Origin of the sequence: Geodermatophilus sp. YIM 151500, from assembly GCF_025716945.1 — a bacterium.
Classification (GTDB): Bacteria; Actinomycetota; Actinomycetes; order Mycobacteriales; family Geodermatophilaceae; genus YIM-151500.
In genome coordinates, this window is sequence record NZ_JAOVZT010000019.1 from 1 (window position 1) to 53,806 (window position 53,806).

At 76.2% G+C, this 53,806-nt stretch carries 39 protein-coding genes; 20 read left to right on the plus strand and 19 right to left on the minus strand.

Annotation, left to right across the window (positions count from 1 at the left end):
- Positions 1-38: 38 nt before the first annotated feature.
- Both OF117_RS20790 and OF117_RS20795 read right to left on the minus strand, forming a co-directional pair.
- A complete protein-coding gene (locus tag OF117_RS20790) occupies positions 39-1,187 on the minus strand; it encodes a serine hydrolase domain-containing protein (protein ID WP_263554764.1) in 1,149 nt (382 codons plus the stop codon).
- Between the two features lie 58 nt (positions 1,188-1,245).
- The gene (locus OF117_RS20795) at positions 1,246-1,488 is read right to left on the minus strand and encodes a hypothetical protein (RefSeq protein WP_263554765.1); all 243 of its coding nucleotides are present in this window, start codon (positions 1,486-1,488) and stop codon (positions 1,246-1,248) included.
- A 97-nt stretch (positions 1,489-1,585) separates the two neighbouring features.
- Between OF117_RS20795 and OF117_RS20800 the strand changes: the two genes are divergently transcribed.
- Positions 1,586-4,471 (plus strand): helix-turn-helix transcriptional regulator, encoded by a 2,886-nt coding sequence (locus OF117_RS20800; RefSeq protein WP_263554766.1) that lies wholly within the window; start codon positions 1,586-1,588, stop codon positions 4,469-4,471.
- 48 nt (positions 4,472-4,519) lie between these two features.
- On the opposite strand, the gene OF117_RS20805 is transcribed toward OF117_RS20800, so the two are convergent.
- A complete protein-coding gene (locus OF117_RS20805) occupies positions 4,520-5,128 on the minus strand; it encodes an HdeD family acid-resistance protein (RefSeq protein WP_263554767.1) in 609 nt (202 codons plus the stop codon).
- A 47-nt stretch (positions 5,129-5,175) separates the two neighbouring features.
- Entirely contained in the window at positions 5,176-6,732 is a 1,557-nt protein-coding gene (locus OF117_RS20810) for a carboxylesterase/lipase family protein (protein ID WP_263554768.1), read from the minus strand.
- A gap of 225 nt (positions 6,733-6,957) precedes the next feature.
- On the opposite strand from OF117_RS20810, the gene OF117_RS20815 reads away from it, so the two are divergent.
- The 11 genes from OF117_RS20815 (at position 6,958) to OF117_RS20865 (ending at position 22,549) form a co-directional block, all read left to right on the plus strand.
- On the plus strand, positions 6,958-7,404 hold the full coding sequence (locus tag OF117_RS20815) for a PepSY domain-containing protein (protein ID WP_263554769.1): 447 nt from the start codon (positions 6,958-6,960) through the stop codon (positions 7,402-7,404).
- A 35-nt stretch (positions 7,405-7,439) separates the two neighbouring features.
- Entirely contained in the window at positions 7,440-8,114 is a 675-nt protein-coding gene (locus OF117_RS20820) for a response regulator transcription factor (protein ID WP_263554770.1), read from the plus strand.
- A gap of 440 nt (positions 8,115-8,554) precedes the next feature.
- Positions 8,555-9,658: an NAD-dependent epimerase/dehydratase family protein gene (locus OF117_RS20825; protein WP_263554771.1), complete on the plus strand. Its 1,104-nt coding sequence runs from the start codon at positions 8,555-8,557 to the stop codon at positions 9,656-9,658.
- Entirely contained in the window at positions 9,655-10,947 is a 1,293-nt protein-coding gene (locus tag OF117_RS20830) for a glycosyltransferase family protein (RefSeq protein WP_263554772.1), read from the plus strand. The genes OF117_RS20825 and OF117_RS20830 overlap by 4 nt, the downstream gene beginning before the upstream one ends.
- Positions 10,948-10,987: 40 nt before the next feature.
- The gene (locus tag OF117_RS20835) at positions 10,988-13,219 is read left to right on the plus strand and encodes a phosphotransferase family protein (protein ID WP_263554773.1); all 2,232 of its coding nucleotides are present in this window, start codon (positions 10,988-10,990) and stop codon (positions 13,217-13,219) included.
- On the plus strand, positions 13,204-14,463 hold the full coding sequence (locus OF117_RS20840) for a glycosyltransferase (protein ID WP_263554774.1): 1,260 nt from the start codon (positions 13,204-13,206) through the stop codon (positions 14,461-14,463). The genes OF117_RS20835 and OF117_RS20840 overlap by 16 nt, the downstream gene beginning before the upstream one ends.
- Positions 14,460-15,788 (plus strand): hypothetical protein, encoded by a 1,329-nt coding sequence (locus OF117_RS20845; RefSeq protein WP_263554775.1) that lies wholly within the window; start codon positions 14,460-14,462, stop codon positions 15,786-15,788. Before OF117_RS20840 ends, OF117_RS20845 begins: the two co-directional genes overlap by 4 nt.
- Positions 15,785-18,043, plus strand: coding sequence for an ABC transporter ATP-binding protein (locus tag OF117_RS20850; protein WP_263554776.1), 2,259 nt, complete (start codon positions 15,785-15,787; stop codon positions 18,041-18,043). Before OF117_RS20845 ends, OF117_RS20850 begins: the two co-directional genes overlap by 4 nt.
- Positions 18,040-19,473 (plus strand): phosphotransferase family protein, encoded by a 1,434-nt coding sequence (locus OF117_RS20855; RefSeq protein WP_263554777.1) that lies wholly within the window; start codon positions 18,040-18,042, stop codon positions 19,471-19,473. The genes OF117_RS20850 and OF117_RS20855 overlap by 4 nt, the downstream gene beginning before the upstream one ends.
- Positions 19,470-20,972, plus strand: a complete 1,503-nt coding sequence (locus OF117_RS20860) for a hypothetical protein (RefSeq protein WP_263554778.1) — start codon at positions 19,470-19,472, stop codon at positions 20,970-20,972. Before OF117_RS20855 ends, OF117_RS20860 begins: the two co-directional genes overlap by 4 nt.
- Positions 20,973-21,097: 125 nt before the next feature.
- Positions 21,098-22,549 (plus strand): ATP-binding protein, encoded by a 1,452-nt coding sequence (locus tag OF117_RS20865; RefSeq protein ID WP_263554779.1) that lies wholly within the window; start codon positions 21,098-21,100, stop codon positions 22,547-22,549.
- On the opposite strand, the gene OF117_RS20870 is transcribed toward OF117_RS20865, so the two are convergent.
- The 7 genes from OF117_RS20870 to OF117_RS20900 all read right to left on the minus strand — a co-directional run bounded on the left by OF117_RS20870 (position 22,517) and on the right by OF117_RS20900 (position 32,021).
- Positions 22,517-25,126 carry a DUF4062 domain-containing protein gene (locus tag OF117_RS20870; protein ID WP_263554780.1) on the minus strand — a complete coding sequence of 870 codons (2,610 nt, stop codon included), beginning with the start codon at positions 25,124-25,126 and terminating at the stop codon, positions 22,517-22,519. The genes OF117_RS20865 and OF117_RS20870 overlap by 33 nt on opposite strands.
- Positions 25,127-25,230: 104 nt before the next feature.
- Positions 25,231-25,770 (minus strand): DUF1353 domain-containing protein, encoded by a 540-nt coding sequence (locus OF117_RS20875; protein WP_263554781.1) that lies wholly within the window; start codon positions 25,768-25,770, stop codon positions 25,231-25,233.
- Between the two features lie 23 nt (positions 25,771-25,793).
- Positions 25,794-26,006, minus strand: coding sequence for a YbdD/YjiX family protein (locus tag OF117_RS20880; protein WP_263554782.1), 213 nt, complete (start codon positions 26,004-26,006; stop codon positions 25,794-25,796).
- Positions 26,003-28,159, minus strand: coding sequence for a carbon starvation CstA family protein (locus OF117_RS20885; protein ID WP_263554783.1), 2,157 nt, complete (start codon positions 28,157-28,159; stop codon positions 26,003-26,005). The genes OF117_RS20880 and OF117_RS20885 overlap by 4 nt, the downstream gene beginning before the upstream one ends.
- 268 nt (positions 28,160-28,427) lie before the next feature.
- Positions 28,428-28,844, minus strand: a complete 417-nt coding sequence (locus tag OF117_RS20890) for a VOC family protein (RefSeq protein ID WP_263554784.1) — start codon at positions 28,842-28,844, stop codon at positions 28,428-28,430.
- Between the two features lie 145 nt (positions 28,845-28,989).
- On the minus strand, positions 28,990-30,147 hold the full coding sequence (locus OF117_RS20895) for a hypothetical protein (protein WP_263554785.1): 1,158 nt from the start codon (positions 30,145-30,147) through the stop codon (positions 28,990-28,992).
- Between the two features lie 95 nt (positions 30,148-30,242).
- Positions 30,243-32,021 carry a bifunctional metallophosphatase/5'-nucleotidase gene (locus OF117_RS20900; RefSeq protein ID WP_263554786.1) on the minus strand — a complete coding sequence of 593 codons (1,779 nt, stop codon included), beginning with the start codon at positions 32,019-32,021 and terminating at the stop codon, positions 30,243-30,245.
- 233 nt (positions 32,022-32,254) lie between these two features.
- On the opposite strand from OF117_RS20900, the gene OF117_RS20905 reads away from it, so the two are divergent.
- Entirely contained in the window at positions 32,255-33,271 is a 1,017-nt protein-coding gene (locus OF117_RS20905; RefSeq protein ID WP_263554787.1) for an iron-containing redox enzyme family protein, read from the plus strand.
- Between the two features lie 24 nt (positions 33,272-33,295).
- Here OF117_RS20905 and OF117_RS20910 read toward each other — a convergent pair whose 3' ends face one another.
- The 8 genes from OF117_RS20910 to OF117_RS20945 all read right to left on the minus strand — a co-directional run bounded on the left by OF117_RS20910 (position 33,296) and on the right by OF117_RS20945 (position 47,461).
- Positions 33,296-33,670 carry a CDGSH iron-sulfur domain-containing protein gene (locus OF117_RS20910; RefSeq protein ID WP_263554788.1) on the minus strand — a complete coding sequence of 125 codons (375 nt, stop codon included), beginning with the start codon at positions 33,668-33,670 and terminating at the stop codon, positions 33,296-33,298.
- Between the two features lie 50 nt (positions 33,671-33,720).
- On the minus strand, positions 33,721-36,831 hold the full coding sequence (locus OF117_RS20915; RefSeq protein ID WP_263554789.1) for a bifunctional [glutamine synthetase] adenylyltransferase/[glutamine synthetase]-adenylyl-L-tyrosine phosphorylase: 3,111 nt from the start codon (positions 36,829-36,831) through the stop codon (positions 33,721-33,723).
- Between the two features lie 84 nt (positions 36,832-36,915).
- Positions 36,916-37,656, minus strand: a complete 741-nt coding sequence (locus OF117_RS20920; protein ID WP_263554790.1) for a type 1 glutamine amidotransferase — start codon at positions 37,654-37,656, stop codon at positions 36,916-36,918.
- Between the two features lie 298 nt (positions 37,657-37,954).
- Entirely contained in the window at positions 37,955-39,295 is a 1,341-nt protein-coding gene (gene glnA / locus OF117_RS20925) for a type I glutamate--ammonia ligase (protein WP_263554791.1), read from the minus strand.
- A 91-nt stretch (positions 39,296-39,386) separates the two neighbouring features.
- Positions 39,387-40,616, minus strand: coding sequence for an NAD(P)/FAD-dependent oxidoreductase (locus tag OF117_RS20930; RefSeq protein WP_263554792.1), 1,230 nt, complete (start codon positions 40,614-40,616; stop codon positions 39,387-39,389).
- A 49-nt stretch (positions 40,617-40,665) separates the two neighbouring features.
- Entirely contained in the window at positions 40,666-43,392 is a 2,727-nt protein-coding gene (locus tag OF117_RS20935; RefSeq protein ID WP_263554793.1) for a helix-turn-helix transcriptional regulator, read from the minus strand.
- A 10-nt stretch (positions 43,393-43,402) separates the two neighbouring features.
- Positions 43,403-44,170 carry a flavin-containing monooxygenase gene (locus OF117_RS20940; protein WP_263554794.1) on the minus strand — a complete coding sequence of 256 codons (768 nt, stop codon included), beginning with the start codon at positions 44,168-44,170 and terminating at the stop codon, positions 43,403-43,405.
- 30 nt (positions 44,171-44,200) lie between these two features.
- Positions 44,201-47,461: a heavy metal translocating P-type ATPase gene (locus OF117_RS20945; RefSeq protein ID WP_263554795.1), complete on the minus strand. Its 3,261-nt coding sequence runs from the start codon at positions 47,459-47,461 to the stop codon at positions 44,201-44,203.
- A gap of 214 nt (positions 47,462-47,675) precedes the next feature.
- Here OF117_RS20945 and OF117_RS20950 point away from each other — a divergent pair, with 214 nt between their 5' ends.
- The 7 genes from OF117_RS20950 (at position 47,676) to OF117_RS20980 (ending at position 53,772) form a co-directional block, all read left to right on the plus strand.
- Entirely contained in the window at positions 47,676-48,218 is a 543-nt protein-coding gene (locus OF117_RS20950) for a DinB family protein (protein WP_263554796.1), read from the plus strand.
- A gap of 123 nt (positions 48,219-48,341) precedes the next feature.
- Positions 48,342-48,575 (plus strand): heavy-metal-associated domain-containing protein, encoded by a 234-nt coding sequence (locus OF117_RS20955; RefSeq protein WP_263554797.1) that lies wholly within the window; start codon positions 48,342-48,344, stop codon positions 48,573-48,575.
- A gap of 126 nt (positions 48,576-48,701) precedes the next feature.
- Positions 48,702-49,217, plus strand: coding sequence for a hypothetical protein (locus tag OF117_RS20960; protein ID WP_263554798.1), 516 nt, complete (start codon positions 48,702-48,704; stop codon positions 49,215-49,217).
- 61 nt (positions 49,218-49,278) lie between these two features.
- Entirely contained in the window at positions 49,279-49,743 is a 465-nt protein-coding gene (locus OF117_RS20965; protein WP_263554799.1) for a GNAT family N-acetyltransferase, read from the plus strand.
- 48 nt (positions 49,744-49,791) lie between these two features.
- Positions 49,792-51,627: an NAD+ synthase gene (locus OF117_RS20970; RefSeq protein ID WP_263554800.1), complete on the plus strand. Its 1,836-nt coding sequence runs from the start codon at positions 49,792-49,794 to the stop codon at positions 51,625-51,627.
- Entirely contained in the window at positions 51,624-52,469 is an 846-nt protein-coding gene (gene panB, locus OF117_RS20975) for a 3-methyl-2-oxobutanoate hydroxymethyltransferase (protein ID WP_263554801.1), read from the plus strand. The genes OF117_RS20970 and panB overlap by 4 nt, the downstream gene beginning before the upstream one ends.
- A 166-nt stretch (positions 52,470-52,635) precedes the next feature.
- A complete protein-coding gene (locus OF117_RS20980; RefSeq protein ID WP_263554802.1) occupies positions 52,636-53,772 on the plus strand; it encodes a glycosyltransferase in 1,137 nt (378 codons plus the stop codon).
- The last annotated feature ends 34 nt before the right edge of the window (positions 53,773-53,806 follow it).

Sequence of the window (53,806 nt, forward strand, 5' to 3'; positions counted from 1 at the left end):
CTCAACGACGAGTAATCACCGGGTTACCCAACACCCTCTCAGGCGGCGAGGGCCAGCGAGTCGTACGCCGCGTTCACGAAGTCGACGCTGCGTCGGTCGAAGGCGCCCTCGACGTGCCGGTTCATGACGTAGGCGATGGTCATCCGGGCGTCGAGGTCGACGAGGACCCACGAGCCGCCGGAGCCTCCCCAGAAGGCCAGCCGCCGGCCCTCGACGCGCGGGCCGTACAGGTCTGCGACGAGCGGGCTGCCGATGCCGTAGCCCATGCCCCAACGCACCGGCAGGCCGAGCACCAGGTCCGTCCCGTCGGCCACCTGCTCGAGGGCACGCGCGCACCCGGCCTCGGACAGCAGGCGCACGCCGCCGACCGTGCCCCCGCAGGCGAGGACCTGCTGGACGCGAGCGAGCGAACGCGCGTTGCCGTGGCCGTTGCTGCCGCCGAGCTCACCCCGGCGCCACGCCGTGGTGCTGGCGTCCGCGGGAGTGACGTACGGGTTGAAGAAGACCCGCTCGGGGATGCTGCCCGCGGGGTCCCGGGGGCGGGGCGGAGTGCCCGCGATCATCGGGGACACCCGCGCGTCGGCCTCGGCAGGTGCGCCGATGTGGCAATCGGCGCCGAGCGGGCCGGCGATCTCCCCGGCGAAGAAGCGGGTCAGCGTCATCCCCGTGGTCCGCCGGACAACTTCACCCAGCAGCGGGCCGTAGGTGATGGCCTCGTACCCCGCCGCCGTCCCGGGTTCCCACCACGGGGCCTGCCGGGCCAGCAGGGTGGTCGCCTTCTCCCGGTCGAGGACGTCGGCGATGGTCATGGGCCCGTCCCAGCCCGGGAGGCCGCAGGTGTGCCCGAGCAGCTGCCGCACCTCGACGCGCTCCTTGCCCTCGGCCGCGAACTCCGGCCAGTAGCGGGCCACCGGAGCGTGCAGGTCGATCACCCCCCGGTCGGCCAGGACCAGCGCGCACAGGGCGGTCATGGTCTTCGTCGAGGAGAACATGTTCACGATCGTGTCGCGCTGCCACGGGCGGGAACGCGCCTCGTCGACGTGGCCGCCCCAGATGTCGACGACCGCTTCGCCGTCGATGAAGACCGCTACCGAGGCGCCGACGTCGGCGCCGGCGTCCAGGTTGCCGGCCAGCAGGCTCCGGACCTCGGCGAACTGGTCGGAGCACGCGCCGTGGACCTCGCTCATGAGCTGCCTCCAGATCGGTTCGGACGTCGGGGTGCGTCGCCACCGTGCGTCGCCACCGTCACGGGATCCGGACGTGCTCGACCCGCGTCGCGGTGGCTCGCACGGCCACGTAGTGCGGCAGCAGGCCGAGCGCGGCCGCCTCGTCCTCCGCCCTCACCGACCACCAGATCTCGTGACCTCCGCACGGGCACGAGGCGAGGGCGTCCGTCCGGCGCAGCGGGCTGTCGAACCCGCGGAACGCCGAGAAGACGACCCCGCAGTCGTCGGCCGCGTGGTGGTGGTGAATGACGAACTGCGCCACGGATCGAGGGTCGCGGCTACCCTGTCCCGCGACATCGGGGCCGCACCCTGAGCGCACCCTCGTCCGGCGCGCGGTCCTCGTCCCGCTGGGGGTGGCGATGTCCGGAGCCGGGGACCCACTGGTCGGGCGTGATGCCGAGCTGGCGGCGTTCACCGCCGTCCTGGACCGGCTCGAGCGGGGCCACCCGGAGTTCGTCGCGCTGCTGGGTGAGCCGGGCATCGGCAAGACCCGTCTGCTCGCCGAGCTGGGCGCCCTGGCGGACGCCCGGGGGATGCTGGTGCTGTCCGGCAGCGCGTCGGAGTTCGAGCGCGACCTGCCTTTCTGGGTCCTCGTCGACGCGCTGGACGAGCACCTGCGCGGCCTGGCCCCCGGCCGGCTGACCGGGTTGGACGACGACGCCCGGGCCGAGCTCGGCCACGTGCTGCCGTCCTGGCCGGCGCTGCTCGTCGACCGCGGGCCGGGCCGGCAGGACCAGCGCTACCGGACGCACGGGGCGGTGCGCCGCCTGCTCGAGGTGCTCGCCGAGCCCGTGCCGCTCGTGCTCCTGCTCGACGACCTGCACTGGGCGGACTCCGGCTCCATCGAGCTCCTCTGCAGCCTGCTGCGGCGCCCGCCCGCCGCACCGGTCCTCCTCGGGACGGCCTACCGCCCGCGGCAGGTCCCGCCGCGGCTGTCCGACGGCGTCGAGCGCGCCGACGCGCTCACCCGCCTCGACCTGACCGGTCTCGACCTGGAGGGCGTGCGCCGTCTGCTGGGTCCGGGCTGTGACCGGAGGGTCGCCGCGGCGCTGCACGAGGTGAGCGGCGGCAACCCGTTCTACCTGCGCCAGCTCGCGCACTCCCGGCGGGCCGTGGACCCGGACGCCGCCGTCGTCCTGGCCGACGAGGTCCCGCCGGCCGTCGCCGCCGCGCTCTCGGCCGAGCTGGCCCTGCTCGACGACACCACGCGCACGGTCCTGGAAGGCGCGGCGGTGACCGGGGACCCGTTCGTCCCCGAACTCGCCGCGGCCGCCGCCGCCGTGCCGGAGGTGACGGTGACCGCCGCCCTCGACGAGCTGCTGCGCCGCGACCTCGTCCGGGTCACCGACGTGCCACGGCGTTTCCGCTTCCGGCACCCGCTGGTGCGGCACGCGGTCTACCACTCCGCGCCCGCCGGGTGGCGGCTGGGCGCCCACGAGCGGGCCGCAGACGCGCTCGCCAGGTCGAGTGCCGCGCCGGCGACTCGGGCGCGCCACGTGCTCGTGGCGGCACGGAGGGGTGACACCGCCGCCGTGGAGCTGCTCCGTGCGGCCGGTGTGGCCGCGGCGCAACGAGCGCCCGGGGAGGCCGCGCGCTGGTTCCGGGCCGCGCTCGACCTGCTACCCGAGACCGCGCACGGAGCCGCCGAGCTCGCCCTGGAGACCGAACTCGCCGGTGCGCTCGCGGCCACCGGTCGGCTCGCGGAGGCCCGCGACGCCCTCGTGCGCGGCATCGGGCTCGTGCCCGCCGACGCGGTCGCCGACCGGGTGCGGCTGGTCGCGGAGTGCGCCGGGCTCGAGCTGACGCTCGGCCGGCACGACGCCGCGCACCGCCGCCTGATGGCGGTGCTGGCGGAGCTGCCCCCGACGCACACCGCTCAGGCCGTCGCGCTCCTGAGCGCCCTGACCCAGGACAGCCTGTACCGGCTCGAGTACCCGCAGGCGCGGGAGTGGGCCGCGCGGGCGGACGCCGCGGCCACCCGGCTCGGCGACCCGGTGGCGGCCGCGTCGGCGGCCGCGTGGCGGGCGGTCAGCTGCGCGTTCGACGGCGCGGTCGACGAGGCGCGCGCCGCCTGCGCGGCGGTCGCGCCTCTGGTCGACGCCCTCACCGACGAGCAGCTCGCGCACCTCCCCGATCCCGGCGTGAACCTGGCCAGCGCCGAGCTGTTCGTCGACCGCTACGACCCGGCCGGGAGGCACATCGAGCGCGTCCTGCTCGCCGGACGGTCGTTCGGCAGGGAGAACCACTTCCCCGCCCTGTTCTGGACCGGCTGCGTGCGGACCGCCCGCGGCCGGTTGCCGCAGGCGGCCGCACTCCTCGACGAGGCGGCCGAGGTCGCCCGGTCCACCGGCCCGTCCACGATGCTCGGCTGGCAGCTGCTCGCCCGCTCGCTCACCGCGACGGCCGCCGGGGACGTCGACGTCGCGCTCGCGACCGCCGAGGAGAGCGCCGACACCATGGCCGGCCCCGTCCGCAGCCTGTCCTCGACGTGGGCCGCGTTCGCGCACGCGGCGGCGCTGCTGCTCGCGGGAGAGCCCGCGGCCGCGGCCGACCTGCTGACCGCCGCGGCGGGTGGTCGGGATCTGCCCGCGCTGCCGTCCCCGCTCCGGCCCCGCGCGCTCGAGGTGCTGACCCGCTGCGGGCTCGCGCTCGACCGCCCGCTCGAGGCCTCCGACGCGGCCGCGGCGGCGGACGCCTGTGCCGGCGAGTCCGGGCTGCCGACCGCCCGCGCCGTGGCCGACCGCGCGGCGGCCGCCGTCTCGCTGCACGAGGGCGACCCGCACCGCGCCGCCGCGCTGGCGCTGGCCGCGGCGCGCGCCGAGGGGGACGTCGGAGCGGTGGTCGACGCCGCGGAGTCCCGGGTCCTCGCCGCCCGCGCCCTCGCGGCGGCGAACCGGACCGGACCCGCGAGCGAGGAGCTGCAGCGGGCGGCCGCCACGTTCGACCGGTGCGGGGCGGCGCGCCGCTGCGCCGCCGCCGAGCGGGAGCTGCGCCGGCTCGGTCACCGGCGGCTGCACCGGCGCACGCAGCCCGGCAACCCCGGGCTCGGGGGCGTGGACGCGCTGACCGAGCGGGAACTGCAGGTCGCCCGCATGATCGTGGACCGGCGGACCAACGCCGAGATCGCGGGGATGCTGTTCCTCAGCCCCAAGACCGTGGAGACCCACGTCAGGAACCTGTTCACCAAGCTCGGGGTGTCCTCCCGCGTCGAGGTCGCGCGGGTCGTCGAGCGCTCCGCGCGGTAGGAGGACGCCGTCCCTCTCACCGGAGCCACACCGGACCGACCTGCCCCGTCACGGGTCGCGCGCCGACCGGGCCCGCACGCCCTCGGCGATCTCCGCCAGCCCGTTGAGGACGGCGAAGACGGCCAGGTTGACCACCAGCCCCGTCGGGCTCCGCTCCGGTGCGACGAACACCGTGCAACCGGCCACGATCCCCAGGAGGGCGAGCAAGGCCGGTACCCAGCGGATCCGGACCGCGTGCCCGAACTCGAGAGCCGCGCGGAGCCGCAGCGCCCCCATGACGACGACCCAGACGGCGAGCACGTGCAGCAGCGCCCGGGCGGTGACGTCCGGCCAGATCACGACGCAGGCCGCCGTCGCGAGGGAAGCCATCCCCTCGACTGCCTGCTGCCACCTCCGGTGGCCCGGGTGGAGCAGCCCGACCAGCACGAGCACCCCGTCGAGAAGCGCATAGCTCGCGACCACGACCACCAGCGCGGTGAGGGACGCCTCCGGCCACACGGCGATCGCCACGCCCACGGCGACGCCGGTCAGCCCGCGCACCGTCGTGCCACGCCTCTCCGCAGCGACCGCCTCGCCGAGCCGCACCGCCGGGCGGCGGGACATGGCCGACCACGCGACGTCGTGGAACGACGCCGTCCCGGCCTGCAGGGAGCGCACGGTGCGGTCGGGCCCCTGGTCCCGGGCGGACGCCGCCTCACCGGGCCTCACAACGTCACGCCGTCCCACAGCCTGCGCTCCTCGGCGAGCGGGTCGTCGACGACGCGGCTCTCGACGTCCAGCCACATCGTCGCCCGGCGGTCGACGTCGTAGGCCGGCCACTCCGGGAGGCGGGGGTGCCGCGGCACGCCCGTGCGGACGAACTCCACCCACGCCCCGTGCACCGCGTCGACGAGCTCCTCCGGAGGTCGCGCGCCCGCGAGCTCGAAGAACGGCGCGGCCGCGTCGTCCAGCCGGTTCCAGACGAACGGCAGGTCGAGGCCGTGGTAGGCGCCGAGCCCGCGATCCGACGGCGGCGAGCCCCACACCAGCTGGAAGGCGTAGACCCGCGTGCTGTGCGGCCGGGCGGCCTCCAGGAGCCGGATCTGCGGGATGCGGAAGATCACGTCGGTCAGCAGCCGGCTCCGCCGCGCCCGCTCGCTCCCGCCCGGCGCGGACGCGTACGTGGCCAGGACCTGCTCCGGCGTCCGCCCTGAGGCCCCGAAGGCGGCCTCCGCGACCGACGGCGCGACCGCCGAGAACTCCTCCGGGAACAGGTCGACCTCGTCGAGGGTGCTGCCGACGAGCAGGTCGATCCCGCGCGCGGCACCGTCCGCGACCGCCTGGAGCGCAGGTCTGGGCACCACGTCCCCACCGGTCGTGGACAGGCAGACGACCCGCGTGGCCAGCGTCATAGGACGCGGCCGGACACCGTGCGCGTCGAGCACCTCGAACATCCGCGGCTCGATCGAGTCGTAGGCCGCGAGGAGGTCGGCGTCCGTCACGGCGGCAAGGCCCTCCTCGTCGTCGGGCCGCACGTCGAGCCGGTCGAGCACCGCGGTCCCGAGCACGGCCGAGGTCTCGACGGGGACGTCGAACGACGCCGACCCGCTCTGCAGGACGCCGCGGCGGAACAGGCCGCGCGCCGCCGGCGCGCCGAGCAACTGGCCGACGCTGTGCGCACCGGCCGACTCCCCCGCGACCGTGACGAGGTCGGGATCACCACCGAACGCGGCGATCTCGTCCCGCACCCACTCCAGGGCGGCGATCTGGTCCAGCAGGCCGAACGCGCCCGCACCCGGCCGGCCCTCGACGTTGAGGTACCCGGCGGCGTGCAGCCGGTAGTTCAGCGTCACCACGACGACGCCGTCCCGGGCGAACGCCGCGCCGTCGTACAGCGCGTCCGAGCCGGCGCCGAGCTTCAGGCTGCCCCCGTGCAGCCAGACGAACACCGGCAGCCCACCAGCGGCCGGGTACGGCGTCCACACGTTGAGGTTCAGGCAGTCCTCACCCGCCGGCGGCCGGGCGCCCACCCGCATGATGCGGCCCTCGACCGGGTCGTGGCTCTGGGGGTGCGTGGGCCCGAAGCGCGTGGCGTCGCGCACGCCGTCCCACGGTGCCCGCGGCGCCGGCGGGCGGAACCGCAGCCGGCCCACCGGCGGCTCGGCGTAGGGGATGCCGCGGAAGACGCAGATCCCGTCCTCGACCGAACCGCGGACGGCCCCGGCGGTGGTGCGCACGACGGGTCCGGTCGGTCGTGCCCTGGTGTCGACGGTCGGCAGCATCGCGGTCCTCCTCGTCCTCCGACGCCCCGGCACGGTCCCGCGCCGCCGGACCGCGGGACATCGGGGAGGGACCCTGACCCACGCCCTGACCGCGGGCCGCCCGCGGGAGCGCCCCTCGGCGGACCGGGGCCCGTGCGGCATGGGCGGTTGCCTTGCCGCCGGGACGGGTGACGGGGTATCCAGAACCGCTCACACCGCGGACGACGGGCCACCGGGGAGGCCATCGTGGAGAAGGTGCTCCGTGCCGGTCTGATGGGCATGGTGCTCGCCCTCGGAACCGCCGGGTGCACCAGCGGTACGGGCGATCCCACCGCCTCGTCGACGGGTGGGAGCGCCACGGTCCTTCCGCCCGCGTCGGCGGAGCAGGCGCCCCCGCCCGCTGCGGAGCCGACCCTGCCGGTCGACGGGCCGCGCCTGCCGGTCGGCGGGCCTTCCACGCCGGTCGGTGAGCCCGCCCCACCGGCCGGTGGGCCGGCGCTGACCGCCGGGGACGCCGAGGCCATCGCGCTGGGGGCGGTCGGCGGCGGTGAGGTCGTGCGCATGGAGGTCGACGACGTCGACGACGTGCTGCAGGTCTGGGAGGTCGCCCTCGTCACGACCTCCGGCGAACGCCGGGACGTGACGATCGACCGGACCACCGGACGCGTGCTCGGCAACGAGCTGGACGACTGACGCGGCCTGCCGCGGCGGAGGACGGGACGGCGACGATGCGCGTGCTGGTGGTCGAGGACCAGCCGAAGATGCAGGACCTGCTGTGCCGCGGGCTCCAGCAGGGCGGCTACGCGGTCGACACCGCGGCGGACGGACCGTCGGCCCTGCACCAGGCGACCGAGAGCGCGTACGACGCGATCCTCCTCGACGTGATGCTGCCCGGTCTCGACGGCTTCGAGGTGCTCCGCCGGCTGCGCGCGGCGGAGCGGTGGACGCCCGTGCTCATGCTCACCGCCCGGGACGCGGTGCAGGACCGGGTGCGAGGGCTCGACGGGGGGGCCGACGACTACATCGTCAAGCCGTTCGCCTTCAGCGAGCTGCTCAGCCGGCTCCGCGCGGTCATCCGCCGGGGACGGCCGGCCCGGCCGGTGGTCCTGCGCTGCGGTCCGCTGGAGCTGGACCCCGCGACCCGGACGACGACCGTCCGCGGCACGGAGGTGGCCCTGTCACCCCGCGAGTTCGCGCTCCTGGAGATGCTGCTCGACCGGGACGGCGCGGTCGTCACGCGCACCGAGCTGCTCGACCACGTGTGGGACTCGTCCTACGACGGCGTCTCGAACGTCGTCGACGTCTACGTGCGGAACCTGCGCGACAAGATCGACCGTCGGTTCGGGGTGCGGCTCATCCACACCGTGCGCGGCGCGGGCTACCGCATCGCGGAGGCCGCCTGACCACCCCGTTCCTCGGCCGCGCAGCCGGTCGGGCCTCCGCCGCGGGAAACGCCGGACCACCGCCGAAGAACCCTTCGTGATACCAACAATACCCACCGTGCTCGTCGCGCGGCGTGACGAAATCGGTGCGCATTCGTCGGGCCTCGTCTGGAACGATGAGGAGCAGGCCGGTGAAAGCCGCCTCTCCGTCACCTCCAGGCAGCTCACCGTCACGGAGCGCGGGGACGAATGCGCAGGTAGAAGCCGGATCCGGTCGATGGACCGGACTCGTCCCCACATTCATCGGTTCCTCATCTGGCGTTCATGATCCGTGAAGGTGTTACGGGTTAATGTCCCGCGGGGCGGTCTATTGTCACGTCCCTCGGACCGCCCCTACAGTCCCCGCCACCGCGCACGATTCCCATCGGGAACCGGGCGCACGACGTCGAGCGGGGGCCGCTGTGAGCGCCACATTGCTGACCGGCGCGGCCGGTTTCATCGGGAGCCATCTCGCCGAACGACTCGTGGCCGACGGGTGCTCCGTGCGCGGGGTCGACGCGTTCACCGACACGTACGCGCCGGCGCAGAAGCGGGACAACGTCGCCCTGGTGTCGGCAGACCCGCGGCTGGAGCTGGTCACCGCCGACCTCGCCCGCGACGACCTGAGCGGTCTCCTCGACGGCGTCGACGCCGTCGTCCACCTGGCGGGCGAGCCCGGCGTGACGGCGTCCTGGGGCACGGCGTTCGCCACCTACGTCGAGCGCAACGTCGTCGCTACGCAGCGCCTGCTGGAAGCCGCGACCGCAGCCGGCGTGCGCCGCTTCGTCTACGCATCGAGCTCGTCGGTCTACGGGCCGGAGATCGGGCCGCTGACGGAGTCCGCGGTGCCGCGACCGCTCAGCCCGTACGGCGCGAGCAAGCTCGCCGGTGAGGTCCTGGTGGGGGCGTACGCCCAGCAGCGCGGGCTGTCCACGGTCTCGCTGCGCTACTTCTCGGTCTACGGACCGCGGCAGCGTCCGGACATGGCGGCGCACCGGTTCATCGAGGCCCTGCTCGACGGCCGACCGGTCCCGGTCCACGGTGACGGCCGGCAGGCCCGCGACTTCACCTACGTAGCGGACGTCGTCGCGGCGACCGCCGCGGCGCTCACCGCCCCGGTGCCCACCGGGACCGTGCTGAACGTCGCCCGCGGTGAACCGGTGGAGGTGCGCGAGCTCATCGCCGTCCTGGCCGAGGAGCTGGGCGTCGCGCCGCGCGTCGAGCGTCGACCGGAGCGAGCGGGTGACACCCCGCGCACGGAGGGCCGCGCCGACGCGGCGCGCGCCGGCCTCGGCTGGGAGCCGCTCACCGACCTGCGCACCGGGCTGCGGCAGCAGATCGAGTGGCACATGCACCGACGACTCGCGACCCCGTCGTCCGCGCTCGCCGACGCCCTGCGGTCCTCCCCCGTCCCCACCGGCCTGCGCGTGCCCGTCCACGAACCCCCGGGCGGCTTCGCCGCCGAGGTCGTCGGCGCCGGGAGCGACGCGTTCCGGGAGGCCGTGCGATGGGAGGCCGTGCGATGAGCGCCTCCTCGGAGCCGCGGCTGCTCATCTACTCCCAGGACGGGTTCGGCCTCGGCCACCAGCGACGGACGACGCTGCTCGCCGACCAGTTCCTCCGCAGCTGCCCGGGCTCCAGCGCGCTCACCGTGTCGGACTCACCGCTCGGCAAGTTCTTCTCCTCCGCGGTCGGTCACGACTACTGCAAGCTGCCCTCGGTGCGGAAGGTCGGTCCCGGGGACTGGCGTCCGGTGTCGCTGTCCTCGTCGTTCGACGACGTCCTGGACATGCGGCGGACGATGCTGATCTCGGCGGTGCGGGCCTTCCGCCCGGACGTGCTGCTCGTCGACCACATGCCGCACGGCGCCATGGGCGAGCTGGTGCCCACCCTGGAGATGCTGCAGGACGAGCCGACCGTCGTCGTGCTCGGGCTGCGCGACATCCTCGACGCGCCGGGCGTCGTGCGGGAGCGCTGGCGGCTGGAAGGCGCGTACGAGGCCGTCGAGCAGTACTACGACCGGGTGCTCGTGTACGGCTCGTCCGACGTGTTCGACCTCGCCGCCGAGTACGCCTGGCCGGCTGCCGCGAGCGCGAAGATCGAGTACTGCGGCTACGTGTGCGCCCCCGTGCAGCCCGAAGCGGTGTCGGAGTCGGTGCGGTCGCGGTACCTCGACGGAGCGGGCGACGAGCGGCTCGTGGTCGCCATGGCGGGGGGCGGCGCGGATGCGTACCCGCTCTTCGACGCCCTGTTGTCCGCGGTGCCGGCGATGCAGGAGGGCGGCCGGTGCCGCGTCGTCCTGGTGACCGGCCCGTTCCTGCCCGCCGAGCGGCACCGCGAGCTGGTGGCCCGCGCGCAGGACCTGCCGGTGGACGTGCTGATCTCGGTGTCCGACCCCGTCCGCTACGCGGCGTCGGCGGACCTCGTCGTGGCGATGGCCGGGTACAACACCACCGCGGAGATCCTGTCGGTCGGCGCGCCGGCGCTGCTGGTGCCCCGCTCCGGTCCCAGCGCGGAGCAGCGGATGCGCGCGCGGCTGTTCGCCGAGCGCGGCTGGGTCGACTGGCTGCCGCCGTCCGAGCTGGGTGCCGAGCCCCTGGCCGCCGCCGTGCGGTCGGCGCTCGAGCGGACGCCGGGCCCCCGGCACGTGCGCCCACCGGACCTGGACGGACGCGATGTCGCCACCGACCGGCTCGTGGAGTCGCTGGACCGGACCTGGGCGCACGGCCTGGTCCCCGTGGGTGCCGACCTGGCGATGGCCCCCGCGCGGCGGCCGGGCCGGAGCCTGCGCGACGACGACTGCCTCCTGGCGTGACGATGCCCGCCGCCGCGCCGGTGCACGCCCCACGGAGGGCGTGACCGTGCCGTCCCTCCTCGCGGCCGCCCCGGCGGCCGCAGCCGACCCCGCGCTGCCCGGGCTCGCCGCCGCCCTGTCCGCGTCCCCGCCGGGCACGGCCGCCGGGGACGACTGCCGCGTCCGCTCCGTCGAGTGGCTGCCCCGCCGCCGCTGCCGGGTGGTGCACGAGGTCCGGTCGCCCGGCCGCCCGGCCGCGCTGCTGTGCTGCGAGGTCACCCCGACGGGGACGGTGGTCCGCGGGCCGGCCGACGACGCCGACCTCCCCGGGCTCGCGGTCGCATTGGACCCGGACGGCGTCCGTGACCGCCTCGCCGCTGTCGCAGGGCGCCCGGTCGAGGTCCTCGAGGTCACGCCCGTCGCCTGGCGACCCGGCGCCCGGGCCGTCGTCGCGTACGACCTCGCGACCGGGTCCGGCCGGACGACGCTGTACGCGAAGCTGCTCGCCGAGGGGCCGGACCGGTACGCCGCCGCCGCGGCCGCGCTCACCGCCTCGGCCCGCGGGCGGGGCACCCCCGCTCCGGTACCCGAGGTCGTCGCCGTGTGGCGCGACCTCGGCGCCGTCGTCCAGCGGGCGGCGCCCGGCCGCGTGCTCTCCGACGTGCTCCGCGACGGGTCGTTGCCCGAGGGCGAGCGCCTGGCCGCCACCGGGCGGCTGGGCCGGTTGCTCGCCGACGTCCACGCCGCACCCGCGGACGGCCTGCCGCCCTGGGGCGCTCCGGACGAGCTGGCGGCGCTGGAGGCGCTGCTCCCCGCGGCGTGGCACGCGGACCCCGCCGCCGGCCGGTCGCTCGCCTCCGTGGTCGACCGCCTCGCCGACGCGGCGCCGGCCGAGGCGGACCCCGTGCTCGCGCACGGGGCCTTCCGCACCGGCCAGGTGCTGCTCGACGGCGGCCGGGCGGTGCTGCTCGACCTGGACACGGGAGGCCGGTCCGACGCCGCGCGCGACGCCGGCAACGCACTGGCCTACCTGGCCTGGGCCGAGGCCCGCGGCGCGCTGCCCGCCGGCCTGGCGAAGGGTCTGCGGCCGGCCTTCCTCGCCGGCTACGCCGAGGCACGCACGCCGCCGGGCAGGACCGCCCTGGCCTGGTGGTCCGCCGCGGCCATGGCGAAGATCGCCGGCCGCCGGTTCCGGACGTTGTCGACGGCGGAGTGGCGCTCCGTGCCCGACCTGCTGACCCGGGCCGCGGCGCAGCTGGTGGCGGCCGGCGCAGCGGGCGGCGGTGCCGGGACCGCCGCGCGGCCGCAGCCCGCGCCCGAGGCCGACCCGTCGGACACCGACGGGATGACGGCGGTGCTGCGCGCCGAGCCCTCCCTGCGCGCGCCAGGCCCGGTCCGGGTGATCAGCGCCCGGACGCTCGCGGAGTCGGCCGGCCGGCGCTGCGTCGTCCGGTACCTGGTCGAGGGCCTCGACCCCGACCGGCCGGTGCCGCTGATCGGGAAGCTGCACACCGACCGGCACCGCTCGTGGCTCGCCCACGAGAACCTCCGCCTGCTGGCCGAGGTGTTCGCCGCGACCCCGCAGCTCGGCGTCCCGGCGCGGGTCTGCCACCTCCCCGAGCTGCGGATGGTGCTCTACCGGGAGGTGCCCGGCACCGCGGTCGACCGGCTGCCCGGGTCCGCCGCCGTCGCGGCCGCCGGCCTCGCCGGCCGGTGGCTGGCCACGCTGCACGGGTCCGCTGCCGTCCTCGGCCGCCGCCTGGACCTGGCGCACGAGGTGGTCGACGTCGAGGAGTGGGCCGCCCGCGTGGGCGCGGCGCTCCCCGACGCGCGGGCCGCGGCGTCCGCCCTGGCCGGCCGGCTGGCCGCCGCAGCCGCGGAGCTGCCCGCCGCGCCGGAGGTGCCCGTCCACCGCGACCTGCACGCCGGTCACGCGCTCGCGGTCGGCGACGGGCCGGGCGGCTCCGGAGCCGGCTCGGGCGTCGCGGTCATCGACCTGGACGAGGCCCGCATGGGCGACCCGGCGCTGGACGTCGCCCACTTCACCACCTACCTCGACGTCGCGGCGGCGCCCGCCGCGCGGGGGGTGCGAGAGGCGTTCCTCGACGGCTACGGACCGCTGCCCGGCCCCTCCCCCGACGTCCGGACGGCTTTCTTCACCGCCCACACGTGCATGAAGATCGCCAAGCAGCTGGTCACCCGCCGCGGCCCGCTGACCGCGCCCCCCGGCCCGGCGCGGTCGGCGGCCGTGCAGGCGGTCCTCCGGAAGGGGGCCGCGTGCCTGGACGGGTGATGTACCTGGTGCGCAGCTGGCCCCGGCTGTCGCAGACCTTCGTCGTCAACGAGGTGCTCGCGCAGGAACGGCTGGGCACCCGGCTGGAGCTGTACAGCCTGACGCGCTCGGAGGAGCGGCTCGTGCAGCCGCAGGTGTCCGCGGTGCGGGCGCAGGTGCACTACCTCGACGAGCGGCCCCGCCGTCCCCGGTTCGCCGCCCTGCGCGAGCACGCGCTGGTGGCCCGCTCGGCGCCGCTGGCCTACGCCGCGACCGTGGTCTACGCCGCCGCCCGGCCCCAGCTCTCCCGCGGGTACGCGACGCTGTCGACCCTGGGCTGCCTCGCCGCGGCCGTGCGCGTGGCCGCGGCGGTGCACCGGGCGCGGCGGGCCGGCGACCCGGTCGAGCACCTGCACGCGCACTTCGCCCACGACCCCGCGCTGGTGGCGCTGCTGACCAGCCGGATGACGGGCGTGCCGTACAGCGTCACCGCGCACGCGCGGGACCTGTACCAGATCCCCGTCCCGAGCCTGCGCGCCCGTGCCCGCGCCGCGGTCGCCGTCGTGACCTGCTGCGCCGCGAACGTCGACTACCTGCGTTCGGTGCTGCCGGCCGACCTGCACACCCGGCTGCGGCTGATCCACCACGGTGTCGAGCTCGACCGGTTCGTCCCGGCCGACCGGCCCGACGCCCCGCCGCCGGTGCGGATCGTGTCCGTCGGCCGGCTGGTCGAGAAGAAGGGCTTCGCCGACCTGCTGCACGCCTGCGCCGAGCTCCGGTCGAGCCGGCCGGAGGCGGCCTTCCGGCTGCGCGTCCTCGGTGACGGGCCGCTGCGGCCGGAGCTCGCCGGGCTGCGCGACCGGCTCGGGTTGCGGGAGGCGGTCGAGTTCGCCGGCGAGGTCGACCGGGACGGTGTCCTGCGGGCCTACCAGGACGCCGACGTCTTCGCGCTCACGCCGTGGGTCCCCGCCGACGGCGACCGGGACGGCGTCCCGAACGTGGTCGTGGAGGCGATGGCGTGCGGGCTGCCGGTCGTGACCACCGACGCGGGCGGCGTCACCGAGGTGGTGGAGCACGGCCGGACGGGTCTGGTCGCGACGCCGCGCGACGTCGGCGCGATCGCCGGGCACCTCGCCGAGCTGGTGACGGACCCCACCCGCCGGCGGGAGCTGGGCGCGGCCGGGCGGCGCCGGGTCGAGCAGGGCTTCGACGTCCGGTCGGCCGCCTCGGAGCTGTCCGCCGTCTTCGCCGGGGCGGCGTCGTGACGCGCCTCGACCTGCCCGGCGCCCCGGCCCGCGGGACGACGGGCGCGACGGCGCAGCTGCGCCGCGTCGAGGAGGCGCTGGACGCCCGGGCCATGGGCCCCCGCCTGGCGGCGGCGCTCGGGTCCGCCGGCCGCGGTGGCTGCGCCGTCCTCGACGCCAAGTACGAGCCGGGTGCGCGGTGCACGGTGCTCTACCGGGCCGGGGACCTGCTCGTCCGCGGTGACCTGCTCGCCGGGCATCCCGGCGACCCGCCCCCCGGGGGCCCGGCGCGCCCCGTCGTCGCTCCGGGCGTGCGGCTGTCCGTCTTCCCGGACGACCCCGACCTGCCCGGCCTCGCCGGCGCGCTCGACCCCTCGGCGCTGCGCGGCGCGCTGCGGGACGCGCTGCCCGGTGGCGGGCCGGTCCTCCGGTGCCGGGCGGAGCTGCTGCGGTACCGCCCGGCGCGGCGGGCGACCCTCGCCGTCGAGGTGCGCGGACCGGCCGCCCCACGGGGACGGCGCCTGGTCGTGAAGAGCTACCACGACGGCCGGAAGGCGGCCGCGGTGGCGGCGGAGGCGGTCCTGCTGCCCGCGACGGCCGACCCGGATGCGCCGCTGCGCTTCGCCCCGGTGCTCGCCCACCTGCCCGACCGGGCGCTGGTCGTGCAGGAGCACGTCCGCGGGATCCACCTCGACGAGGTGCTGCGCCGATCCGGCCCGGCACCGGCGGACGCCCTCCGCCGCGCGGCCGTCGCGCTGGCGGCGCTGCACCGGCAGCCGGTGGTCAGCCGGCGGACGCGCACCGTCGACGCCGAGCTCGACCGCTTCGCGGCCCGCGCCCGGCGGGTGGCTGGGGTCGCCCCGGCCGCCGGCGCGGTGCTGGTGGACCTGGCCGCCCGGCTCGCCGCAACGGCCGACGGCCTCGGGCCGGGCGCCGTCGCCCTGGTGCACGGCGACTGCAAGCCCAGCCAGTTCCTGCTGCGCGGCGAGCGGGAGGTGGTCCTGCTCGACCTCGACTCGTGCGGGCGGGCCGATCCGGCCGGCGACGTCGGCACCTTCCTCGCGACGCTGCGGCAGCACGCGCTGCGCGCGCTGCTGGCGCGGCGGCTGACGCCGGCCGCCGCCCGCGCGCGGGCGGCCCTCGCCGAGGAGTTCCTCGACGCGTACCTCGCGGCGGCGGGCGGCACGCGCGACCCCGGCCTGCGGCGACGGATCACGTGGTACGAAGCCGTCGCGCTGGAGCGCAAGGCGCTGCGGTGCTTCGCCCGGGCGCCCCGGTCGCCGCTGACCGGCGCCCTGGTCGCCGCCGGGCACGGGCGCCTGGATCGACTGGGAGGTGGGCGGTGAGCGCGCTGCGGTCCGCGACGGCCGGCGTGCCGTCGGACACGAGAGCACCGGAGCGGCCCTCGGCGCCGCCGCGGGTGGGCCTGTCGGACTACCGCCGCGGCCTCGCGCTGCTGCGCCGGTTCCACGGCGGGCGGCGCCCGTTCGTCCTGGGCGCGCTGCTGCTGCTGGTCGAGGCCGGGGCCGCCGTCCTCGAGCCCATCCCGATCGCCTACCTCATCGACTACCTGCAGGGCAGCTCACCGGCGCTGCGCGACCTCGGCTGGCCCGACCTCGGCCTCTCCGACCGGACCGGGACGCTGCTGCTCCTCGTGCTCGGCATCGTCCTGCTCGCCGCGGTCAACAGCGCCGCGGACTCGCTGGCCGAGGTCAGCCTCGCCCGCGGCGGCCGGGTGCTCGGGTACAACGTCCGCGTCGCGCTGTACTCCCAGTTGCAGAGGCTGTCCCTGGCCTACCACGACAAGCGCCGCACCGGCGACGTCCTGACCCGGGTCACCGGTGACGTCCTGGTCGTCGAGGACTTCGTCGTCAAGTCGCTGAGCAACCTCGTCGGGAGCTTCCTGGTCCTCATCGGCACGGTCGTCGTCCTGCTGTGGCGCGAGTGGACCGTCGCGCTCATCGCCGTGGTCGTCATCCCGACGCTCGCGTTCGTCTCCGACTACTTCTCGCGCCGGATCAAGGCCGTCTCGAAGACCCAGCGGGCCCGCGAGGGCGAGCTGGCGTCGACCACGCAGGAGATGCTGACGTCGATCCGGCTGGTGCAGAGCTACGGCCGCGGCGGCGTCGACCTGCGACGGTTCTCCGAGCAGACCGACCAGAGCATGCGCGCGGCGGTCGGGGTGTCCCGCGTGCAGGCGACGTTCAGCTTCGTCATCGCGCTGCTCGAGGCCCTGGCGATCTCCGCGATCGTGTGGATCGGTGTCCTGCTGGTCGACCGGGACGCCATCTCCGTGGGCACCCTGGTCTTCTTCATCCTCGTCCTGCAGAACATGTTCAAGCCGTCACGCAAGATCGTCAGCGAGTGGTACAAGATCGGGAAGGTCCTCGCCAGCGTCGACCGCATCGACGACCTGCTCCAGCTGGAGCCCGCCGTGGTGGACGCGCCCGACGCCCGGCCCGCCCCCGCCTTCACCGGGCAGCTGGCCTTCCGGGACGTGACCTTCGCCTACCACGCCGAACCGGGCGACGACGCCCCGCCGGTGCTCCGCGACGTGAGCTTCGAGATCCGGCCGGGTGAGATCGTCGCGCTCGTGGGGCGCAGCGGCGCGGGCAAGAGCACGATCGCCCAGCTCGTCCCCCGGCTCTACGACCCGGACGCCGGCGCCGTCCTGGCCGACGGCGCCGACCTGCGCGGCTTCACGCTCGAGTCGCTCCGCTCCCAGGTGAGCCTCGTCCTGCAGGACACCGTCCTGCTGAGCGGCAGCATCGCCGAGAACATCGGCTACGGCGTCGACGGCGCCACCCCCGGGGAGATCGAGGACGCGGCTCGCTGCGCCAACGCCCACGACTTCATCGAGAGCCTGCCCGACGGCTACGGCACGGAGATCGGCGAGCGCGGGGCGACCCTGTCCGGTGGGCAGCGTCAGCGCATCGCCATCGCCCGGGCCTTCATCCGGCGCGCGCCGGTCCTGGTGCTCGACGAGCCGACGACCGGTCTGGACGCCGACTCGACGCGCCTGGTCGTCGGCGCGCTCCGGACGCTCATGCACGGGACGACCACCATCATCATCTCCCACGACCCCGATCTCGTCCGGTGCGCCAACCGGGTGCTGGTCGTCGACGGCGGCGGCATCGTCGAGGAGGGCACCCCGGCGGAGCTCCAGCACGCGGGCGGTCTGTACGCCGACCTGATGCAGCGCTGGTCGGTCGGCTCCGCCGGCGCGCACGAGGCGACCGAGGACGGGACGGCGGGCGGGACGGCGGGCGGCCCGACCGTCGGCGCGATCCTCGCCCGGCTGCGGGCCGAGGGCCGCCGGCCGGCGGCCGGTCGCCGGACCCGGGAGCGCACGCCGCACCCCGACGGCGCGGTGCCGCAGAGGATCGACGGCACCGGCGACGGACCGGACCGGGAGGGGGTCGCCGCCGCGACCGGGTCGAGCCCCGACGGGAGCGCGGCAGCGAACGGGGCCCGTCGGGACGGTGCTGCCGTGAACGGTCAGCGCCGGGACGGCGCCGAGGCGCCGTCCCGGGTGGAGGCCACGGCGCGACGGTCCCCCCGGGAGGCCGTCCCGGCGGCGGACGGCGGGCCGCCGCGGTGACCGCGGCCACCGCCCCCGCCCCGGACACCGCCCGGGAGTCCCTGGCCTCGGCGCTCACCCGGCGCTCCCCCGGGATCGCCGCGGCGCTCGACCCGGAGCGAGCCCGGTTGCGGGCGGCGGCGTGGGCGGCGCGCGCCGTGCCGGACGCCGCGGTCTCCGACGTCCGGGTGGGGTCGGTGCTGTGCCGGCCCGACGGCAGCTGCACGCTGCGCTACCGGGTCCGGCTCGCCCCCTCCGGCAGCGAGCGGGTCCTCCTCGTCGAGGTGCCGCGCTCGGGGGCGGACGTCGTGGTCCGCCCGTTCCCGGCCGACCCCGGCCTGCCCACCCTCCCCCGCGCCGTGGACCCGGTGGTCATGCGCGAGGTCCTCGGCCAGGTCGTCCCCGGCACCGGAGGTCCCCGGGCCGTCGGGTGGTTCGCGGTCGACGTCGTCCACCACCCGCGGCGCGACCGGTGCGTCCTGCGGTACCGGCTCGCGCCCGGCACCGGCGGTCCCGGCCGGCCGCGGCACCCGGTCGTCTTCGGGAAGGTGTACGCCGACCCCGCGGCGCCGGCCGCCGCGGCGGCGGCGCTGCGCCTGCTCCGCACCGGGCTGCGGCCGCTCCCCGACGGGACCCGCGTGGCCGTTCCGCGGCCGCTCGCCGTCGTCCCGGGGCTCCGGCTCGGCCTCGTCGAGGAGATCCCCGGGCGGCCGGTGCTGCCCGAGCTGCTCACGACCGCGTGCCGCGCCGGCGAGCACCCGGGCGGCACCGACCCGCACGAGCTGCCGGACGCCGTCGCCACCGCCGCCCGGCTGGCCGCCGCCGTCCACGCCTGCTCCCCCGACGGCGCACCGCTGCCGGTGCGGACGCTCGACGGCGAGCGAGCCGCCACCGAGTCCGAGCTCGCGCTGCTCGAACCCGTGTGGCCCGGCCCCGCCGCACGCCTGCGGCGGGGTCTGGACCGCGCCCTCCGCGCCGCCGGCGACCCGTGCGGCCCGGCCGCCACCCGCGGGCCGTCCGGGTCCGGGCTCGCCCACGGCGACCTCACGCCGGGCCAGGTGCTGGTCGACGGCACCGGCGGCGCCGGCCTGGTCGACGTCGACACGCTCTGCCTCGCCGAGCCCGCTCTCGACCTCGGCCGCTTCCTGGCCTACCTGCAGGTCACCGGCGTCCGGAGGGCACCGTCGGCCGAGCCCCTGCTGGCCGAGCTGTCGGCGCTGTTCGTGGCGTCCTGGCTGGGGAGCCGGCTCGACCAGCGCCCGGCGGCCGGCGGGACGCGCCCGCCCGCGGCGGCCGCCGTCCGCGAGCTCCGGACGCGCACGGCCGCCTACCGCGCGCTGGCCCTGGCGCGGATGGGCGCCAGCGCGTGCCGGCAGCTCAAGGACGACCGGCTGGGCGCGGTCCTGCACGTGCTCGACTCCGCAGCGGATGGACGAGGAGCGGATGGATGACGGGAATCCTGGACGACAGGGACGCGCTCGGGGCGCTGGAGGCGTTCGCCGAGCTGCCCGACTGGCTCGCCCGGGTCATGGCGCCCGGACGGGCCGCCGCTGCGCTGCGCGAGGCCGTGCCGGAGTTCACCCGGCCGGGCGTCGAGCTCGTCGGCGCGGAGGTCGACCGGCTGCGCGCCAAGGGCGAGCTGTGGCTCGTCCACTGCCGGGTCACGCTGGTCGAGGACGACGCGACGACGGAGCTGGTGCTCACCGGGCGGCTGCTCCCGCCGGGCTCGCCGCCCCCGCCGGCCGCGCCCGGCGCGGCGCTCGGCGAGCCGGGGTGGTGGTGCTGGCTGCCGGACCTGCGGCTGCTGCTGGAGGTCGAGGACGCCGACCCCGGACTGCCCGCGCTACCCGCGCTGGTCGACGCCGACGAGGCCGCCGCGGTGCTGCAGCGCAGCCTGCGCGACGCCGGGCACGACGTCGAGGTCGCCGGGTGCGAGCCCGACGTCGTCCGGTACAAGCCCGGCAGCCGCTGCACGATCGTCTACCGCATGCGCTACCGGGGCACGCCGGGTCCCGACCCGCTGGTGGTCAAGACCCACCAGGGCGACAAGGGGCGCACGGCGTGGGAGGCCATGCGCGCGCTGTGGGAACGGCCGGTCGCCCGGGACGGCGTCGTGACGCTCGCCGAGCCGCTCGCCTACCTCCCGGAGGAACGCGTCCTCGTCCAGGGGCCGGTGCCGGAAGAACGCACGCTCAAGGACCTGGCCCGGGACGCGCTCGGCCAGGCCTGGGCGGCGGCACCGGCCGGGCCGGCCGGGGCGGGACGCGCGGCGCTCGGCGAGCTGCGCGAGATGCTCGCCCGCACGGCCGCGGCGCTGGCCGCCCTGCACGGGAGCGGCGCCGAGTACGGGCGGACGGCGAGCTGGGACGACGAACTGGCGGAGGTGCGCGACGTGCTCGCCCGGCTGGCGCTGAGCGTGCCGCACATCGGCACGGCGGCCGAGCCCCTGCTCGCCCGGCTCGAGGCGCTGGACTCGTCGGCAGCGGCCGATCCGCTCGTGAGCGCCCACCACGACTTCCGGCCGGCCCAGGTGCTGCTGCACGCCGGGCGGATCGGCTTCATCGACTTCGACGGGGCCTGCCGCGCCGAACCGGCGCTGGACCTCGGCCGGTTCCGCGCGAAGCTCCGCGACATCGGGATGACCGCGATCCCGGCGGCCGACCGGCCGCGGCCCGGCGACCCCCGGCTCGACCGCCACCTCCGGCTGCTCGACGACCTGTGCGACGGCTTCCTCGCCGGATACCGGCGGCACGCGTCCGTCACGCCTGCCCGCGTGGTGCTCTGGGAGACCACCGACCTGCTCACCGCGCTGCTGCACGCGTGGACGAAGGTCCGCACCGCCCGGGTCGACCCGCGGCTGGCCCTGCTGCGCCACACGCTGGCCACCGATCCCGCGCTCGCCCCGGACCGGGCGTCCACCGGCGCCGCGGAGGGCGTGCCGGTGCCTTGAGCCGGCCCGCGCGAACTCCCACACTGACCCCCGACCGGCGGAGGTGGTGGCGTGCGCGCGTGCGGGGCGGCGGGCCGGCCGGCGCGATGGCGCCGACCCCGGCGTCGTCGTGCGGAGCCGGCGCCGTGAGGACGTCGGCGCCGTCCGGAGCCCGCATCCGGCGGCTGCCGATCAGCGTGCGGCTGGGGGCCACCTTCGCGGTCGTGTTCCTCGTCGTGCTGGCCGCGATGTGCGGGCTGGCCTGGTTCGGCCTGGGCCAGAGCCTGCGGGAGGAGATCGACCGGAGCCTCGTCACCGCCGCGCAGGCGCTGGACCGGCCCGGCCGCAGCCTCGTCGACCTGGAGGACGCGCGCGTCGGCGGCGTGGAGCTCCCGGAGTTCGAGACGCAGATGATCGCGCCCGACGGCCGGGTGGTCGGCGGCACCGACGACGACCTGGACGAACTGCCCGTGCTCTCCCCGGAGCAGACCACCGCGACGCGGCAGGACGACGCGTTGTTCGCCGACGTCCTGGACGAGGAGGGGGATGCCCACCGGGCGCTGGCGGTGCCGGTGGACCGGCCCCGGGGTCATGTGCTCGTCGTCATGGCCGAGCTGGACTCCGTGCAGGACGCGCAGTCCGGTCTCCTGCAGCTGGCCGCGCTGCTGTCGCCCCTGGCGTGCCTGCTCGCCGGGGCGGCGGGCTGGTTCATCGCCCGCAAGGGGCTGCAGCCGGTCGCCCGGATGACCGCCGACGCCGAGCGCATCAGCGCCCGCGACCCCTTCCCGCGGCTGGCGGTCCCGCCGTCGCGGGACGAGGTGGCCCGGCTCGGGACGACGCTGAACCGGTTGCTCGACCGCATCGAGGAGGCCCGGCGACGGGAGCGGGAGTTCACCGCGGACGCCAGCCACGAGCTGCGCACCCCGCTGTCGATCCTGCGGGCGGAGCTCGAACTCGCCCGCAACCGCGCCACCGACCGGCAGTTCGTCGAGGCACTCGACAGCGCCCTCGAGGAGAGCGACCGACTCGGCCAGCTCGTCGACGACCTGCTCCTGCTCGCCTCGACCGACGCCGGCAAGGTGCGGCCCCGAACCCTGGTCGACGTCGCCGAGGTCGTCGACGGGCTGCTGCCCGGCTTCCGCACGCTGGCGGGCCGGCGCGGCATCTCCTTGGCCAAGAGCGGTGACGCCGTCGTCCGCGCCGATCCGCGGGCGCTCAGCCGGGCGGTCGCCAACCTGCTCGACAACGCCGTCCGTCACGCCCCGGACGGCGGCACGGTCGAGCTGACCGTCGACCAGCGGCCCGACGGCACGGCGATCACGGTGACCGACGACGGTCCCGGCGTCCCCCCGGAGGAACGGAGCCGGTTGACCCAGCGCTTCACCCAGAGCGATCGTGCGGCGGCGCGGACCGGGGGGGCCGGACTCGGGCTGGCCATCGTGGCCTCGGTCGCGGCCGCCCACGGCGGTCGCGTCGAGATCGCGGACGCACCGACGGGCTCCGGGCTGGCGGTGACGATCCTGCTGCCCACCCCCGCGGCGGGGCCACCCGTCCGCAGCGGGCCGTCATCCGGCGGCGAGGGCCCCGCCCGGGTCTGACCGGGCCGTCCCGCAGGCGAGCGCGACGGCCTCGGCCAGGGGCAGGCGCAGCCCCTCCGCGACGGCCGAGCCGAAGCTCGCCGCGCCGAGGGCGTCCCGCAGCGCGGTCTCGGTCGCGGCGTGGGTCGCGGCGTCGGTCACCCAGACACCGACGCCGACCGAGCGCCGGACGCCCTCGGCCGCGCCGAACACGACGGCACCCGTCCCGGGGTCGCCCGCACGGACGGCGACGGCCGCGAGCGCCTCGAGTGCGCGGGCCGTCACCACCCGGTCGGTGGCGCCGGCGGCCGTGACCGCCTGGCGGAAGGCGCGCCGGGCGGCGACCACGTCACCCAGCCCGAGCCGGGCCCAGCCGAGGTTGAGCACGGCGTAGCCGAGCAGCGGGAACGGACCGGTCTCGCCGGCCTGCCGTTCCACCCCGGCCAGCCGGACGCTCTCCTCGAGCAGCGGGACGGCCTCGGCGTGCCGGCCGCCCAGGAGCAGCACGCGGCCCAGGGCGAACTCCGCGAACGCCCGCTGCCACGGCCGGCCCAGACGCCGCAGCACGGCCACGGCCGTCCGGCCGAGGCGCTCGCCTTCCGCGAGGTCCTCGAGCGCGACGACCACGCCGAGCAGGATGGCGTCCAGGGCCGCCCGCCGCACGTCCCCCAGCTCCTCGTGCACGGCACGGGCACCGGCCAGGGCGAGCCGGGCGGTCGCCATGTCGCCGTGGGCGAACGCGAGGGATCCGCGGACGAAGTCGGCACCGGCCCGCCCGGCCGGGCCGAGCGCGGCGCTCGCCCGTGCCCGCTCCATCCAGCCGATCCCCTCGTCGAAGGTCGCCCACCCCCACCACACCGGCCAGAACTCCTCGCCGACGGCCACCACGCGATCGGGCTGCCCCCGCTCCAGCAGATGGTGGAGCGCCGTGCGCACGTTGTCCGCGTCGGCCGTCAGCCGTGGCCAGCTCTGCCCCTCCGGGCCGGAGCCGAGCCCGACGACCGAGGCGCGCGCCAGGCGTTCGAAGAAGTCGGCGTGCCGGTGCTCGACGCGCTCGCGCTCGCCGGACCCGGCCAGGGCCTCGGCGGCGTACTCCCGGACGGTGTCCAGCAGGGTGAAGTGCGGGATCTCCGCCCCGACGGGGTCGGCGCGGACCAGGCTCTTGTCCACGAGGGAGGTCAACCCGTCGAGGACGTCGACGACGAGGTCCGCGTCGCCGCAGACCTCCTCGGCGGCGTCGAGGAAGAACCCGCCGCAGAAGACCGCCAGCCGCCGGAACAGCCGGCGGTCCCGCTCGTCGAGCAGGTCGTGGCTCCACTCGATCGTGGCCCGCAGCGCCTGTTGGCGCCGCGCGGCGTCCCGCGGCCCGCCGGTCAGCAGCACCAGCCGCCGGTCGAGCCGGCGCAGGACGACCTCCGGCTCCAGCATCCGCACCCGCGCGGCGGCCAGCTCGATCGCCAGCGGCAACCCGTCCACGCGCCGGCAGATCTCCGCGACGACCCGCAGCCGGTTGCCGTCCAGGGGCAGGTCGGGACGGACGGCGCGGGCCCGGTCGACGAACAGCTCCACCGCGGAGGACCGGACGGCGGAGCCCGGGTCGCCCGGGTCGCCGACGGACAGCGGCGGCACGGCGAAGACCCGCTCCCCGGCCAGGTGCAGCACCTGCCGGCTGGTGACCAGCACGTGCACCTGCGCTGCCGCAGCGAGGATCCGGCTGATCGTCGGCGCGGCCTCGACGACCTGCTCGAAGTTGTCGACCAGCAGCAGCATCCGGCGGTGGCGGAGGAAGTCGACGACGGCGTCCAGCGGCGCCCGGCCGAAGGTCTCCGGCAGGCCCAGCGCGCCGGCGATCTCGGCCGGCACGGCCTCGGCCGAGCCGGTCGCCGCGAGCAGGACCGGGACGACGCCGTCCGGGAACTCGTCGCACACCTCGGTGGCGGCCGCCAGGGCGAGCCGGGACTTGCCGATGCCGCCCGGACCGACCAGCGTGACCAGCCGGACGTCCTCGGTCGTCAGCAGCCGCCGCAGCTCCTCCAGCTCCTCGGCGCGCCCGACCAGGCGGTCGGGTTGCTCGGGCAGCCGCCACCGCCCGGGCTCGGGCGTGACCGCCGGCGGCGGCGCGGGCGGCGCCTCGGCGGGGCCGAAGCGCTCGCTGAGCAGGACGGCGAGGTCGTCGACGACGTAGCCGGCCAGCTCCTCGGGCGTGCCGAACCGCCGGTAGGACAACCCGTCGTCCGCGATGCGCCGCAGCAGCGCGACCAGCCGCGGATCCCGGTCCGGCGCCGGCGTCCGGACGTACACCAGCCTCGGCTTGCCGGTCGCCGCCCGGTACTCGTCCTCCAACCCCGACACGGACTCCCCCGGCGCCACCCACCCGTACTGGTCGCCGTAGATGCCGACGAACACGTGGCTCTGCCGCAGGTAGGCCAGGTACAGCTGCTTGGGCGGGTGCGGCCGGGCGCCCAGCTCGAAGAGCACCGGCGTCAGGTGCAGCTGCTCCACCGCCGCCCGGACGGCGGCCCGCTCGGCGGCCAGTTCCTTCATCGTCGAGCTGATGAACACCCGGACCCGCTGGTCGGGCGTCTGGATCGTCGCCACGCGCACCTCCGCCGCCCCGTGCCGGTCACCCTGACGACGCGCGCCGCCCGCGTCAAGGCTGGTGGCGCGGCGGCGCTGCACGGCGCCGGACGGCGCCTCCGTGATCAGGTGCGCAGCGAGCGGACGTCGGTGGGTGGCCGCCGCGTCATGAGCGAGACCAGGTGCTCCACCAGGCCGTAGACGGTCAACATGACGGCGATCAGCACGCCGGGCGGCAGCACGACCGGTGCCGCGAGGACCGAGATGACGATCACGCCAGGTGCGCTGGCCACCCAGCCCACCCGGCGCCGCGGCTGGGTGAGGGCACCGAGGCGGACGCCGGCCCACATGAGCCAGCGCCGGACCACGGGCACGCCCTGCTCGCGCATCACCCGCCGGAAGATGCCGTCGGCCTGCCGCGAGGTGACCACGCCCGAGCGCAGGCCCTCGGTGACCAGCCAGTCGTGCAGCACGGCCGCCATCGTGTACCGGCCGAACTGCGGGATCAGCCAGATGACCACCCGGGGCACCGTGGCGAAGTCGGTGAGCAGGCCGGCCGGGACGACGAACCGGTCGCGGCGGCCGAGGTAGACCAGGGGCTCGCGGGTCCGCCACCACCTCTCGTCGACGCGCTCGACGACCAGCGTGTCGCTGACGAACGGCATGCCGCACTGTCGCACCGGCCAGGTCAGCAGCAGCGGGCGCCCGGGTTGCGCTCCTGCGCGTCGGCCCGGTGACGCTCGAACTCGCGCCGGCTCATCGGCTCGTGACCGTGCTCGGCGCAGTGCCGCAGGTACTCGTCCCAGCGCGCCTCGCCGCTGAACTCGCGCAGGTACCAGCGCACCCCGCGCCAGGCACGGGCGGCGGCCGTCCGGACGTCGGTGGTGATCCTTCCGGTCACCGCGGCGGGCCCTCCTCCGTGAAGGTGCCGTGGCTCCGCGCACCCGCGCCGACCAGCCGCTCGTGCTCCGCCATCGCGCGCTTCTCCTCCGCCGTGGCGAACAGGCCGGAGGGCTCGACGATGTCCGACGGCACGGCCCGCTCCTCGGTGGTGGGCACCGGGCCGCGGGCCTGCAGCGCCCTGGCGATCACGACGACGGCGTTCACCACGACCACGACGACGAGCAGCGCGAAGGCCGCCTGCAGGATCCCGTTGAGCGTCGAGTTGTAGACGATCCGGTCCATCTGCTCGGGCGTCTGCGCCGGCGCCAGGAGTTCCCCGGCGTCCTGGGCCTCGGCATAGCGGGCCCGCTGCGCGAAGTAGCCGACCGCCGGGTCGGAGGAGAACACCTTCTGGAAGCTCGCCGTCATGGTCGTGGTGAGGTCCCATGCGAGCGGGACGGCGGTCACCCAGGCGTACTTGACCTTTCCGTGCTTGATCAGCAGCACCGTGACCAGGGTCAGCGCGATGGCGGCCAGCAGCTGGTTCGCGATGCCGAACAGCGGGAAGAGCTGGTTCACGCCGCCGAGCGGGTCGGTGACGCCGACGTAGAGTATGTAGCCCCACAAGCCGACCACCGCGGCGCTGGCCATGATGTTGCCCGGCCGCCAGGACAGGTCACCGAAACGCCTCCAGACGTTGCCGATCGTGTCCTGCAGCATGAACCGACCCACCCGGGTGCCGGCGTCGACCGCGGTGAGGATGAACAGCGCCTCGAACATGATCGCGAAGTGGTACCAGAAGGCCGCCATCCCCGCGCCGAAGGCGTCGGAGAGGATGTTCGCGATGCCGACGGCCAGGGTCGGGGCACCGCCCGTGCGGGACACCAGGCTCGGCTCCTGCACCGCCGCCGACGCCGCGGCGAGGTCCTGCGCCGTGGTGGGGAACCCGAGCCCGCTCACGTAGGCCGCCGCCGTCTCCGGCGTCCCGCCGGTGGCCCCGGCCGGCGCGTTCATCGCGAAGTAGAGGCCCTGGTCGATGACCACCGCCGCGATGAGCGCGCTGATCGCGACGAAGGACTCCATCAGCATGCCGCCGTAGCCGATGAGCCGGACCTGGCTCTCCTTGGCCACCATCTTCGGCGTCGTCCCCGAGGAGATCAGGGCGTGGAAGCCCGAGAGCGCACCGCAGGCGATGGTGATGAAGACGAACGGGAACAGCGAACCTGCGAAGACCGGCCCGGTGCCCTCCCTGGCGAACTCGGTGACGGCGTCGGCCTGCAGCACCGGCCGGGCGATGAGCAGCCCGATGGCGAGCAGGACGATGACGCCGATCTTCATGAACGTCGACAGGTAGTCGCGAGGCGTCAGCAGCAACCAGACCGGGAGCACCGAGGCCACGAAGCCGTAGAGCACCAGCGCCAGGACCAGCCACTCCTTGGAGAGCGTGAGCGCCTCCGCCAGGCCCGTGCCGTCGATCCAGCCGCCACCGACCACCGCCAGCAGCAGCAGGACGACCCCGATGGCCGTGGCCTCGAGCACCCGGCCCGGGCGGAGCACCCGCAGGTAGACGCCCATGAACAGCGCGATCGGGATGGTGAGCGCTATGGAGAACACGCCCCACGGGGACTCGGCGAGCGCGTTCACCACGATCAGCGCGAGCACGGCCAGGATGATGATCATGATGGCGAAGACGGCGATGAGCGCCGCTATCCCGCCCACGATCCCGATCTCCTCGCGGACCATCTGGCCGAGGCTCTTGCCGTTGCGGCGCATCGAGAAGAACAGGACGGTCATGTCCTGCACCGCACCGGCGAAGATGACGCCGACGATGATCCAGGTGGTGCCGGGCAGGTAGCCCATCTGGGCGGCCAGCACCGGTCCGACCAGCGGTCCGGCGCCGGCGATCGCGGCGAAGTGGTGCCCGAACAGCACCCGGCGGTCGGTCACGTCGAAGTCGATGCCGTTGTGCAGGCGCTCGGCCGGGGTGGCCCGTCGGTCGTCGACCTGGAGCACCCGGCGGGCGATGAACCGCGCGTAGAAGCGGTAGGCGATCGCGTAGGAGCACAGCGCGGCGAACAGCATCCACAGGGCCGACACCGTCTCCCCGCGCGCCAGGGCCAGGACGGTCCAGGCGGTGGCGCCCACGACCGCCACCGCCGTCCAGACGACCACCGTGCGGACGGACGGACGTCGGCGTCCGGTTCGTGCGGGAGGGGCCCCGCCGGCGTCTGACCTGCTGGCTGTGGTGGACATGGGCGCCCTCCCTGCATGCCGGACGGCGCGGGGCCGTCCCGTGGACGAAGGGAGCATGACAAGCCCTCGACCCGTCCGCTCGGTGGAGCCGGGCCGGATGCGGGATCCGGTGCGCGAGGTGCCGTGACCGCGCCCGGAGGTCCGCACGCAGGCCCGAACCGCCGTCCGGTCGTGCCGGACGGGGTGGTCAGCGGGCCGGGGTGCGCACCTCCTGCACCGACCAGGTGTTGCCGTCCGGGTCGTCGAAGAACAGGAACGTCGCGTAGTCCTGCCGCTGCGGGTCGGGGCCGGGGGTCATCACGCCGTCCACGAAGTGCACCGGCCCGCTGTGCCCGACGCCGGCCGCGTCGAGCTGGGCGATGGCTTGTTCGATGTCCGCGACGGAGAACTGGCTGCCCTTCAGCGACCCCGGCGGCCCGCCGGGCATGCCGGCGCCGAACACGATCGAGCACGCCGACCCCGGTGGGGTGACCTGGACGACGCGGAAGTCCTCCGCCGCCCGGTAGTCGGTGTCCTCGCGGAAGCCGAGCTTTCCCGCGTAGAACTGCTTGGCCCGGTCCACGTCGGTGACCGGGACCAGGACGACTTCCAGCTTCCAGTCCACCTGGCACTCCTCCGGTATGGCCGGCCAGGCCGCCGTCGTCGCACGGATCCCGGAGCCGGCACGGCCGCTCGATCCTCGCGCGCCACCGCGCGCCGGGAAAGGGAGGTACGACGCGGCGCCGGGGCGCCGCGCGGGGGGCCCGGTGTCAGCGCGCGCTGCCGGCATCCAGGTCGAGGGTGCCGACCATCGCGTCGAGCACCTCGACGTTGCGCCGGTGGTCGAAGCACGGCAGCCCCACCGTGTCGGCGACCAGCGTGCGGGGCGCGCCGTCCGTACCGTCGGACAGGTCGATCGCGTAGGTCGTGAGCGGCGTGCCGGCGGGCCAGAGCCCGCCCTCGGTGACCTGCTCGGTGCGGACGGCGTCCCGGCCGTCGACCGTCAGCCGCTCGCGGGAGACCTCACCGGGTCGCTCGCCGGTCACCCGGTCGAAGGCGACCGGCTCGACGGAGAGGGCGATCGCGGCGACGCGGACGTCGGACGCCACGGGCAGGGCGAAGTCGTCCGGCGCGAACCGGCTGCACGCGGGCACCGTCTCCCCGGCGTTGACCGACCAGTCCGACGGGTAGCCGACGCGGAACCCTGCCGGGTTGGTGCAGGTCGCGCCGAGCGTTCCGCCGCCGCCGTCGCCCGGGTGCCGCACGTCGACCACCAGCCGGGGCGGGTCCTGCAGGACGGCGACGCCGAAGGGCACCCGCTCCTCGACGCCGACGGTCCAGGCCGCCATCGCCTCGAAGCCCCCGGTCCTCACGACCTCGGTGACCACCCCGGCGAGCGGCGGGTCCAGCCGGTCGGGACCGGGGTAGGTCCGGCGGGGCTGCTCGCCGGACAGGTCGACGCCGGAGGCCGGGGTGGCCCGGATCTCCAGGAAGGCCGAGCCCGCCACCTGGACCGGGGCGCCGGAGCCGTCCTCGGTGACCGGCGGCTCGACGTAGGCCACCCGGTAGCCGGGCACCCGTTCGTCGAACTCGAGCACGACGCGGTCGAAGGTCGCCTGGCCGGCCGCCCGGACATCGGTGAGGGCGGCGACCGGTCCCCCGCCGTCGGGGAAGCCGCCGGCCTCGCGGGGCTGCGTCCCCGGCTCGCCGAGGGGTTCGATCGGGTCGCCCGCGGTCGTGCCGGCGCCCAGCAGCGTCGCAGCGGCCGCGACGGTCGTCGTCCCGGCGGCGTCCCCCGGCGGGCCGACCGCGCCACCCGCACCCGCCGCGCCCCCGGTACCCGCCGCGCACCCGGCGAGCGCCGCGGCGCCCCCGACGGCGGCCAGGCGGCGAAGCGCTCGCGGGCCGGTCCCGGTCGTCGTTCTCACATCCACGACCGTGCCGTTCCGCACCGGGCGGACGGCGAAACCGGGGGGCGCGCGACGCCACCGGATCGTCATGCGACGCCGGGGGTTCCTCGCGGCTACGGCAGGCGGATGCGGTCGTCGGTCGGCGCGGCGACCGGCTCCCCCGCGCCCAGGTAGGCGGTGAACGCGTCCAGGTCGATCGGCCCGGTCACCGGGTTCGTGCCGGCGGTCAGCGTGGTGAAGCCGTCGCCCCCGCCGGCGAGGAAGTTGTTCACGGTGACCCGGTAGGTCGCGGCCGGGTCGACGGCGGTGCCGCCGATCGCCAGGCTGCCGCCGACGACACGCGTGCCGGTGCACGGATCGGCCCCGACCGGCGCGCTGGCGCCGGCCGGGTCGACGACGTAGGACACCGACGCCGACGGGTAGAGCGTCCGCCCGACCTGGAACTGCTGCTCGAGCACGCAGCGCAGCTGTTCGCCGGTGAGGTCGAGGGTGACGAGGTTGTTCGCGAACGGCTGGACGGTGAACGCCTCCTCGTAGGTCACCTCGCCGGCGTCCAGGTCCGCGCGGACGCCGCCGGGGTTCATCAACGCGGCGACGGCGCCGGCCTCGTCGTCGGTGGCGGCCAGCTGCGCGTCGGCGATCACGTTGCCCAGCGGTGACTCGCCGAGGGCGTAGGTCGGCGTGCCGTCGGGCGCGGTGCCGGACTGGAACAGCTGCTCCTGGGCGCGGGTGAGCGGCTCCGCCGTCGCGCCGACGACCTCGCTCGCGATCGGGCCGAGCGCCTCGCGGTACCGGGTGATCAACCCGGTCTGCTCGGCGTCGGCGGCCACGTCGCGGGTGACGACCACGTTCTCGGCCGCCGCGGTGAGCACCTCCCCGCTGCGGCGGTCGATGCTCAGGTCGATGTCGGTGACCAGCCGGCCGTTCGAGCTGGCGCTGGTGACGAGCGTGCCGTCCAGTTCGCAGTTGTACGCCGTATGCGTGTGGCCGCTGACGATGACGTCGACGGCGTCGTCCATCCCGGCGGCGATGTCGACGATCGGCCCGCTCAGCCCGCTGCAGCCGTTGACGTCCCAGGCGGTCGCCCCGGTCTGCACGCCGCCCTCGTGGAGCAGCACGACGATCGCCTCGACCCCCTGTTCCCGCAGCTCGGCGACGTACCGGTCGGCGGTCTCCACCTCGTCGGCGAAGCCGAGGCCCGCCGCGGCCTCCTGGCTGACGATCTGCCCGGTGCCCTCGAGGGTCATCCCGATGAACCCGATCTCCACGCCCTGGACCTCGTGCACGGCGTACGGCGGGAGCAGCGGCTCCCCGGTCCCGGTGAGGAAGGCGTTGGCCGACAGGTACCGGAAATCGGCGCCCTCGAAGGGGGTGCCGTCGGCGCAGCCGTCGACGGGGTGGCAGCCGCCGTCCTGCATGCGCAGCAGTTCCGCGGCGCCCTCGTCGAACTCGTGGTTGCCGACGCTGGCGTAGTCCAGGCCGGCCAGGCCGAGCGCCTCGATCGTCGGCTCGTCGTGGAAGGCCGCCGACAGCAGCGGCGAGGCGCCGATCAGGTCGCCCGCGGCGACGGTGACGGTGTTCTGCTTCCGCTGCTGCTCGGCCAGCGCCGTCAGCCGGGTGGCCAGGAACTCCGCACCGCCGGCGTCGACGGTCACCGGCGCGCCGGCGGCGTCCACCCCCGTCTGGATGCGACCGCCGGACCCGGCGGGCGGCTCCAGCGCACCGTGGAAGTCGTTGAGGGCCAGCAGCTGGACGTCGACGGCGGGCGGCCCCTGCGCCGCGGTGCCCGGGCTGCCGGCCGAGGCCGGGGCGACGCCGGCGACGAGCACGGCGGACGTCGTGGTGACTGCGACAGCGGCCGCGGCGACGCGGCGGAGGCCTGGACCTGGCATGCGGAGCGCTCCGGACGACGATGCGGACGGGAGGACCTCGGGACGGTCGGCACCTTCCCGCACTCACCGGGCGTCAACCCCCGCGCCGGCGTCCGCGCTCCGTGCGGCGGGTGGATCCCGTGCGACCACCGGCGGTCGGTCTGCCGGCCGCCCTCGGGCATGTGCCCACCGCCACCGGGTGAACGGATCGCGCCGGGGCATCGTCGGGCGCCGTCCTGGGCAAGGACGGCGGCATGCGACTGCCCGAGCCCCGCGGCCCGCTCAGCGCCGCCCTGCGCGCCGACCTGGCGACCGGCACCGATCTCGCCGCGACCACCCCCGAGCTCGCCCGGTCGGTGGCCGCCACCGCGACCGATCCGCTGCTCGACGACGACCTGCAGCTCTCCCTCGCCGTCTGCTACGAGCTGCACTACCGCGGCTTCGACGACGTCGCCGACGAGTGGGAGTGGTCGCCCGGGCTCATCGGCGTCCGCCGGGTGCTGGAGGAGCGGCACACCACCGCGCTGCGCGCGCTCGTGCCCGCGGTGCCTGTCTCCGACGACCCCGTCGACGTGCAGCTGTCCGCGGTGATCGCCGCGGACGACGGGCCCTCGCTGTCCCGCTGGCTGGCGCGCCACGGCAGCCTCGGGCAGTGGCGGGAGTACCTGACGGTCCGCTCGGTCTACCACCTCAAGGAGGCCGACCCGCACACCTTCGCCGTCCCCCGGCTGTCGGGTCGGGCGAAGGCCGCGATGGTGGAGATCCAGGCCGACGAGTACGGCGGTGGCTCGGCCGAGCGCATGCACAGCGAGCTGTTCGCCGGGCTCATGCGCGACCTCGGCCTCGACGCCGCCTACGGCGCGCTGTGGGACGACGCCCCGGCGGTGGCGTTCGCCTCGGTGAACACCATGTCGCTGTTCGGCCTGCACCGCCGGTGGCGCGCGGCCGCGCTCGGGCACCTGGCCGCGGTGGAGATGACGTCGTCCGAGCCGAGCCGGCGGTACTCGTCCGGGCTGCGCCGGCTGGGCTTCGGTCCGCGGACGACGGTCTTCTACGACGAGCACGTCGAGGCCGACGCGGTGCACGAGCAGATCGCCGCGAGCGACATGTGCGGGTCGCTGGTGGACGAGGACCCGTCGCTCGCCGCCGACGTGCTCTTCGGCGCCGGCTGCTCGCTGGCCGTGGACGGCCTGGCGGCGACCCACCTGCTCGGCGCCTGGGAGGCCGGCCGGTCGGCGCTGTACGGCGCACCCGAGCCGACGGCGGCCTGACCCGGCGGGCACGGCCGGCCGCGGTCACCCGCGGTCGGCCGCCCCCAGGCGCGACGCCGGGCGGGGCCGGCGCGGGGCGCTGCCGGCGACGAACCCGGCGCGCTTGTGCGTGCCGTCGCAGAACGGCTTGATACCCGACTTGCCGCAGCGGCACAGGGCGACGGTCCGCCGGCCGGGGTCGATCTCGGTGCCGTCCTGGTCGACCAGCCGGAAGTCACCGCGCACGAGGAGCGGCCCGTCGCGGTAGGGCGTGATCGTGGCGCCCGTCCGGGCGAGCGGGTCGTCGTGCCCGTCGTCGTGGCCGGCCGGGCCGGCCTCCGGCAGGGCGGCGTCGGCCGGGTGGTCGGTGGGGGCGTCGGTCGGGGCGTCGGTCGGATCGTCGGGCAGGGGCCGGGACACCCGGTCGTCGTGCCCCGCACCGCCGCTCCGCACACCCGGCGGAACCCCGCTCACCCCGTCGGTGGACGGTCGTAGAAGACCTGCTCGACGACCGAGCGGGCGTGCCGGGTGGCCCGCCGGTAGTCGTCGACGAACCGGCCGGGGTCGTCGTCCGGGCCGTAGCCGCAGGCGCGGGCCACCCCGGCGAGCTCGGGCCCGGGCCGCGGCAGCTGGTCGCTGGGCCGCCCGCGGACGAGGAACACCGCGTTGCGGGCCCGGCTGGCCAGGTCCCACGCCTCGCGCAGCGCATCGGCCTGCTCGCCGGTCAGCAGGCCGGCGGCGCGGCACGCCTCGAGCGCCGCCACCGTGGTGGCGACCCGCAGCTGCGGCAGCTCGGCCGCCGAGCCCAGCTGCAGCAGCTGCACGGTCCACTCGACGTCGGCCAGCCCGCCCCGGCCGAGCTTGGTGTGCGTGGCCGGGTCGGCCCCGCGCGGCAACCGCTCCCGCTCGACCCGCGCCTTGATCCGCCGGATCTCGGCCACCTGCTCGGCGCTCAGCCCGTCGGCCGGGTAGCGCAGCGGGTCGACCAGCGCGACGAAGGCCGCGCCGAGTCCGGGGTCGCCGGCGACCGGCACGGCGCGGAGCAGCGCCTGCACCTCCCACACCGACACCCAGCGCTCGTAGTACTCGCGGTAGGCCGACAGACTCCGCACCAGGGAGCCCTGGCGGCCCTCGGGGCGCAGGTCGGCGTCGACCTCGAACGCCGGGTCGGGCGCCGGCTCGGCCAGCAGCCGGCGCAGGGTGTGCGCGACGGCGTTCGCCGCGGCGGCGGCCTTGTCCTCGTCGGCGCCGGCGCGCGGGCGCTGCACGTACAGCACGTCGGCGTCCGAGCCGTAGCCCATCTCGCCGCCGCCGAGCCGTCCCATGCCGATCACAGCCAGGTCCATCGGCAGGTCTGCGGGGTCCAGCCCGGCCTCCTGCGCGTGCGCACGGACGGCGGCGTCCAGACCCACCCGCAGCGTGGCGACGGCGATGTCGGTGAGCGCCGTGCCGACCCGGACGACGTCGAGCCGGCCGAGCAGGTCGGCGCAGGCGACCCGCAGCAGCTCGTGGCGGCGCAGCCCGCGCAGCACGCGGACCGCCGCCTGCGGGTCGGCCGCCCGGCCGGCCGCCTGCCCCCACGCGCCGGTCAGCGCGTCCGCCGAGCGCGGCTCCAGCTCTGCGTCGTCGGCGAGGATGCGCAGCGCCTCGGGCGTCCGGGTGAGCAGACCGGCCACGTACTGGCTGGAGCCGAGCAGCTGGGCCAGCCGCTCGGCCACCTGCCCCTCGTCGCGCAGCAGGCGGAGGAACCACTGGTCCCCGCCGAGCGCCTCGCTCACCTGCCGGTAGGCCAGCAGGCCGGCGTCGGGGTTGGGGCAGGAGGCGAAGGTCTGCAGCAGGACGGGCAGCAGCAGCCGCTGGAGGGCCGCCGTCCGCGACACCCCGCCGGTCAGCGCGCCGAGGTGGCGCAGCGCGCCGTCCGGGTCGCCGAAGCCGAGCGCGCGCAGCCAGTCCCCGGCCGCCTTCGACCCCAGCGACAGGCGCTCGCCGGGCACCCGGGCCACCGCCGACAGCAGCGGCCGGTAGAACAGCTTCTCGTGCAGCCGCCGCACCTCGCGGGTGTGCAGGGCGAGCTCGGCCCGCAGCACGGCCACGGCGTCGCCCCGGTGGTCGGGCTTGTAGCCCAGCGAGCGGGCCAGCCAGCGCAGCTGCTGCTCGTCGGTGGGCAGCAGGTGGGTGCGCCGCAGCCGCAGTAGTTGGAGCCGGTGCTCGACGGTGCGCAGGAAGCGGTAGGAGGCGATGAGCGTGGCGGCGTCGTCGCGGCCGACGTAGCCCCCGGCCGACAGCGCGGCCAGCGCGGGCAGCGTGCCGCCGGTCCGCAGCGAGGTGTCGGCCCGCCCGTGCACCAGCTGCAGCAGCTGGACGGCGAACTCCACGTCGCGCAGCCCGCCGCGGCCGAGCTTGAGCTCGCGCTCGGCCTGGGCCGGGGGGATGTGCGCCTCGACCCGCCGGCGCATCGCCTGCACCTCGCCGACGAAGCCGGGCCGGTCACCGGCCTCCCACACCAGCGGCCACAGCGCGTCGACGTAGCCGCGCCCGAGGTCGGGGTCGCCGGCGACCGGGCGCATCTTCAGCAGCGCCTGGAACTCCCAGGTGCTGGCCCAGGTGCGGTAGTACGCCTCGTGCCCCGCGACGGTGCGCACCAGGGCACCGGCCTTGCCCTCGGGCCGCAGCGCCGCGTCGACCTCCCAGGCGGCCTGGCCGCAGATCCGCATGAGGGCGGCCGCGACCCGGGTCGCGCTGGCCACGGCGGGCGCCTCTGCGTCGGTGGGGTCGACCGGCTCGGCGGCGAAGACGACGTCGACGTCGCTGACGTAGTTGAGCTCCCGGCCGCCGCACTTGCCCAGCCCGATGACCGCCAGGCGGCAGGGCGCGGCGCCCTCCGGCTGCTCGGCGACGGCGAGGGCGAGGCCCGCGGTGAGCACCGCGGCGGCGATGTCGGCCAGCTCCTCGGCGACCTCGTCGGGCGGCAGCCCGTCGCCCAGGTCGCGCCCGGCCAGGGAGAGGACGGCGCGCCGGTAGGCCAGCCGCAGGGCCGCCACCCGCTGCGGGTCCGCGTCCGGGGCCGCCCGGCCGAGGCGGACCCCCCACGGCGGGTCGTCGGGATCGGCGCCGACCGCGGCGAGCAGGTCGCGCTCCAGCCGCCGCGCCGTGGGCCGCTCGCCGCCGCGCGGCACGCCCTCGTCGTCCTCGTCGAGCACGGTCCAGTCGTCGGGGTTGGCCACCAGGTGGTCGGCGAGCCCCGCGCTGGCGCCGAGCACCGACAGCAGCCGCGCCCGCAGCAGACCCGACCCGCGCAGGCCGGCCAGCAGCGCCGCCGCCTGCCCACCCGTCGGGTCGGCCCGGTCGAGCGACTCGACCAGCCGGCTGAGCGACAGCACGGCGAGGTCCGGGTCACCCGCGCGGGCCAGCGCCGAGACGACCGCACCGGCCTCCGGGTCGGCCGGCTCGTTGGCCTCCAGGTCCCACAGGCCCAGCGCCGGGTCGGAGAGCAGCCGGGCGGCGCGGGCGCCGTCGTCGAAGCCGAAGCGGGCCAGCCGCACGACGGCCCGGCGCGGCACCTCGGTGTCGGCGCTGGTCACGGCTTCCCCTCGCCGGCGCTCGTCGGCGTCGTGACCGACGGTGCCGTGCCCGTGCGTGACCTCGGGAGCCCGGCCACGTCGCCCTCAGGCCGCCTGTCGCGCGCGGGACCGGACCAGCGCGGCGAAGCGCGCGGCGAACGGCGCCCACACTTCTTCCAGGTCCGGGTGGACGGCGGCGGCGCGCGCGATGATCGTCTCCCGGTCGAACGGGCTGGCGGCCACGCCGATCTCGTCGCGGGTGGCCCACTCCTCGACGATCTCCGGTGTCGTCTCGATGTGGAACTGCAGCCCGTAGACGTGCCGACCCACGCGGAAGGCCTGGTTCGCGTAGAACGGGTTGCTGGCCAGCAGCGTGGCGCCGGCCGGCAGCTCGGCGATCTCGTCGTGGTGGAACTGGAGCACGTCCGGCGAGAGCGGCAGCGGGCCGAACACCGGGTCGTCGTCGGCGGCGTCCCGCTTGGCCACGAGCGTGGCGCCGACCTCGGGGCCGTCGACGCCCTTCCGCACCCGGCCGCCACCGACCTCGGCGAGCAGCTGGGCGCCCAGGCAGATCGCCAGGGTCGGCACGTCGCCGGCCAGCGCCTGCCGCAGCAGCTGCCGGACGCCGGTCAGCTCGGGGCTGGTCGCCTCGTCGTCCAGCGCCGACTGCGGCCCGCCGAGCACCACCAGCCCGTCGTGGCCGCTCAGGTCGGCCGGCAGCTGGTCGCCGGCGTCGCTCCGGCGGACGTCGAGGTCCAGTCCGGCGTCGCGGAGCCACTCCCCCAGCCGGGCGGGCGGATCGGTGTCGCTGGGGACGACGACGAGCAGGCGGGCGGGTGCAGGCACGCCGCCGAGGGTAGTTCGCGCCGCGGCATCGTCCCGCGCGCACGCCGCGCCACTCCCCGGCGCTCCTGCGGTCTCCCCTGCACTCTTGCGGTCTTGCAGCGCCGCCGGAGTGCAGGGAACACCGCAAGAGCCGTCGGGGCGCCCGTCCGCGGGGCGCCCGGCCGCGGGGCGCCGGACGCGAGGAGCCCGACCGCGAGGAGCCCGACCGCGGGGCGCCCGACCGCGGGGCGCCGGACGCGAGGAGCCCGGACGCGGGGCGCCCGGCCGCGGGCGCCCGGCCGCGGGCGCCCGGCCTCGCTCACATGGTGGGCAGGTAGCGCTGCAGCTCGAACGGCGTGACGTTGCGCCGGTAGGCGGCGAACTCCTCGCGCTTGTTGCGCAGGAAGAAGTCGAACACGTGCTCGCCGAGCGTCTCGGCGACCAGCTCGCTGCCCTCCATCGCGGCCACCGCGTCGCCCAGCGACACCGGAAGGTCCTCGTAGCCGGCCGCGCGGCGCTCGGTGTCGGTGAGCGACCAGACGTCGTCCTCGGCCTCCGGGGGCAGGTCGTAGCCCTTCTCGATGCCGCGCAGCCCGGCCGCGAGCAGCACCGCGAAGGTGAGGTACGGGTTGCAGGCGGAGTCCGGCGAGCGCACCTCGACGCGGGCGGAGTTGGCCTTCGAGGGCTTGTAGGAGGGCAGCCGGACCAGCGCCGAGCGGTTGGCCCGACCCCAGGTGGCCGCGGTCGGCGCCTCGGTGCCGGCCAGCAGCCGGCGGTAGGAGTTGACCGTCTGGTTGGTGACGGCGGTGAACTCCCGCGCGTGGTGCAGGATCCCGGCGATGAACTGCTTGGCCGTCGTCGACAGCCGCATCGGGTCGGCGGCGTCGTGGAAGGCGTTGCGGTCGCCCTCGAACAGCGACAGGTGGCTGTGCATGGCCGACCCGGCCAGGTCGGTGAACGGCTTGGGCATGAACGTGGCGTGCACGCCCTGGCTGAGGGCGACCTCCCGGACGACGTGCCGCAGCGTCATGATGTTGTCGGCCATCGACAGCGCGTCGGCGTAGCGCAGGTCGATCTCCTGCTGCCCGGGGGCGACCTCGTGGTGGCTGAACTCCACCGAGATGCCCATGGCCTCCAGCGCGAAGACCGCCTCCCGGCGGAAGTCGTGCGCCACGTTGTGCGTGGACAGGTCGAAGTAGCCGCCGGTGTCGGCCGGCTCGGGCGGGCTGCCGTCGGCCGGGAGGTCCTTGAGCAGGAAGAACTCCACCTCGGGGTGGGTGTAGAAGGTGAAGCCCATGTCGGCGGCCTTGCCCAGTGCCCGGCGCAGCACGTGCCGCGGGTCGGCCCACGCCGGGGAGCCGTCGGGCAGGGTGATGTCGCAGAACATCCGCGCGGTGTCGCTGGCCCGGCCCTGGGTGGCCGGCAGCACCTGGAAGGTGCCCGGGTCCGGCTTGGCCAGCATGTCGGACTCGTAGACGCGGGCGAAGCCCTCGATCGCCGAGCCGTCGAAGCCGATGCCCTCGGCGAACGCCGCCTCGATCTCGGCGGGGGCGACGGCCACCGCCTTCAGGTAGCCGGTGACGTCGGTGAACCACAGCCGCACGAAGCGGATGTCGCGCTCCTCGAGGGTGCGCAGGACGAACTCCTGCTGACGGTCCATGCCGGCCATGATCGCGTTCCCTCGTTTCGCAGGTGTGACGACAGCCCCAGCCTGCCCCGTGCCGCCCGATCGCACACGACCGGCGCGCGGATCAGCCCAGCAGCGACCCCAGGGCCACGTCCGGATCGGTCAGCCGGTCGACGTCCACCGGCCGGTCGGACCGGACCAGGCCCTGGATCTCGTCGGTGACACCCCAGACGTTCACGTTCATGCCGGCCACCACCCGACCGTCGCGCAGCCAGAACGCGACGAATTCGCCGTCGTCGACCCGGCCCCGGACGACGACGTCGTCGTCCGGCCGCCCCAGGCCGGAGTACTCCATGCCGAGCTCGTACTGGTCGGTGAAGAAGTACGGCACCCGGTCGTAGGTGACCGGCTGGCCCAGCATGGACCGCGCGGCGGCCGGTCCGCCGTTCAGCGCGTTGGCCCAGTGCTCGACCCGCAGGTGCCGCCCCGCGTACGGGTTCCACACGGCGGCGACGTCGCCGGCGGCGTGCACATCGCGGTGCGAGGTGCGCAGCGCCGCGTCGACGACGACGCCGTCACCGACGTCCAGCCCGGCCGCCTCGGCCAGGGCGGTGTTCGGGACGACGCCCACCCCGACCACCACCAGGTCGGCGGGCAGCTCCTGCCCGTCGTCGGTGCGCACCGCACGAACCCCGCCGTCGGCACCGGCGATCTCGCGCACGCCGGTGCCGGTGCGCACGTCGACCCCGTGATTTCGGTGCAGCCGGGCGAACACCTCGCCCATGGTCGGGCCGAGGGCCTCGTGCAGCGGCGTCGGCCGCGGCTCTACCACGGTGACGTCGTTGCCGTGGGTGCGCGCGGCGGCGGCCACCTCGAGGCCGATCCACCCGGCGCCGACGACGACCACCCGCCGTCCGCCGGCGGTGAGGTCGGCCCGCAGCGCGTCGGAGTCGGCGAGGGTGCGCAGGTACCGGACGCCGCCGAGGTCCGCTCCGGGGAGGTCGGGACGGCGCGGTGCGGCGCCGGTGGTCAGCAGCAGGCGCGCCCAGGTCAGCCGCTCGCCCGACGCCAGGACGACCGCGTGCGCCGCGAGGTCCAGCGACGCCACCCGGACACCGGTGCGCAGCTCGACGTCGTGCCCGGCGTACCAGCCGGCGTCGTGCACGAACGCGCCGTCCCGCTCCGCGGAGCCGAGCAGGTAGCCCTTGGACAGCGGCGGCCGCTCGTAGGGCCGCTCCGGGTCGTCGCCCAGCAGCACGACCGGGCCGTCGAAGCCCTCGGAGCGCAGCGTCTCGGCGGCCTTGGCACCGGCGAGACCCGCCCCGACGATCACGTACGCAGCGGCTGCGGCCACGGCGGGCACCTCCTCGGACGGTGGGGAGCGCCGGGGTCGGAGCGGGCGCTCAGGTGTCGAGGGCGAGGGCGACGAGCTCCGTCCGGCTGGTCACCCCGAGCTTCGCGAAGACGTTGCGCAGGTGGAAGTCGACCGTGCGCGGGCTGAGGAACAGCCGTGCCGCGACGTCGCGGTTCGACAGACCTTCGCGGACCAGCGCCGCGACCTGCCGCTCCTGCGGGGTCAGCTCCGGCGTGGTGGCGGCAGAGATGTCGCGGCGCCGCGCGGTCTCCCCCGACGCGCGCAGTTCCTGGCGGGCGCGCTCGGCCCACGTCTCGGCGCGGAGGTCCTCGAACGTCTCCAGTGCGGCCCGCAGGTGCGCCCGGGCGTCGACGCGCCGGCGGGCGCGGCGCAGGAACGCGCCGTACGCCAGCTCGGTGCGGGCGCGGTCGGGGGCGCGCAGCGACCGGGCGTGGTGCTCCAGGGCCCGCTCGAAGTGGCGACCGGCGACCTCGCCGTCGGCCAGCAAGGCCCGGCCGTGCTCGACCGAGGCGTGCGCCCAGCCGGTGCCGGTCGGATCGGCGAAGGCCGCCAGCTCGGCCACCCAGTCCGCCGCGGCGTCGCGGCGCCCTGCTCGGACGGCGGCCTCGAGCCGGTCGACCGCGGCCATCTGCCGCACGGTGGGCAGCCCGATCTGCGCGAACTGGTGCAGCGCCGCGTCACCGTCGGCGAGTGCCCCCCGGGTCCAGCGGACGAGGTCGCGCACGAGCCCGGCGAGCACGCCCAGCGACCGTTCGGCGGCGATCCGCTCCGCGGCGGCCAGATGCTCCCCACCGTCCGCGCCGCCGCGGAGCGCCGCCACCAGGGCCAGCAGCGCGTGGGGCAGCGCGGCCAGCGCCGGCTGCCCCGAGTTCTCCGCGAGCAGCAGCGACTCGGTGGCGCCCGCGGTGCAGGCCCGCCAGTTGCCGGTGGTGATCTCGCTGAACGCCCGGCGGGTCAGTGCGTGCAGGATCACCATCGGCGCGGCAGCGGCGCGGCCGGCGGCCAGCAGCCGGCCCTGCAGTCGCAAGGCGGCCGCGTCGTCCCCGACGTACCACGTCGCGACGGCCACGTTGACCAGCAGCTCGGAGTCGGCGTCGTCGTCGAGCTCGTCGGCCAGCGCGATCGTCCGCGAGATCGCGGGTGCCGCCTCGGCCCAGGCGCGGCGGGACACCGCGTCGAGGCCGCGGGTCAGGTCCGCGAGGCAGCGGTCGTGCACCGGTGCGTCCGGTGCCACGGCCCGGACGAGCTCGGCCGGGCCGGGCCGCACCCCGGCCGACCGCGCACCGACCGCGGCCAGTGCCGCGCCCAGCATGGCCAGGTCGGCCGACCGGCGGGCGTCCGACGCGGCGACCTCGGCGGCGGCCTGCACGACGATCCGGTAGCCGGTGTCCAGCGAGCCGGTGTTGAACTCGATGTGCCCCTGCAGCCGGCGCAGGTCCGCCCGCAGGGTGGGTCGGGGGACCAGGGCGAGGCCGGCTTCGGCCAGCACCCGGGCGCGCTGCGGCTGGGCCGCCGTCCAGGCGGAGGAGGCCGCGCGGTGCAGCCGCTCGGCACGCGCCTCGCCCTCGGACAGCTCGGCGGCCCTCTCCCACGATGCCGAGGCCGCCTCGTGGCCTCCCCGGTGCACCGCGCGCTCGGCGGCCCGGTCCAGTTCGGCCACGACGGCCTCGTCGGGCCGGTCCACCGAGGCCGCGAGGTGCCAGGCGCGGCGGTCGGCATCGGCCGCGCCGGTCATCGTCGCCGCCAGCGCGTGGTGCACCCGCCGTCGCTCCACGCTGGTGACCGCGCCGTAGACGGCGGAGCGGACCAGCGGATGGCGGAGGTCGACCGAGCCGTCCTGCACGCGCACCAGCCCCGACCGCTCGGCGGCGGCCCACCCCTCGTCGTCGGCGCCCAGCGCGCCCGCGGCCGCACGAACCGTGGTCAGCCGTCCGGAGTCGTCCGCGGCGGCGGCGAGCAGCACTGCCTGCGCCGACGCCGGCAGCCGGCGGTAGCGGTCGAGGAAGGCCCGCTCGACGCCCGTGGTGAGCGGCAGCCGGGCGGGCAGGGGTTCGGCGCCGGTCAGCTGCCGGGCCGGGAGGGCATCGGTGAGCTCGAGCAGGGCCAGCGGGTTGCCGCCCGTGCCCTCGACGAGCGCGCGGCTCACGTCCACCGGCACGGGCACACCGGCGCGCTCGGCGAGCAGCGCCCCGGCGGCCACGGGATCGATCCCGGCGAGGACGAGGCCGGGCAGGTCGCCGCCGTCGAACTCCCGGACGTCGCCGTGGCGGGCGGCGAAGAGCAGGGCGACGCGCTCGTCCTGCAGCCTGCGCGCCACGAACAGCAGGGCGGCCGCCGAGGCGTCGTCGAGCCAGTGTGCGTCGTCCACCACCGCCAGCACCGGGGCCTGCTCGCCCGCCTCGGCGAGCAGGCTGAGCACGGCGAGGAACACCAGGAACCGGTCCGCGTCGCCCGCGGCGATCTCGCCGAAGGCGGCCCGCAGGGCGGTCGACTGCGGCGCCGGCAGCCGGTCCGTGCAGCCCAGGGCGGGCCGGAGCAGCCGCTGCAGCGCGGCGAAGGCCAGCGGCGACTCCGACTCGATGCCCTGGGTGCGCAGGACGGTCATGCCCTCGGCCCGGGCGACCGCGTCGGCCAGCAGGGCCGACTTGCCGACGCCGGGATGACCGCGCAGCACGAGAGCCCCACCGCGTCCGGCGGCCGCGTCGGCGAGCAGCGCGTCGACGCGCGCCCGCTCGTCCTCCCGCCCCTGCAGCACGCGGGCGAGCCTAGAACCGGCAGGGTCCGGCGCCGGCTGCACACCGGCGCCGGGCGGTGCGCCTGCGACTCAGGCGGCGGCCGAGCCGTGAGTCCACCGAGGCGCGGATCAGCCCGGTGCGGGTCAGCCACCAGAACAGGTCCCGGCCGAGCGGACGCTGCGGCACCGCCCGCGGGCGGCTCCCCACGGCGAGGGCGACCTCGCGGCCGGCGGCCGCGAGCTCCTCGGCGATCTGCACCCCGGAGTTGCCGGCCCCGACGACGAGCACGGGGCCCACCGGAAGCTGCCCCGGACGGCGGTACGCCGAGCTGTGCGGCTGGACCACCTCGGGCGCCAGGTGCTGCGCGAGGGCCGGGACGCGCGGGACCGAGAACGGCCCGGTGGCGACGACGACCTGGCGGGCCCGCAGGGTGCCGGTCGGGGTCTCGGCCGCGAAGTGGTCGCCGGACCGGCGCAGCCGGATGACGCGGGTACGCAGCCGCACGGGCAGGTCGGGGGTCGCCGCGTACCGCTCCAGGTAGTCGGCCACGTCGTCCTTGCCGGGGTAGGTGCCGGCGTCGCCCGGGAAGGGCAGGTCCGGCAGGGAGTCGTGCTCGGCGGCGGTGCACAGCCGCAGCGAGTCCCAGCGGAACCGCCAGACGTCGCCGGTCCGCTCCCCTGCGTCCACCAGCAGGAAGCGCACGTCGCGCTGCTGCAGGTACCGGCCCAGGGCGAGGCCGGCCTGACCGGCGCCGACGACGAGGACGTCGAGGGTCTCGGCGGGGGATGTCGTGGTCACGGAGGGCATCCTCTCGGGAGCGTGTCGGGGTCAGCGGGCCTCGACCGTGAAGGGCACGGTGAGGACGTCGCCGTCCGCCGTCCGGAACTGGCCCCACAGCCGGTGGACGCCCGGGGTGGCGAACTCGGTGTGGACGTCGAGCTGCGGGCCGAACTCCTGGCCGGGGAGGGCGAACACCGGATCGCCGTCGGCGTCCTCGACGTCGGCGTGCTCGTGGGCGAAGGCGCTGCCGTCGGCCGGCATCACGACGACGTGGCCGGCGGCGGCGAGGTAGGGCCGCAGGTCGTCGACCGGCCGGCCGGTGGCGGCGTCGGTGAAGGAGAAGGCGAGCTCGCTCTCGCGCCCGGCCACGGCATCGCCGGACAACTCGACGCGGATGCCGTCGACGACCTGGGTGCGCGGACCGGCCGCGAGGGTGACCGGCGCGGGCTCCGCACCGGTGATGCGCACGGTCTGCGCGTCGTGCAGGTCACCCATCTCGCCCCGGAGCCGGAACTCGGTGTCGATCCGGTACGTGCCGGCGGTCGGGAACACCAGCTCGACGGCGAGCTCGCCGGGCCGGCCGGTCGGCTCGGGGTGCACGTGCGCGAACGTGCCGAGGTCGGCGCGGGTCGCGATGAGGTGCGCCCACACCTCGTGGCTGCGGGACAGGTCGGCCACCGGCTCGCCGGTGGCGGCGTCGATCAGGCGGACGACGACGAGCGCCGGCTCCCCGGGACGGACGTCGTCCGGCAGGTCGATGCGGACGGCGACGCCGGCGTCATCGGCCGCGGCCGGGTCGATCTCCGCGGTCATCATCGTGCTCATCGCCGGGCGCATCGGCATGCCGGTGGACTGGGTCCAGGCGAGCACGCCGTTCATCCCGCGCGAGGCGGCGTCCGTGCGGCTGAGCGCGGTCAGGCCGGCGCCGACGGCCAGGGCGGCCACGGCGACCGTGCCGAGGAAGGCGTACTGGCCGAGCCGGGTCCGCAGCGGTGGCCGGAGGATCTCCGCGACGCCGGTCGGGCGCCGGAAGCCGCGCAGCCGCAGCGCGTTGGTGACCACGCTGACCGAGCTCATCGCCATCGCCGCCGCGGCCAGCACCGGGTCGAGCAGCAGGCCGTCGGCCCAGTACAACGCCCCGGCGGCCACCGGGATCAGCAGCACGTTGTACGCGAACGCCCAGGCCAGGCCCTGCTTGATCGTGGTGACCGTCTGCCGGGACAGCGCGATCGCCGACACGATGCCGCGCAGGTCGCCGCCGAGGAGCGTGACGTCGGAGGCGGCGACGGCCACGTCGGTGCCGGTGCCGACGGCGATGCCCAGGTCGGCCTGGGCCAGCGCCGGGGCGTCGTTGATGCCGTCGCCGCACATGGCGACGACGTGGCCCTCGGCCTGCAGCGCCGCCACCCGGGCCGCCTTGTCCGACGGCCGGACCTCGGCGAGGACGTTCGCGATGCCGACCTCGGCGGCGACGGCGCGGGCCGTGGCCTCGGTGTCGCCGGTGAGCATCCACACCTGCAGGCCGATCGCCTCCAGCTGGGCGATCGCCTCGGCCGACTCGGGCCGGACCGGGTCGGCCACGGCGACCAGCGCGGCCGGCCGGCCGTCGACGGCGACGTACACCGGGGTGGCGGCCGCCCGCGCGGCCGCGTCGGCGGCGGCGGTCAGCGGCGCGACGTCGATCCCGGCGGCGGCCATGAGGGCGTGGTTGCCGATGCGCACGCGGTGCGCACCCACGGTGGCCTCGATGCCGGCGCCGGGCAGCGCCTCGAACGCGCCGAGGGCGGGCACCGCCAGCCCGCGCCCGCGGGCGGCGGCGACCAACGCCTCGCCGAGCGGGTGCTCGCTGCCGGTCTCGGCCGCGGCGGCCAACGCCAGCACGTCGTCCTCCCGCCAGGTTCCGGCCGTGGTGACCCAGGTGACCTCGGGCCGGCCGCGGGTGATCGTGCCGGTCTTGTCGAGCACCACGGCGGTCAGCCGCTTCGCCGTCTCGAGCGCCTCGCCGTCGCCGACGAGGATGCCGAGCTCCGCGGCGCGGCCGGTGCCGACCATGACCGCGGTCGGCGTGGCCAGCCCGAGGGCGCACGGGCAGGCGATGATCAGGACGGCGATCGTCGTGCCGATGGCCATGGTCAGCCGCCCGGTGTCGGGGCCGAACAGGGCCCAGCCGGCGAAGGTGAGGACGGCGGCGACGAGCACGGCGGGCACGAACCAGGACGACACCCGGTCGGCCAGCCGCTGCATCGGCGCCCGGAAGCCCTGGGCGTCCTCGACCAGCCGGACGATCTGCGCCAGGGTCGTATCGGCCCCGACCGCGGTGGCGCGGAGCAGCACCGATCCCGTGCGGTTGAGGGTGGCGCCGATCACCGAGTCGCCGACGGACTTCTCGACCGGCAGGGGCTCGCCGGTGAGCATGCTCTCGTCCACCGTGGAGGCGCCCGCGGTGACGACGCCGTCGACCGGGACCTTCTCGCCCGGGCGGACGCGCACCAGGTCGCCGACGGCGACCTCCTCGACCGGCACGTCTACCTCGACGTCGCCACGGACGACGCGGGCCGTCCGCGGTGCCAGGCCGACGAGGGCGGTGATCGCGGCGGCCGTTCGCTTCTTCGCCCGCCCCTCCATCCACCGGCCCAGCAGCACCAGGGCGACGATCACCAGCGACGTCTCGTAGTAGACGTGCAGCGGCAGGCCCCACCGCTCGGCCGCCGCCGGCCACAGGGTGACGAAGGCGCTGTAGCCGTAGGCGACCAGCGTGCCGAGGGCGACCAGCGTGTTCATGCTGGTGGCGCGGTGGCGGGCGGCCGCCCAGGCGGCGGTGTAGATGCCGCGGCCGGCCCAGAACTGGACGACGGTCGCGACGACCAGGATCGCCGGCATCAGCCAGTCCATGGCGTCGATCGGCAGCGGCACGTACATCAGCACCATCAGGCCGAGGCCCGCGGTCAGGGCGACCTGCCAGCGGCGCCGCAGGCCGGCCAGCTCGGCGTCGCGCGGATCCGCGTCGGCCGGGCCGGGCCGGTCGGCGTCCGGCGCGGTGGTCGCCTCGTCGCGGCGCGGGGTGGCGGTGTAGCCGGCCGCCTCCGCGGCCCGCGCGAAGTCCGCCGTCCCCACGCGGGTGGGGTCGTGGTCGACCGTCGCCGTCCCCGTGGCCAGGTTGACGCGGGCGTCGAGGACGCCGTCCAGCCGCTGCAGGGCCTTCTCGACGCGCGCGACGCAGGACGCGCAGGTCATGCCACCGATGTCGAGCGCGCAGGTCTGGACCACCGGGGTCCCGGTGGCCGGGGTGGGCGGCACCGTCGTCGTCATGGGGATCTCCTCGTCGGGCTGTTCCAGCGGCCGGCAGCGTCGATCCGGGGCGGGCGGCCTCGCGCCGGGAGAACCGCCGGGTCGGTCACCGGCCGGCCGCCGTCGGCCGCATGGGCGTCGTCGGGACGGATGTGATCCGGGTCTCATCCCGTCGGGGTGACGACGTGCGCCGGGGGCTCCCGCGGCCCGGGGAGAGGAGGCATGCTTCCCCGCCATGACGGTGACCGCAGGCGTACCGGACCTCGTCGCCTCGTCGACGGCCGCCCTCGCCGCCGAGCAGTGGCGGGTGGCCGGCGCGCTGAGCGCCGTCTCGTCCCGGGGGGCCTGGCGGGCCCGGCTGTCCCCCGACGCCAGGTGGCAGCTGGTCCGCGTGGGGCACTTCCCCGCGTACGCCGCGGAACTCGACTGGACGCCGCGCGAGATCGCCGGGCACCTGCGGGACAGCGCGCGCGTCTTCACCGAGCGGATCCGGCGGCTGTGCGCCGAGGACGAGCCGCGGGTGGCCGACTTCGTGACCGACTCTCCGGAGCGGGTCGCGGACTACCGGGCCACGCCCCCGGACGTGCTGCTGGACCAGCTCCGGACGGCGCAGGCCGAGCTGCTGCAGGCGGTCGCCGGCGTGGGCGTCGGCGAGCTCTCGCGCCGCGGGGTGCACGAGGTCGACGGCCCGTTCACGCTGGCCGACGTCCTCCGCTTCCTCCCCGACCACCAGCGTGACCACGCCGAGCAGCTGAGGGCCCTGCTCCCCCGCCGGTGACCCGCCGGCGCTGCGCGCCCGCGCTCGGGTGACCTGATCACCCTGGCGGTTTCCCCGGCGCGAGGCCGGCGCGGCCGCCCCGAACCTCGGTGTCGTCCCAGCACGACGACCGAGGAGTTCCCGATGCTCACCAGCACCCCCCGCGCCTTCGTCGGCAGCACCACCGTGTCGGTGCGCGGCATGACCTGCGGCCACTGCGAGCGCGCCGTCACCGAGGAGATCGGCCGCGTGGACGGCGTCCGCGGCGTCTCCGTCGACCTCGCCGCCGGCACCGTGACCGTCACCGTCGAGCACCCGGTCGACCGCGCCGACATCGCCGCCGCGATCGACGAGGCCGGTTACGCGCTCGTCCCCTGACCCGCCCGGCCGGCCGGCCGGTCGCGAGCCCGGTGACCACCCCGGTGCTCCCGCCGGCGCGAGGCGCGTCGCCTCCGCGGTCGGATCGGCCCGCCCCGTCCCCTCCAGCCTGCGAAGGATCCCCCGATGCCTCCCGTGAACATCCCGCCTCCCGTGAACATCCCGCCTCCCGTGAACATCCCGCCCACCGTCCCCGCCCACGCCCCCGTGCCGGCCGAGGTCGTCGCCCGCGCCGGCGAGCAGACCGCCGCCCGCCGGCGCCGCTGGCGGAAGTACGTCGTCCACTACCTGGAGATGGTCGTCGCCATGGCCGTCGGCATGGTCGTCCTGCACCCGGTGTGGGCCTGGGCGTTCGCCGCGCTCGGCTGGTCCGCGGTGCTCGACCGACCGGAGCCGATGGCGCTGGTGATGGCGACCAACATGACCGTCGCGATGTCGGCCTGGATGAAGGTCCGCGGCCACGGCCGGCGCCCGATCGCCGAGATGGCTGCGGCCATGTACCTGCCGTTCGTCGTCCTCTTCGTGCCGATGTGGGCCGGCGTGCTCTCCGCCGACGGCATGCTCCTCTGGGGGCACGTGCTGATGCTGTTCGCGATGGCCGGCGCCATGGCCATCCGCCCGCACGAGTACGCCCACTGCTGATCCGCGTGGCGGGCGGGGGCCGGCGCCCCCGTCCGCCTCGACGACCCCGGGAGGACTGCCCGTGCCGATCGGACCCGGTCACGTCGAGGTCCGCCGTGCCGAGCCGGCCGACGCCGCGACGGTGCGCGCGATGCTCGTCGAGCTGGCCGCGGAGGACGACCCCACCCACACCGTCGAGGTGACGCCCGAGCGATGGGCCGAGATGCTGGCCCGCCGGGATGTCGTCGTCCTGCTGGCCGAGCGCGACGGCGTCCCCGTCGGATACGTCTCCGCCGTCCGCAAGCTGCACCTGTGGCTCGGCTCCGACGTCCTGGCCCTCGACGACCTCTACGTAAGGCCCGGGCACCGGGACGCCGGCGTCGGGCGGCTGCTGATGACCGAGCTGGCCCGCCGGGCAGGCGGACGGCTGATCCGCTGGGAGATGCGCGAGGACAACATCGCGGCGCAGCGCTTCTACCGGCGCCTGGGCGCGACGCTGCGGACCAAGGTGGTGGCCGCGTGGTGGCCGGGGTCACAGCCGCGCTGACCTGCCCTCGCCTGGTCACCCGCTCCGCCGAGCGGGAAGACTGGGGTCGTGACGATCCAACTGCGGGTGGCCTGCGCGCAGGTCGACACCCGGGTCGGTGACCTGGCGGGCAACGCCGAGCTGGTCACGAGGTGGACGGCGGAGGCCGCCGAGGCCGGCGCGCACCTCGTCGTCTTCCCCGAGATGACGCTGACCGGCTACCCGGCCGAGGACCTGGTGCTGCGCGAGTCGTTCTCCCGCGCGTCCGAGCACGCGCTGGAGACGCTGGCCGCCGACCTCGCCGAGCGAGGGCTGGGCGGGGTCGCCGTCGTCGTCGGGTACCTGGCGCACACGCCGGGCGGCGGGCCGGCGCCGGTCGAGTCGCCGCCGATCGCCGACGACCGACCCGGCGACGCCAACCCCCGGCACGGTGCGCCGCGCAACGCCGCCGCGCTGCTGCACGGCGGGCGGGTCGTCGTCCGGTACTACAAGCGGCACCTGCCCAACTACGGCGTCTTCGACGAGGCGCGCTACTTCGTGCCCGGGCACGACCTGCCGGTCGTGCGGCTGCACGGCGTCGACGTCGCGCTGACCATCTGCGAGGACCTCTGGGTGGACGACGGCCCGTGCGCGGTGGTCGGGCAGGCCGGCGTCGACCTCGTGGTCTCACCCAACGCCTCCCCCTACGAGCGGTCCAAGGACGACCAGCGGCTGCCGCTGGTCCGCCGCCGGGTGGCCGAGGCGCGGGCGCCGATCGTCTACTGCAACCAGGTCGGCGGGCAGGACGAGCTGGTGTTCGACGGCGACTCGCTCGTCGTCGGGGCGGACGGCGGGCTGCTCGCCCGCGCGCCGCAGTTCGTCGAGCACCTGCTCACGGTCGACCTCGCATTCGACCCGTCGTCCGGGCCCTCCCCCGAGTCGGAGCGCACCGAGGGCCGGGTCGGGCCGATGACGGTGACCCGGCACGTGCTCTCCGACGACCGGGTGCCGGCGTTCGAGCCGCGGCCCGGGCGGGTCGCCGAGCCGCTGGGCGACCTGGAGGAGGTGTGGCGGGCCCTCGTGCTGGGCCTGCGCGACTTTATCGAGAAGAACGGCTTCCCGTCGGTGGTGCTGGGCCTCTCCGGCGGCATCGACAGCGCGCTGTGCGCCACCATCGCCGTCGACGCGCTCGGCCCGGACCGGGTGCACGGCGTCGGCCTGCCGTCGGTCCACTCCAGCGAGCACTCGTTGGCCGACGCCGCCGACCTGGCCAAGCGGCTCGGCTGCCACTACGACGTCGTGCCCATCGCGCCGATGGTCGACGCGTTCCACGGCGCGGTCCACCTGTCCGGCGTCGCCGCGGAGAACCTGCAGTCGCGGGTGCGCGGCACGCTGCTCATGGGCCTGTCCAACCAGCACGGGCACCTGCTGCTGACCACGGGCAACAAGAGCGAGATCGCCGTCGGGTACTCGACGCTCTACGGCGACTCGGCCGGTGGGTTCGCACCGATCAAGGACGTGCCGAAGACCCTGGTGTGGGACCTGGCCCGCTGGCGGAACGCGCAGGCGGCCGAGCGCGGCGAGACCGAGCCCATCCCGCAGCACTCGATCGACAAGCCGCCGTCGGCCGAGCTGGCCCCGGGGCAGGTCGACACCGACTCGCTGCCCTCCTACGACGAGCTCGACGCGGTGGTCGCCGACTACGTCGACCGCGACCTCGGCATGCACGAGCTGCTCGAGCGCGGCCACGACCCGGACGTCGTCGCCCGGGTGCTGCGCCTGGTCGACGCCGCGGAGTTCAAGCGCCGGCAGTCGGCACCGGGAACGAAGATCTCGCTGAAGGCGTTCGGCCGGGATCGGCGTCTGCCGGTGACCAACCGCTGGCGGGAGAGCCTGCCCAGCGTCCGCGAAGGAGCGGCGGAATGACCAGCGCATCCTCGGGCGAGTCGGTCGTCTACGGCGGCGGGTCGGCGACCCGGGTGCGGGTGCACCACCTGCTGCAGGCCAAGGAACGCGGCGAGAAGTGGGCGATGCTCACCGCGTACGACGTGCTGTCGGCGCAGGTGTTCGAGGAGGCCGGCATCCCGGTGCTGCTGGTCGGCGACTCCGCGGGCAACGTCGTCCTCGGGCACTCGACGACGGTGCCGGTGACCGTCGACGACATGCTGGTGCTCACGCGGGCCGTCGTCCGCGGGACCCGGCGCACCCTCGTCGTCGCCGACATGCCGTTCGGGAGCTACGAGGCCGGCCCCGCGCAGGCGCTGGCGACCGCGGTCCGGCTGATGAAGGAGGGCGGCGCGCAGGCGGTGAAGCTGGAGGGCGGCGTCCGGGTGGCCCCGCAGATCCGGATGCTGACCGAGGCGGGCATCCCGGTGATGGCGCACGTCGGCTTCACGCCGCAGAGCGAGCACGCCCTCGGCGGCTACCGGGTGCAGGGCCGCGGTGCCGGCGCCGAGCGGCTGCTGGCCGACGCGCGGGCGGTGCAGGAGGCCGGCGCGTTCTCCGTCGTGCTGGAGATGGTGCCCGCCGACGTCGCCGCGCAGGTGACCAAGGAGTTGACCATCCCCACCATCGGCATCGGCGCCGGCGTCGACTGCGACGCCCAGGTGCTGGTGTGGCCGGACATGGCCGGCTTCACCGGCGGGCGGGTGCCGCGGTTCGTGAAGCGGTACGCCGATCTGCGCGGTGAGCTGCTGCGCGCGGCCCGGGAGTACGCCGACGACGTCCGCGCCGGCAGCTTCCCCGGGCCGGAGCACTCCTTCGATTAGCACCGGGCCCGCTCCCGCGACGCGCCGGTCGACCGCCGGGTGGGCGGTTGCGGCCGCCGACACAGGCGGAGGCGCCGTTCGGACCGACCGGAAGTGCCCACTCGGCGCGGTGGGGCGCGCGGTTGCAGGTCTTGCGGGCGTTCGGGGGCCGCGGCAGCGTGCTCGCATGCGGGTGCTCGTGGTGGGCTCGCCGATGGTAGGGCACGTGCTGCCACTCGTCCCGCTGGCCCGCGCCTTCGGCGAGGAGGGGCAGGACGTCGTCCTCGCCACCGCCGGCGAGGGCGTCGACGCCGCGCGGAGGGCGGGCCTCCCGGCTCGGGACGTCGCCCCAGGCCTGAGCATGCAGCGGATCGGGCTCGGCGCGCTGCTGCGCCACCCCGTCCACATCGGGCGCCTGGCGTGCGGTGGGCAGGGCACCCACGACAGCGCCGGGGCGCTGTTCGCGCCCGTCAACACCCGCATGGCGGACGGCGTCCTCGCCCTCGCCGAGGAATGGCGGGCGGATCTGGTGCTGCACGAGGCGCTGATGCCGCTCGGTGCCCTCGCCGGCGCGCGACGCGGTGTGCCCGCGGTGCTGGTCGACGCGCTCGTCTACGACGGCGGCGCGCTGTTCACCGCGGTGGCGCGGCGCCTCGGGCCGCTCGCCCGCCGCCACGGGCTTCGATCCGTCCCCGGACCGGACGACGTCGTCACGACCATTCCGCCCAGCCTCGCCGGCGCGCGTCCCGGCCACCCGATGCGCGCCGTGGCACCGGCGATCCCGGGCGACGCGCCACCCGACCTCGCCCTGTCGGGCGCGCGGCCGACCGTCCTGGTCACCCGCTCGACGGCGGGCGATCGGCGGCGCGACCGGTTGATGTCCACCGTCGTCGAGGCCGCCGAGGGCGCCGACCTCGACGTCGTGCTCGTGCGGCCGGACAGGTGGGTCACCCGCCGGCCGTTACCGGCCAGTGTGCGCGCCACCGGCTGGCTGCCCTTCGCCGACGTGCTCCCCCACGTCGCCGCCGTGGTGCACCACGGAGGGTCGGGCACGGTGCTGGCCGCGCTCGCCGCCGGGGTGCCGCAGCTCGTCGTGCGGGGTCCTGGCGACCGGTCGCTGCACGCGCGGCTGCTCCGCGAACGGGGCGCCGGACTCGGCGTCCCCCTCGACCGACTGGGCAGGGCCACGCTCGAGCGGCTCGTCGGCGACCCGGCCCTGCGCTCGGGGGCGCAGGAAGTCGCCGCGGAGATCGCCGCCATGCCGCACCCGCGCGAGCTGGTCGGCCCGCTCATCGAGCTGACGGGTCGGCCGGCCGCCGGCTGAGCAGCGGGAACTGTCGGACCCCGTGGCTACGGTG

What these genes read in the sequence shown, in the direction of transcription:
- OF117_RS20790 (WP_263554764.1), bottom strand. Translation starts at nt 1,187, where the DNA reads ATGAGCGAGGTCCACGGCGCGTGCTCCGACCAGTTCGCCGAGGTCCGG.
- OF117_RS20800 (WP_263554766.1), top strand. Translation starts at nt 1,586, where the DNA reads ATGTCCGGAGCCGGGGACCCACTGGTCGGGCGTGATGCCGAGCTGGCG.
- OF117_RS20810 (WP_263554768.1), bottom strand. Translation starts at nt 6,732, where the DNA reads ATGCTGCCGACCGTCGACACCAGGGCACGACCGACCGGACCCGTCGTG.
- OF117_RS20820 (WP_263554770.1), top strand. Translation starts at nt 7,440, where the DNA reads ATGCGCGTGCTGGTGGTCGAGGACCAGCCGAAGATGCAGGACCTGCTG.
- OF117_RS20830 (WP_263554772.1), top strand. Translation starts at nt 9,655, where the DNA reads ATGAGCGCCTCCTCGGAGCCGCGGCTGCTCATCTACTCCCAGGACGGG.
- OF117_RS20860 (WP_263554778.1), top strand. Translation starts at nt 19,470, where the DNA reads ATGACGGGAATCCTGGACGACAGGGACGCGCTCGGGGCGCTGGAGGCG.
- OF117_RS20875 (WP_263554781.1), bottom strand. Translation starts at nt 25,770, where the DNA reads ATGCCGTTCGTCAGCGACACGCTGGTCGTCGAGCGCGTCGACGAGAGG.
- OF117_RS20900 (WP_263554786.1), bottom strand. Translation starts at nt 32,021, where the DNA reads ATGCCAGGTCCAGGCCTCCGCCGCGTCGCCGCGGCCGCTGTCGCAGTC.
- OF117_RS20905 (WP_263554787.1), top strand. Translation starts at nt 32,255, where the DNA reads ATGCGACTGCCCGAGCCCCGCGGCCCGCTCAGCGCCGCCCTGCGCGCC.
- glnA (WP_263554791.1), bottom strand. Translation starts at nt 39,295, where the DNA reads ATGGACCGTCAGCAGGAGTTCGTCCTGCGCACCCTCGAGGAGCGCGAC.
- OF117_RS20945 (WP_263554795.1), bottom strand. Translation starts at nt 47,461, where the DNA reads ATGACGACGACGGTGCCGCCCACCCCGGCCACCGGGACCCCGGTGGTC.
- OF117_RS20950 (WP_263554796.1), top strand. Translation starts at nt 47,676, where the DNA reads ATGACGGTGACCGCAGGCGTACCGGACCTCGTCGCCTCGTCGACGGCC.
- OF117_RS20955 (WP_263554797.1), top strand. Translation starts at nt 48,342, where the DNA reads ATGCTCACCAGCACCCCCCGCGCCTTCGTCGGCAGCACCACCGTGTCG.
- OF117_RS20960 (WP_263554798.1), top strand. Translation starts at nt 48,702, where the DNA reads ATGCCTCCCGTGAACATCCCGCCTCCCGTGAACATCCCGCCTCCCGTG.
- panB (WP_263554801.1), top strand. Translation starts at nt 51,624, where the DNA reads ATGACCAGCGCATCCTCGGGCGAGTCGGTCGTCTACGGCGGCGGGTCG.
- OF117_RS20980 (WP_263554802.1), top strand. Translation starts at nt 52,636, where the DNA reads ATGCGGGTGCTCGTGGTGGGCTCGCCGATGGTAGGGCACGTGCTGCCA.